The organism is Alkalihalobacillus sp. NPDC127517 (assembly GCF_050276055.1).
Classification (GTDB): Bacteria; Bacillota; Bacilli; order Bacillales; family Bacillaceae_D; genus Alkalicoccobacillus.
The window spans coordinates 1-57671 of record NZ_JBNNQX010000007.1 but is presented as its reverse complement, the minus strand read 5'-3'; the positions used below and the strand labels follow the sequence as shown (position 1 = coordinate 57671).

57 protein-coding genes, 7 tRNA genes and 1 pseudogene (1 of these 65 running past the window's edge) are annotated in these 57671 nt (G+C 35.5%); 12 read left to right on the top strand and 53 right to left on the bottom strand.

Annotation, left to right across the window (positions count from 1 at the left end):
* Window positions 1-1211: the 3' portion of a hypothetical protein gene (locus ACQKKO_RS10885; protein WP_498647034.1), read on the top strand. It extends 82 nt beyond the left edge of the window; 1211 of the gene's 1293 nt are visible here — the last part of the coding sequence; its start codon lies beyond the left edge, outside the window; the stop codon is at window positions 1209-1211.
* Window positions 1212-1215: 4 nt separating this feature from the next.
* Window positions 1216-1866: an ABC transporter ATP-binding protein gene (locus tag ACQKKO_RS10880; RefSeq protein ID WP_498647032.1), complete on the top strand. Its 651-nt coding sequence runs from the start codon at window positions 1216-1218 to the stop codon at window positions 1864-1866.
* Between the two features lie 456 nt (window positions 1867-2322).
* Here the strand turns inward: ACQKKO_RS10880 and ACQKKO_RS10875 are convergent, their stop codons facing one another.
* The 12 genes from ACQKKO_RS10875 to ACQKKO_RS10820 form a co-directional block, all read right to left on the bottom strand.
* Window positions 2323-3750, bottom strand: a complete 1428-nt coding sequence (locus ACQKKO_RS10875) for a glycoside hydrolase family 1 protein (protein WP_498647030.1) — start codon at window positions 3748-3750, stop codon at window positions 2323-2325.
* Between the two features lie 24 nt (window positions 3751-3774).
* Window positions 3775-5637 carry a beta-glucoside-specific PTS transporter subunit IIABC gene (locus ACQKKO_RS10870; RefSeq protein WP_498647028.1) on the bottom strand — a complete coding sequence of 621 codons (1863 nt, stop codon included), beginning with the start codon at window positions 5635-5637 and terminating at the stop codon, window positions 3775-3777.
* Window positions 5638-5861: 224 nt separating this feature from the next.
* Window positions 5862-8252 carry a GH39 family glycosyl hydrolase gene (locus tag ACQKKO_RS10865; RefSeq protein ID WP_498647026.1) on the bottom strand — a complete coding sequence of 797 codons (2391 nt, stop codon included), beginning with the start codon at window positions 8250-8252 and terminating at the stop codon, window positions 5862-5864.
* 739 nt (window positions 8253-8991) lie between these two features.
* A complete protein-coding gene (locus ACQKKO_RS10860; protein ID WP_498647024.1) occupies window positions 8992-9615 on the bottom strand; it encodes an ABC transporter ATP-binding protein in 624 nt (207 codons plus the stop codon).
* Window positions 9616-9849: 234 nt separating this feature from the next.
* Window positions 9850-12015, bottom strand: a complete 2166-nt coding sequence (locus ACQKKO_RS10855) for a DUF1430 domain-containing protein (RefSeq protein WP_498647022.1) — start codon at window positions 12013-12015, stop codon at window positions 9850-9852.
* A 73-nt stretch (window positions 12016-12088) separates the two neighbouring features.
* Window positions 12089-12535: a hypothetical protein gene (locus ACQKKO_RS10850; protein ID WP_498647020.1), complete on the bottom strand. Its 447-nt coding sequence runs from the start codon at window positions 12533-12535 to the stop codon at window positions 12089-12091.
* Between the two features lie 973 nt (window positions 12536-13508).
* Window positions 13509-14735 (bottom strand): hypothetical protein, encoded by a 1227-nt coding sequence (locus tag ACQKKO_RS10845; RefSeq protein WP_498647018.1) that lies wholly within the window; start codon window positions 14733-14735, stop codon window positions 13509-13511.
* A 1-nt stretch (window position 14736) separates the two neighbouring features.
* Window positions 14737-15888, bottom strand: a complete 1152-nt coding sequence (locus tag ACQKKO_RS10840; protein ID WP_498647016.1) for a hypothetical protein — start codon at window positions 15886-15888, stop codon at window positions 14737-14739.
* A complete protein-coding gene (locus ACQKKO_RS10835; RefSeq protein WP_498647014.1) occupies window positions 15866-16741 on the bottom strand; it encodes an ABC transporter ATP-binding protein in 876 nt (291 codons plus the stop codon). Before ACQKKO_RS10835 ends, ACQKKO_RS10840 begins: the two co-directional genes overlap by 23 nt.
* Complete coding sequence (locus ACQKKO_RS10830; protein WP_498647012.1) at window positions 16728-17504, bottom strand: hypothetical protein; 777 nt, start codon at window positions 17502-17504, stop codon at window positions 16728-16730. The genes ACQKKO_RS10835 and ACQKKO_RS10830 overlap by 14 nt, the downstream gene beginning before the upstream one ends.
* On the bottom strand, window positions 17497-18033 hold the full coding sequence (locus tag ACQKKO_RS10825) for an RNA polymerase sigma factor (protein ID WP_498647010.1): 537 nt from the start codon (window positions 18031-18033) through the stop codon (window positions 17497-17499). Before ACQKKO_RS10825 ends, ACQKKO_RS10830 begins: the two co-directional genes overlap by 8 nt.
* Before the next feature lie 434 nt (window positions 18034-18467).
* Window positions 18468-20498 carry a KAP family P-loop NTPase fold protein gene (locus tag ACQKKO_RS10820; RefSeq protein ID WP_498647008.1) on the bottom strand — a complete coding sequence of 677 codons (2031 nt, stop codon included), beginning with the start codon at window positions 20496-20498 and terminating at the stop codon, window positions 18468-18470.
* A gap of 182 nt (window positions 20499-20680) precedes the next feature.
* Here ACQKKO_RS10820 and ACQKKO_RS10815 point away from each other — a divergent pair, with 182 nt between their 5' ends.
* The gene (locus tag ACQKKO_RS10815; RefSeq protein ID WP_498647006.1) at window positions 20681-22489 is read left to right on the top strand and encodes a hypothetical protein; all 1809 of its coding nucleotides are present in this window, start codon (window positions 20681-20683) and stop codon (window positions 22487-22489) included.
* 194 nt (window positions 22490-22683) lie between these two features.
* On the opposite strand, the gene ACQKKO_RS10810 is transcribed toward ACQKKO_RS10815, so the two are convergent.
* Window positions 22684-22812: a hypothetical protein gene (locus ACQKKO_RS10810; protein ID WP_498647005.1), complete on the bottom strand. Its 129-nt coding sequence runs from the start codon at window positions 22810-22812 to the stop codon at window positions 22684-22686.
* Between the two features lie 3 nt (window positions 22813-22815).
* The gene (locus tag ACQKKO_RS10805; RefSeq protein ID WP_498647003.1) at window positions 22816-23895 is read right to left on the bottom strand and encodes a response regulator aspartate phosphatase; all 1080 of its coding nucleotides are present in this window, start codon (window positions 23893-23895) and stop codon (window positions 22816-22818) included.
* Between the two features lie 262 nt (window positions 23896-24157).
* Between ACQKKO_RS10805 and ACQKKO_RS10800 the strand changes: the two genes are divergently transcribed.
* A complete protein-coding gene (locus tag ACQKKO_RS10800) occupies window positions 24158-24487 on the top strand; it encodes a hypothetical protein (RefSeq protein WP_498647001.1) in 330 nt (109 codons plus the stop codon).
* A gap of 11 nt (window positions 24488-24498) precedes the next feature.
* Here ACQKKO_RS10800 and ACQKKO_RS10795 read toward each other — a convergent pair whose 3' ends face one another.
* From ACQKKO_RS10795 to ACQKKO_RS10755, 9 genes are all read right to left on the bottom strand, one after another.
* Window positions 24499-24855, bottom strand: a complete 357-nt coding sequence (locus ACQKKO_RS10795; protein WP_498646999.1) for a cystatin-like fold lipoprotein — start codon at window positions 24853-24855, stop codon at window positions 24499-24501.
* Window positions 24856-24927: 72 nt separating this feature from the next.
* Window positions 24928-25431: a YddI family membrane protein gene (locus ACQKKO_RS10790; protein ID WP_498646997.1), complete on the bottom strand. Its 504-nt coding sequence runs from the start codon at window positions 25429-25431 to the stop codon at window positions 24928-24930.
* Window positions 25432-25441: 10 nt separating this feature from the next.
* Window positions 25442-26470, bottom strand: a complete 1029-nt coding sequence (locus tag ACQKKO_RS10785) for a lysozyme family protein (protein ID WP_498646996.1) — start codon at window positions 26468-26470, stop codon at window positions 25442-25444.
* A gap of 43 nt (window positions 26471-26513) precedes the next feature.
* Window positions 26514-28934 carry a CD3337/EF1877 family mobilome membrane protein gene (locus ACQKKO_RS10780; RefSeq protein WP_498646995.1) on the bottom strand — a complete coding sequence of 807 codons (2421 nt, stop codon included), beginning with the start codon at window positions 28932-28934 and terminating at the stop codon, window positions 26514-26516.
* A gap of 14 nt (window positions 28935-28948) precedes the next feature.
* Entirely contained in the window at window positions 28949-29275 is a 327-nt protein-coding gene (locus tag ACQKKO_RS10775) for an STIV orfB116 family protein (protein WP_186370644.1), read from the bottom strand.
* A 14-nt stretch (window positions 29276-29289) separates the two neighbouring features.
* A complete protein-coding gene (locus tag ACQKKO_RS10770) occupies window positions 29290-31683 on the bottom strand; it encodes an ATP-binding protein (protein ID WP_498646992.1) in 2394 nt (797 codons plus the stop codon).
* Entirely contained in the window at window positions 31673-32194 is a 522-nt protein-coding gene (locus ACQKKO_RS10765) for a conjugal transfer protein (RefSeq protein ID WP_498646990.1), read from the bottom strand. Before ACQKKO_RS10765 ends, ACQKKO_RS10770 begins: the two co-directional genes overlap by 11 nt.
* Window positions 32195-32208: 14 nt before the next feature.
* The gene (locus ACQKKO_RS10760) at window positions 32209-32472 is read right to left on the bottom strand and encodes a hypothetical protein (RefSeq protein ID WP_498646988.1); all 264 of its coding nucleotides are present in this window, start codon (window positions 32470-32472) and stop codon (window positions 32209-32211) included.
* Between the two features lie 18 nt (window positions 32473-32490).
* Window positions 32491-33531 carry a conjugal transfer protein gene (locus tag ACQKKO_RS10755; protein WP_498646986.1) on the bottom strand — a complete coding sequence of 347 codons (1041 nt, stop codon included), beginning with the start codon at window positions 33529-33531 and terminating at the stop codon, window positions 32491-32493.
* 90 nt (window positions 33532-33621) lie between these two features.
* Here ACQKKO_RS10755 and ACQKKO_RS10750 point away from each other — a divergent pair, with 90 nt between their 5' ends.
* Window positions 33622-33786, top strand: a complete 165-nt coding sequence (locus tag ACQKKO_RS10750) for a hypothetical protein (RefSeq protein WP_498646984.1) — start codon at window positions 33622-33624, stop codon at window positions 33784-33786.
* A 289-nt stretch (window positions 33787-34075) separates the two neighbouring features.
* On the opposite strand, the gene ACQKKO_RS10745 is transcribed toward ACQKKO_RS10750, so the two are convergent.
* Genes ACQKKO_RS10745 through ACQKKO_RS10735 form a run of 3 tightly spaced genes read right to left on the bottom strand, consistent with a single transcriptional unit; the run spans window position 34076 to window position 34855 of the window.
* Window positions 34076-34369 carry a hypothetical protein gene (locus ACQKKO_RS10745; RefSeq protein WP_498646982.1) on the bottom strand — a complete coding sequence of 98 codons (294 nt, stop codon included), beginning with the start codon at window positions 34367-34369 and terminating at the stop codon, window positions 34076-34078.
* Window positions 34370-34391: 22 nt separating this feature from the next.
* Window positions 34392-34664, bottom strand: coding sequence for a hypothetical protein (locus ACQKKO_RS10740; RefSeq protein WP_498646981.1), 273 nt, complete (start codon window positions 34662-34664; stop codon window positions 34392-34394).
* Window positions 34661-34855, bottom strand: a complete 195-nt coding sequence (locus ACQKKO_RS10735) for a hypothetical protein (RefSeq protein ID WP_498646979.1) — start codon at window positions 34853-34855, stop codon at window positions 34661-34663. Before ACQKKO_RS10735 ends, ACQKKO_RS10740 begins: the two co-directional genes overlap by 4 nt.
* A gap of 268 nt (window positions 34856-35123) precedes the next feature.
* On the opposite strand from ACQKKO_RS10735, the gene ACQKKO_RS10730 reads away from it, so the two are divergent.
* Window positions 35124-35936 carry an STAS domain-containing protein gene (locus ACQKKO_RS10730; protein WP_498646978.1) on the top strand — a complete coding sequence of 271 codons (813 nt, stop codon included), beginning with the start codon at window positions 35124-35126 and terminating at the stop codon, window positions 35934-35936.
* A 207-nt stretch (window positions 35937-36143) separates the two neighbouring features.
* A complete protein-coding gene (locus ACQKKO_RS10725) occupies window positions 36144-36317 on the top strand; it encodes a hypothetical protein (RefSeq protein WP_498646976.1) in 174 nt (57 codons plus the stop codon).
* Window positions 36318-36616: 299 nt separating this feature from the next.
* Here the strand turns inward: ACQKKO_RS10725 and ACQKKO_RS10720 are convergent.
* The 5 genes and pseudogenes from ACQKKO_RS10720 to xis form a co-directional block, all read right to left on the bottom strand.
* A pseudogene (locus ACQKKO_RS10720) lies at window positions 36617-37695 on the bottom strand (replication initiation factor domain-containing protein).
* Window positions 37679-39082: an FtsK/SpoIIIE domain-containing protein gene (locus tag ACQKKO_RS10715; protein WP_498647419.1), complete on the bottom strand. Its 1404-nt coding sequence runs from the start codon at window positions 39080-39082 to the stop codon at window positions 37679-37681. The pseudogene ACQKKO_RS10720 and the gene ACQKKO_RS10715 overlap by 17 nt, the downstream one beginning before the upstream one ends.
* 130 nt (window positions 39083-39212) lie before the next feature.
* The gene (locus ACQKKO_RS10710; RefSeq protein ID WP_498646974.1) at window positions 39213-39608 is read right to left on the bottom strand and encodes a DUF961 family protein; all 396 of its coding nucleotides are present in this window, start codon (window positions 39606-39608) and stop codon (window positions 39213-39215) included.
* A gap of 389 nt (window positions 39609-39997) precedes the next feature.
* Window positions 39998-40243: a hypothetical protein gene (locus ACQKKO_RS10705; protein ID WP_498646972.1), complete on the bottom strand. Its 246-nt coding sequence runs from the start codon at window positions 40241-40243 to the stop codon at window positions 39998-40000.
* Window positions 40244-40248: 5 nt separating this feature from the next.
* Window positions 40249-40440, bottom strand: coding sequence for an ICEBs1 excisionase (gene xis / locus ACQKKO_RS10700; protein ID WP_498646970.1), 192 nt, complete (start codon window positions 40438-40440; stop codon window positions 40249-40251).
* Window positions 40441-40692: 252 nt separating this feature from the next.
* Here xis and ACQKKO_RS10695 point away from each other — a divergent pair, with 252 nt between their 5' ends.
* From ACQKKO_RS10695 to ACQKKO_RS10685, 3 genes are all read left to right on the top strand, one after another.
* Window positions 40693-41088, top strand: coding sequence for a helix-turn-helix domain-containing protein (locus tag ACQKKO_RS10695; protein ID WP_498646968.1), 396 nt, complete (start codon window positions 40693-40695; stop codon window positions 41086-41088).
* Window positions 41089-41154: 66 nt separating this feature from the next.
* A complete protein-coding gene (locus tag ACQKKO_RS10690; protein WP_498646966.1) occupies window positions 41155-42261 on the top strand; it encodes a tyrosine-type recombinase/integrase in 1107 nt (368 codons plus the stop codon).
* 81 nt (window positions 42262-42342) lie between these two features.
* Window positions 42343-43710, top strand: coding sequence for a metal-binding protein (locus tag ACQKKO_RS10685; protein ID WP_498646964.1), 1368 nt, complete (start codon window positions 42343-42345; stop codon window positions 43708-43710).
* Between the two features lie 205 nt (window positions 43711-43915).
* On the opposite strand, the gene ACQKKO_RS10680 is transcribed toward ACQKKO_RS10685, so the two are convergent.
* The 8 genes from ACQKKO_RS10680 to ACQKKO_RS10645 all read right to left on the bottom strand — a co-directional run bounded on the left by ACQKKO_RS10680 (window position 43916) and on the right by ACQKKO_RS10645 (window position 45304).
* Window positions 43916-43998, bottom strand: a tRNA-Leu gene (locus ACQKKO_RS10680).
* Window positions 43999-44033: 35 nt separating this feature from the next.
* Window positions 44034-44115: transfer RNA gene (locus tag ACQKKO_RS10675), tRNA-Leu, on the bottom strand.
* Window positions 44116-44135: 20 nt separating this feature from the next.
* A tRNA-Asp gene (locus tag ACQKKO_RS10670) sits at window positions 44136-44212 on the bottom strand.
* A 21-nt stretch (window positions 44213-44233) separates the two neighbouring features.
* Window positions 44234-44309, bottom strand: a tRNA-Val gene (locus tag ACQKKO_RS10665).
* A gap of 214 nt (window positions 44310-44523) precedes the next feature.
* Window positions 44524-44598, bottom strand: a tRNA-Glu gene (locus tag ACQKKO_RS10660).
* A 17-nt stretch (window positions 44599-44615) separates the two neighbouring features.
* Window positions 44616-44706, bottom strand: a tRNA-Ser gene (locus ACQKKO_RS10655).
* Between the two features lies 1 nt (window position 44707).
* A tRNA-Asn gene (locus tag ACQKKO_RS10650) sits at window positions 44708-44782 on the bottom strand.
* A gap of 72 nt (window positions 44783-44854) precedes the next feature.
* Entirely contained in the window at window positions 44855-45304 is a 450-nt protein-coding gene (locus ACQKKO_RS10645) for a SprT family protein (protein WP_498646962.1), read from the bottom strand.
* Window positions 45305-45409: 105 nt separating this feature from the next.
* Between ACQKKO_RS10645 and cmpA the strand changes: the two genes are divergently transcribed.
* Entirely contained in the window at window positions 45410-45532 is a 123-nt protein-coding gene (cmpA, locus tag ACQKKO_RS10640; protein WP_440161637.1) for a cortex morphogenetic protein CmpA, read from the top strand.
* A 47-nt stretch (window positions 45533-45579) separates the two neighbouring features.
* Here cmpA and ACQKKO_RS10635 read toward each other — a convergent pair whose 3' ends face one another.
* The 14 genes from ACQKKO_RS10635 to acpS form a co-directional block, all read right to left on the bottom strand.
* Window positions 45580-47760 (bottom strand): Tex family protein, encoded by a 2181-nt coding sequence (locus ACQKKO_RS10635; protein WP_498646960.1) that lies wholly within the window; start codon window positions 47758-47760, stop codon window positions 45580-45582.
* Between the two features lie 93 nt (window positions 47761-47853).
* Window positions 47854-48456, bottom strand: a complete 603-nt coding sequence (locus tag ACQKKO_RS10630) for a SpoIIE family protein phosphatase (protein ID WP_498646958.1) — start codon at window positions 48454-48456, stop codon at window positions 47854-47856.
* Window positions 48456-49241, bottom strand: coding sequence for an RNA polymerase sigma factor SigB (gene sigB / locus ACQKKO_RS10625; protein WP_498646957.1), 786 nt, complete (start codon window positions 49239-49241; stop codon window positions 48456-48458). Before sigB ends, ACQKKO_RS10630 begins: the two co-directional genes overlap by 1 nt.
* Entirely contained in the window at window positions 49201-49689 is a 489-nt protein-coding gene (gene rsbW / locus ACQKKO_RS10620; RefSeq protein ID WP_498646955.1) for an anti-sigma B factor RsbW, read from the bottom strand. The genes sigB and rsbW overlap by 41 nt, the downstream gene beginning before the upstream one ends.
* The gene (locus ACQKKO_RS10615; protein WP_498646953.1) at window positions 49686-50015 is read right to left on the bottom strand and encodes an STAS domain-containing protein; all 330 of its coding nucleotides are present in this window, start codon (window positions 50013-50015) and stop codon (window positions 49686-49688) included. Before ACQKKO_RS10615 ends, rsbW begins: the two co-directional genes overlap by 4 nt.
* An 82-nt stretch (window positions 50016-50097) precedes the next feature.
* Window positions 50098-51111, bottom strand: coding sequence for a PP2C family protein-serine/threonine phosphatase (locus tag ACQKKO_RS10610; protein ID WP_498646951.1), 1014 nt, complete (start codon window positions 51109-51111; stop codon window positions 50098-50100).
* A gap of 18 nt (window positions 51112-51129) precedes the next feature.
* Complete coding sequence (locus tag ACQKKO_RS10605) at window positions 51130-51543, bottom strand: anti-sigma regulatory factor (RefSeq protein ID WP_498646949.1); 414 nt, start codon at window positions 51541-51543, stop codon at window positions 51130-51132.
* A 3-nt stretch (window positions 51544-51546) separates the two neighbouring features.
* Window positions 51547-51903: an STAS domain-containing protein gene (locus ACQKKO_RS10600; protein ID WP_203088996.1), complete on the bottom strand. Its 357-nt coding sequence runs from the start codon at window positions 51901-51903 to the stop codon at window positions 51547-51549.
* Between the two features lie 18 nt (window positions 51904-51921).
* Window positions 51922-52740 carry an RsbT co-antagonist protein RsbRA gene (gene rsbRA / locus ACQKKO_RS10595; protein ID WP_498646947.1) on the bottom strand — a complete coding sequence of 273 codons (819 nt, stop codon included), beginning with the start codon at window positions 52738-52740 and terminating at the stop codon, window positions 51922-51924.
* Between the two features lie 145 nt (window positions 52741-52885).
* Window positions 52886-53236 (bottom strand): type II toxin-antitoxin system PemK/MazF family toxin, encoded by a 351-nt coding sequence (locus ACQKKO_RS10590; RefSeq protein WP_343129380.1) that lies wholly within the window; start codon window positions 53234-53236, stop codon window positions 52886-52888.
* A gap of 3 nt (window positions 53237-53239) precedes the next feature.
* Window positions 53240-53518 (bottom strand): CopG family ribbon-helix-helix protein, encoded by a 279-nt coding sequence (locus tag ACQKKO_RS10585; protein ID WP_343129379.1) that lies wholly within the window; start codon window positions 53516-53518, stop codon window positions 53240-53242.
* A 203-nt stretch (window positions 53519-53721) separates the two neighbouring features.
* On the bottom strand, window positions 53722-54885 hold the full coding sequence (gene alr, locus ACQKKO_RS10580; RefSeq protein ID WP_498647417.1) for an alanine racemase: 1164 nt from the start codon (window positions 54883-54885) through the stop codon (window positions 53722-53724).
* 280 nt (window positions 54886-55165) lie between these two features.
* Window positions 55166-56179 (bottom strand): LolA family protein, encoded by a 1014-nt coding sequence (locus tag ACQKKO_RS10575; protein ID WP_498646944.1) that lies wholly within the window; start codon window positions 56177-56179, stop codon window positions 55166-55168.
* A 129-nt stretch (window positions 56180-56308) separates the two neighbouring features.
* Window positions 56309-56659: a holo-ACP synthase gene (gene acpS / locus ACQKKO_RS10570; protein WP_498646942.1), complete on the bottom strand. Its 351-nt coding sequence runs from the start codon at window positions 56657-56659 to the stop codon at window positions 56309-56311.
* Window positions 56660-56713: 54 nt separating this feature from the next.
* Between acpS and ACQKKO_RS10565 the strand changes: the two genes are divergently transcribed.
* Window positions 56714-57466 carry a rhomboid family intramembrane serine protease gene (locus ACQKKO_RS10565; RefSeq protein ID WP_498646940.1) on the top strand — a complete coding sequence of 251 codons (753 nt, stop codon included), beginning with the start codon at window positions 56714-56716 and terminating at the stop codon, window positions 57464-57466.
* Window positions 57467-57671 lie beyond the last annotated feature (205 nt).

Sequence of the window (57671 nt, the reverse complement as noted above, 5' to 3'; positions counted from 1 at the left end):
TTGTATACGCATCAGTTTCTTATATCAATTTAACAAATTATGAAAATAATAATTTAGAGACTTTTTCTGATAAGAATAAGTTCGAAGTAGTTGATAACTTAACTGAAGAAAAAGAGCGAGTATTTTTATCAGATCCGAAAAACTTAGATATATTATACAATTTCGCGCAAGAATTATATAAATCTGAAGATTTTAATTTTTATAATGTGTCTAACCAGAGTCATGGGCTAAGAGGTTACACTGGGAAAAATACCGTTTATGATGGTTACGAAGAAGGTTTAGAACCAATAAAATACTATAAAGAAAATGATACAGAAGAGTATGTTGGAGTTAAAACCCTTAGAGTAACAAGTGAAGTACTTGAATTAGCAAATATTCAACTACAAAGTGGTAGGGTTTTTAATGAAGAAGAATATATCTATAATAAAGATGTGAAGAAAATACCTATATTATTAGGGGATGATTATTCTAATGAATATAATATAGGAGATACTCTTGAGATAGAATACTTTACTACCGATTATGAAGCAGAAGTTGTTGGAATTATATCTGCAGATCAAGAAATCTTAGACTCCTATAGTAATCCAGATTTATCTCTAAATAGGTATATAATCTTACCCTTACCACTTTTTAACGAACCACCATCTCAACTATATAATGAGGGTGGAATCGATCAAACTTTTATATTATCAGCAATATTTGATAGTGTTAATGGTCTTGTACTAAGTGACAAAAATGATCTAAATACTCGATTGGATATAGAGCGTATAGGTAATGCAACTAAGTTTGAAGATTTTCAACTTATTGGCGCAAATAGTTTAAAACTCGATAGTTTAGTAAGTATAAGTACAGCTAATGTAGTTACAGTTTCTATGACTCTTAGTTTATTAGCCGTAATATCCATATCGTTATTCTTAGTTACTATCTATCTATTTATAAAATATAACATTCAAACTTTTACTAGTTTACTGATTTTTGGTTACAATATAAACAAAATCAAAAGACTTATATTGAAATATATAGTTATTATGGTAACAGTTTGTGCCTTAATAGTATATTTAATTTATAATAGTATATTTAAATTTCAAACCGGTAGTTACTTTTATTTGTTGCTGATATTCTTCTTGATTATAATAGTAACTCCATTAATAGAATTATTCATCAGAAGAAATTTAAATCAATCACGATTAATTTATAGAATGAAAAGGTGAGATTTTGAATAATATTATCGATATTAAAAACCTTACAAAGAAGTATTCTTCACAAGTTATTTTACAAGATGTCAATTTGCAATTAAAGCAAGGCGAATGTGCCGTAATTAAAGGTAAAAGTGGAGCAGGTAAGAGCACATTGCTAAATATCTTAGCAGGTCTAGAAAAACTTAATAGTGGAGAATATTGTCTCTTTGAAGAAAACATGCATGAGTTAACCGTGAATCAATTAGCTGATATAAGATTAAAACACATATCGTATATTTCTCAATACTCTCCAATGGTTCCTAATTTGACAGTTAGTGAGAATATTTTTATTCCATTAGAGTTTGGTGATAAAAGAGATAACATAAAGACCAATGATGTAACCTCTTGGATTTATGAGCTTATAGAAATGTTGGAGATTGATAAGATTTTAAACCATAAAGCTAAAAAAATATCGGGTGGTGAGCAACAGAGAGTTGGAATAATAAGAGCTCTTATGAAGAAATCTCCTATTATTATTGCAGATGAACCGGTAAGTTCATTGGACAAAGAGATGTCTAAAGTTGTAATGGAGCTCTTAACCAAACTAAAACAACAAGGCTCAATAGTTATATTAGTTAGTCATGACGATTCTATACATTCTATTGGAGATAAATTTATTGCCTTATAAATATCTTAAAATCTATATTCATGATAAATTCTATGCACTGAAAAAGGTCAAGCTAATTAGTTTGACCTTTTTTACAATCCTTTTACTTTAACAATCCTTTAGCTCTTATGTGCCGCTACTTACCTTTATCAAGCATTTAAGTGAACTTCTGTACGGGTATAGTACCCTCATTAAGCCCTCAATTTTGCGAAACGTTAGAAATGACTACATTAACCTCAAATACCTATATAAAAACCTTCATTCTTACATCTATTTCAGTTTAAATCGTATGGCTATGGAAAGAATTTGGAAAGATATCAACATTATAAAAGCGAACAATATGCAAAATATTTTTAAAAAAATCCGGATTTTGAACTCTTATATACGAAATAGACTACGACCTATAATGAAAAGTCAAAAGTATCAAAGCTCTAATAACTTTAACACTTTTGACTAATCTTAAAGTACAGTTTTTGCCTAGATTTCTTCTCCATTTGTATCAATCACATTTCTATACCAATAGAAGGATTTCTTCTTAATTCTTTTCAAAGTTCCTTCGCCATGATCGTCTTTATCTACATATATAAACCCGTATCTTTTCTTCATAGTGCCACCTGAAAGACTAACTAAGTCTAAAGCACTCCATGGTGTATAAGCAATCACTTCTACGCCATCTTCAAGTGATTCTGAAATCTGTTTAATATGTTTTTGAAGATAATCGATGCGGTAATCATCATTAATTTCGCCATTCTCAACTAAATCAGCAGTACCCATTCCATTTTCTACAATCATTATTGGAAGTTGATATCTATCATATACGTTATTCAGAACCCATCTTAAGCCTAATGGATCGATCTGCCATCCCCACTCTGTAGCTTCTAAGTAGGGATTTTTCATTCCATATACAAGATTACCAGCTGTTTTTTCTTGGGTTTCATCTGTCCCAATGCAGTTTGTCATATAATAGCTTAATGAGTAGAAATCAACGGTTCCTTTTTTGAGAATTTCATCATCCTCAGGTAACATCTCAATTTTAATGTTATTGTCTTTAAAATAACGTTTAGCAAATCGAGGATATGCCCCTCTAACTTGTACATCTCCACTTAGCATATTCTTAATTTGATCTTCTTTTTGAGCCATTAATATATCTTCTGGTCTGCACGTTAGTGGGTAATTACACATATAAGCAATCATACAACCAATTTTATTATCTTTATCAATCTTATGACCTAGTTGTACAGCTAATGCACTTGCCACGAATTGATTATGCAAGGCCTGAAATCTAAGTTGATCTGTATTATCTTCTGATTTCAAATCCATATTCACGGTTCCTGCTGTTAATATACTAAACGGTACCAATAAACAATTAATCTCATTAAAAGTAATCCAGTTCCTTACTTTTCCTTTGTAGCGAGTAAATAGTGTCTCACAATACTTTACGTAAAAATCAATCATTTTGCGATTTGGCCAACCTCCAAACTCATTGGCTAAATTGAGCGGTGCATCATAGTGAAGGATCGTGACAATCGGTTCTATATTGTATTTAGCTAACTCATCAAATACATCGTCATAGAATTTTAGACCTTCTTCATTCGCAGTATGCTCAGTTCCATTAGGGAAAATACGAGTCCATGCGATAGACATTCTATAGGCTTTTAGCCCAAGCTCTGAAAACATTCGAATATCTTCTTTAAAATTATGATAAAAGTCAACGCCTACGTGACTAGGGTAAAAAACATCAGGCATAACTTCTTTCGTTTGGTTTCTAAACACACTACCATTAATGCTCCCGCCTAGTATGTCCATTACGCTGGCACCTTTGCCACCTTCATTCCAACCGCCTTCTATTTGGGCGGAAGATGTTGCAGCTCCCCATAAAAAGTTCTCAGGAAAATTCTTCTCCATCTTTCTATCTCCTATCCGTACTCATTATTTTATAATCGCTTCTCCAAAATCAATTTCTCCATTTTCAATCGTTAAATCACTATATTTATCTGAGTTTAGAATAACGATAGAAGTTGTTGTATCGTAACCAAGCTGCTGAATCTCTTTTAGATTAAAATCTAATAAGACGTCTCCCTTTTTCACATGGTTGCCCACTTCAACTCGAGTTTGAAAATGCTCACCTTTAAGTTCAACAGTATCAATTCCAACGTGGATAAGTAGCTCCATACCACTTTCGCTAACTAATCCTACGGCATGTTTTGTGTTACTAACCACCTGAACAGTTCCTTCAAAAGGAGCCACAACTTTGCCTTCTGACGGCATAATGGCAACACCTTTACCCATAGCACCAGAAGCAAATGTCTCGTCATTTACCTTTTCTAAAGAAACTGCTTCTCCTTTTAAAGGGCTAAATACCTTAATGTCAGACTCATGTACATGATCATTGGTATCCTCTGACTTTTCAGAGTTATTATCATCGATAGGATCTTTGAACCCCATAATCCAAACTAAAATAAAAGTTAAAATAAATGCACATAGCATAGCTACGATAGCCCAAACAAGTGAGATGAAGCCTTCAGGACCAATGAAGATTGGTAAAGTTAGGACACTCGGGCTTACGAAAGAATAAGCTGTTACTCCTGCTAAACCTGCTACTACTCCAGCTAAAGCAGACCCAATTAGTACAGCAATAAAAGGACGTTTCAGTCTAAGATTGACTCCATACAAAGCTGGTTCTGTGATTCCAAATAATGCTGAAACCCCAGCAGATATTCCTGTACCACGCATAGCGAGACTTTTTGTTCTCATCGCTACAGAGAAAGCTGCTCCAGCTTGAGCGATGTTAACTAACAACCCACTAACAAGTAGAATAGGATCGTAACCGTTCGTTGCAAACATCGTTATTATTAATGGGATCATTGCATTATGCGTTCCTGTAATAACTAGAAAAGGAAATATAAGAGCATTGATACTTACTGCAATCCATCCCCATGTATTCATAACTTCTACAAATTGACCAAAGTAATCACCTAAAATAGCTCCCAAAGGACCAAATAGAATTAACATAACAGGTGCCACAATTAATATGGTTATCATAGGTCTTAAAAACACTTTAAAAACTGGAGGACTAATACGATTAGCAATCGGATCGACGTATGACATCAACCATATTGCCAAGATAACTGGTATCGCTTGTGCACTATAATTAAATAAATATAAAGGAATTTCTAAGAAACTAGTAAATGTAGCTCCTTCAGCTGATAATGCTACTAAATTTGGATGAAGTAGGATAGCTGCCATAACCATTGCTGTAAAATGATCTACATTGAATTTCTTTGCTGCTGTATAAGCTATGAAAAATGGCAGGAAATAAAATACACCATCTCCGAGAATAACTAGTATACTGATAGTTGGGCTATCTTCTTTAAATAAACCCGTAGTTAATAGAATTGTAATTAATACCTTAATCATCCCTGAACCAGCTATTACAGGAATAATTGGTGCAAAACAACTAATAAGAACGTCTACAATACGGCTAAATATATTTTTCTTTTTTTGATTACCCTCACCTGTTTTTTGACTAGATGAAGAACTAGAACTCCCCTTATATATTTTCTCGAATTCTTTATAAACATTTTCCACTGCTGGGCCAATAATAATTTGATATTGACCTCCACTATTCGTTGTACCGCTTACATTTTCCATATTTTTTATGGCTGCATCATTTACTTTTGTCTTATCTTTTATAGAGAGTCTCAGCCTTGTTACACAATGAGTAGCCGATTCAACATTATTACTTCCACCCAAATTCTTGAGGATGTCTTGTGCTAATTTTTTATGCTCCATATTTTCTCCCCCACTTAGTACATATAATGATTACAACCTCATGATAGCGCTTTTATTTACTAGTAAATACTCTTTTTTAATCATAATTTACATTGAATTATTACTCTATTTCATCACAAATTTAGCTTACAACAATAATTCATAATGAATTCTTGTTTAATAAACCAAGAAAAACCTTCAGAGGAAATCTATGTACTCTGAAGGCTGAATTAAAACAGACATAATTAGTACTGATAAGAAATTCTTACACTTTGAAATTCATTTCGACCAATCGTCGTTTTAAGGTCTAGTATTCCATTTTCAACTTTTATCTGTTTAATTTTAATTCTTGGGACTGTTATATTTTTCAAGTATTGAATTTCACTATTACTAATATCTGCTCCTAAATTCATATTAGTCCATTCTTTTTGCAGATTTCCTGACTCTTCATTTACCGATTGAATTTTAATCTTATATATACCGTTCTTTACATTACTAATTTTATAACTATAGGCTTTTTTCTCCTCTTCTTCAAAGATGTCATCATACATTTTAGGATTATCCATTATTTTTTGATCCATAAAGTACTTGTAGTTAAGATGACCACAGTTATGGCATACAATAAAATAATTATCAGAACCATCTGTTGTAACTAAACTGTTATTATTCCTACCAAGAAAGTATGTACCTCTTCCAATATTAAGAAAGGCATATGCATGGTAAGACGGCTTTTTTAAGTTTTGCTTACTTAGAAGCCCTGGACTTCCATATAAAAGTTGTGGTGTGTTTGAACTAGGTGATATAGAGTCCAATGCATACCAATAACCCATTGCATCAACAAGATCATAACAATCTATTATATTTTTTATTACATAGGCTCCTTTATAACAACTATCATTCAGAATGGTGTGATGAGATGGTGTAAAGTTCCAAATAGGGATCTGAATTTCTTCAATTAATAGCTCTTCTTCTTTTAATATACTTTTGACTATTAATACTTGATTTCTAATATACTGCCCATCGAGAAGTTTTCTAATATCCTTATCAATAGAAAATTCATGGGAAGCTTCTGGATTTGAATGAAAGCTTAGAAAATCAGGTTTTTGTTGTTGGCTAAACCAACTTTTCAAAAACATTCTGAGTTCATCATTTTTAAAATTAATAGGAAACCCAGATCCCCCTATTTTAAAATGATTTGAAAATTGACTTAGAATTTTTTTAATGCTACTAAAGAAATAAAAGTAGTCATCACTCTGACCAAATTCATTTTCAGACCCATTCGTAATTTCAAAACACCAATTTTCTACTTGTGAAAGTCCATATCGATTAGCAATGTGAGAGATAAACGCTTGGAAGACAGAAAGAAAATCATCTATCGTTTTTTGTTCATTATGATGATCAGTTAACCTCAAAAATTGCGTGTCCACCTCAGCGTTTATAACAATATAAGGCTTAATATTTACATTCATAAGGAAATCAAAAGATCTCTCTATATTAAAAAAGTTGATTTCATCCAATCTCCCTGACTTAACAAGCTTCATTTCTTTCGAAAACACACCCCATACTCTTCCGTACTCAAAATCAAGGTCTTTCTTGATCTGAGTGATTTGTTCTTCAGAGTTATAATTCATTAATCTAGATGCTTCACTTAAATTAACTGTCTTACGCCAGTATCGATTAAATGGTTTCTTATTTTGTAGATTCAGATCCATTTTATATTCTTCTTGATCTATATCAAAATTCATTTGTTTTAATCGATTATCCTCAAGCAACTTTTCAATCTCTTCTGTGAAGCTATCTAGTAATACAGATTCTTGTTCACTTTGAGTCACAGGTTCTCTCAATCTATATTCATGTGGAGTTGTCCCAAATTCGTCTTTAAACCCTTTTATAAAGGAGCTTACATTAGGGAATCCAGTATTCATAGCAATTGAAGTAACAGAATAATTTGTGCTAGAAAGCTCATTAATTGCATGATTTAATCGCACTTTATTTAGATATTTTAAGAAGGTCATTCCAAATACTTCTTTAAAGTATTTAGATACGTATGTTGGTGAGAGATAAAAGTAATCGGCCAGATCTTTTAAACTTAACCCATTATAATAATTCGATTTAATATATTCTTCAATCTCCTTTTTTCGATTCTTATTTTTATGATCTAGAGATAACGATTGATTGTAAGAGACTGAAAAATGTTGAACCAGATATTCTACCAACTGGTAAGATAATTTGTTAAGACTAACATCTTTATAATAACTATTTTCATAAGAGACCCTAAGATAAGAATCAATATAAGATTGAAGAGGGAGATAATTAGGTGTTTTCTCTATCGAAGAATTACATATAAATAAGATCTTTTTCTCATCCATTAACCCTGTAAGCATTTTATAATTTATATGAAAAACCATATATAGTGTTTGCTCTTCTTTTAGAATTAAAGAATGTAATCCATTTGAATTAATGCTAATAATATCATTTTTCTCGAGTACATATTCTTCTTGATCCATATAGACGCTCATTTGTCCTTTTAATATATATATAATTTCTACGTTCTCATGTGAATGATTGGGAATATGACGTTCATTACTAATTTGATGTGTGAGCAACTGATTATGACGTAAAAATAAACTCTTCAAAGTTATCTATACCTCCTTCTTATTTAATAAAAGTCTACAGCTTAAGTTATGTATAACATTTTAGTTGAAATAGAGCTACCTAATCATACATCATAACCATTTTTCATCAATAAAAACGTTGAATTATTATATCTTTATCTCATACAACAAAAAAAGCACCAAAGCTCTAAAAGCCTTGATACTACTAATATGCGGTTGAGAGGAGTCGAACCTCCACGAGTTTAACCTCACTAAGCCCTCAATTCTGTGGAAACGTGTTATCTCCTGCAAACATGCACACCATTTACACTCAATTGCACCCATTTCATATAAAATCGCCCACTTTTAAATATCGTGGTGAAGAATTGGTGAATCAAAATTATCCTTATTCTTCACCATTCGGAGACGCAATGTAATAACCTACCATAAACTATATACGAACTATAAGTTTTTTTATAAACTAATCGTTCGGAAAATTTAATTCTTAGTAATTTCATGAGGTGATTTTTCTCATGAGCTTCTACATACTTAACAACCTTAGCCATCTGTAAGTGCAATTCCATTGACATCTAAAAATAGATACCCAACATCGCCTAAAACCTTAATACCACTAGATCAATTAAAAGATTCGTCATCTCTTCAGACTTCAATTAGTTTGAACTCTCTCATGCTGTAGATGCAGAAGGCTTATTGTCTCTTCTAGCATCCATTGAAACAATTGCATCTTCATTTGTGAATATTATTTTGTTCAAGTAAAACATTAGATTTTTATAATTCGATCTGAATACTCCGCAAAATAAGAATCATGAGTTACACTAACGATGGTTTTTCCAGTACTCTGAATTTGTTTAAAAAGATCAAGTATTATCTGTTTATTTTTATCATCTAAATTCCCTGTAGGTTCATCTGCAAATATAATTGAAAATGGTTTCAATATCACTCGCGCAATTGCAAGACGCTGTTGCTCACCTCCACTTAATTCATAGACTGGTTGGTGCAGGCGTGAGGAATCTAGCTGAACCGACTCTAATGCTCTAGCAAATTCATACTCTAATTTGGCTTTAGAAGTAATATTAGATTTAGAGATAAGTAAATTTTGGAATATAGTTTTTTCATTTAGAAGAACATAATTTTGAAAAATAAAGCCAAAATGATTTCTCCGTAAATCTCTTAGCATCTTATTTTTAGGATTTATATGTTTAAGTATTTCTACATCACCCGAATCCGGTTTATCTATTAAGCTCATTAAGTTTAATAGAGTTGTTTTACCTGATCCACTTTGACCCATTATACTTACAAATTCACCCTCTTCAATAGATATTGTGTAATCATTAAATATCTGTTTATTTTTATAGGATTTACTAACATTCTTCAAATAAATCATCTGATTATTCCTCATATACTAAATCTCTTTTCTAGTGAATATCAAATGAGATATAAAAGTTACAATAAAGAAAAATCCTACTAAACTTCCCCAAAACCATAGTTCACTAGCCGGGATATAATTTAACTTCATAAAAATTCTGTGTATTGCAAAAGACAAACAGAAAACGATAACTGATAACACTGAGTTAATAAAAGCTTTAATCATTTAATTATCTCCTTAAAAAGTATAACTTTAATCGCTCTTAATTGTTTGTAGAACCTTATCACGGGTAAGTTTTAATAATAAAAACATAAGAATGATCATTTCTAAGATAATCATAACACTTCCGCAGATAAGAATAATTTGATTTTGTATAGGTAAAATTAATAACGTTCCTATTGCTAGAAGATTAGTGCTGCAGATACCTATTATAATATAAAAGTAACTCCGCCATATTGATACACCAAATAAAAATTGTAGAGTAATTTTATACGAGTTTTCTTGAAAATAACTCCATATAAAAATAAATAAAAAAACTAAAAGTAAAATAGTTGTCATTATCAAACCAATCGTTAAATTTATAAGCTCTTTTTTCAATTGATTTATTTCATTGCTTCTTTCTTGATAAACTGATTGAACTTCGTTAACAAAGGCTTTTGTATTAGTTTCATCTAGAATTGGTTCTATTATTTGAAAAGCTTCACTTTGTTTATCATGTTGATAAAAAACACTGGTAGTCATAAATGAAGCAATTGCAGAAGTATCGTATTCACCATCTAAAACTATTGAAACGGGGTCCTTTAAAAAATGGTCATCACTATAATCATGAATCGAACTATTGTAAGAAAAATAACTTTGGTTATTCTCTACATAAATTATATTTATACTTAAATCATCAATACTTGTTATATTAAGATTACGGCCTATGGCTCGGTTATAAATATTATCTACTTCTATACTACTAAAATAAAATTCTTCTTTATAGGTCTGCTCTATTATATCCTCAATACCTTTGAATTTTTCTGGTACGAGAATATTGAGTGTATGTTTCTCCCTAATAAGTTGATCTTGTATAGACTTTTTGTTTACTGAATTAATGGGATTAACAATTAAATAGTTTTCATCTATTATAATAGATCGCCCATTCGGTAATATAGAAGGACTTCCACTAACATAATTCAACTCATACAAGTAGTTTGCCTCATCCATATATGAAACGTCTGCAAAATTCTCTGCATACATAAGAAATGCATCTACGTCTTCAACTAATTGATTATATAAATTGTTAAGCTGATCATTTATTATTCTCTCACTACTTAGATTACCGCTCTCTGGAAGTTTTAAAGTAATACGATTAAAGTTCTCTGTTCTTTCCCAATAATCATCATCATTAATTGCTTTATTAATCTCAGTAGTTTTCGTTATGGTAATTGAAAATAGCGCTAAAAAAATAACTGTAAAAATAGTTTTCAAGATAATTGAAGCTGCGTTATAGTTTTTAAACGGAACAGTATTTTTAAAATTTATTGAATCATTTTTAAGGCCATAAATTAGTGACATCCCGAAAAATGAAAGGGGTATGGGTATTGTAATTAAGAAAATCCACATTAAAGATAGATATTTTAAGTAATAAACAAAGTAAATCAAATGTTGATTCAAAAGTAAAATAAAGACAATAAAAAAAAACGAAATTAAAAGTAGGACTATTTTTAATTTATAGAAACTTTTAAATAATATTAAATGCGCTCTTAATGGTGCATACCCCCACGCTTTTAGAAGAAATACACTCTTTCTCGTAGTTATATAATAAGAAAATTGCATAATTGAGAACACTAAGAAAGAAAAAGCAATTAAAAATAATAAAGTAACATTTAATAAAATTAACTTATTTATAGCTATATCTTCAATTTCTACTTGTCCATATAAACTTAATTCTTCTTTTAATTTTAAGTATATCTCTGCATTACCATTTGAGAGATAAAATTGTGAACCTAAACCTACATTACGAACTTCTTCAAAATTATATACCCTTAAAAGATCGGAACTCAATGGATAGAAAACTACTCCAACTTGCTTATTATTATTGCTACTTTGATTTGATAGAAACTCTTCTTTTTTTGGAAACTCACCTTTTGCTAAATTTAACGAAGAGTTTGACTTTATGTTTGTAGAGTAAATATATAACGTATTATCGTCAAGGTATGTATACTGTGAAATATCAATGTCATATTCCTTTGAGAAATCCTCAAATTTCTGAATTATATCTATGCTTTCTTCCAACTCTGAGTCTAAATAAAGATTGAGTTCTTGCTTATTATCATAAATGGTATCAGCAGCTAATGATTTACTAGCATAATCAAATCCAAATAGTAATGTAGAAATAAAAAGCAATATATAAATAACATTAACTCTTTTCAAACTAAATTCTCCTTTAAAATAAGTAAACGCCTAATATATAAGCGTTTACTTGTGTATAACTTTAATTTGTAAATTAGTTTTCAGGTAGGCTTGAGTCAACTGAGATTTGCCAATTTGCTTTGTTTCCTGTAAGAGACTGATAGGCTCTAGCTGTGGAATACCCGGATTTTTTATTTTTCCATGGACCATTAACTGTGTTTCGTGAATTACTTGCCTTCCCTCTATGTAACCATGTTTTGTGATCATAACTTGATACATGATCTTTTAGTCCGTTCATATAGTGAGTCCAATAACCGCCACCAGCTCTAGGGTCATGGCTCATAACGCTAAATTCACCTTCATCTGCCGGGTCATAACCATCAACATACTCAAAAGAATATAAACCAGTGTCGTAATTGTATTCAGCTGCGATTATTTTTTGTGGTTCATTCTCATCGTGAGCTTTTGCTTCACCACTCGTTAAAAACATACTCCCACATAGAACAGCTGAACAAAAACTAAAAACTAAAAACTTTTTCATAGATTTCTCCTCCTTTTTTATCTTACTTGATAATATTATCACGAAACCCAAATATATCAAAATTTTTTCATTTTTTTCAAATTTATTCTTTTATAGGTTGAATTTCTTAGTCGAATTTTTTGTGAAAACAATTACCAGATAGCAAGTAAGTAATTTTTAGAATCCTTATAATATATTAACCTATAATTATAAATTTTTTATAAATATTTTAAAAATTCATATACCCCCTCTTGTGGTTTATTTTATTGGAAAGTATTGTGGTGAATTTTTAGCAATGAATTAGAAATATATTGAAACCTTTATTGATGAGATTAAAGTGTACTAGTTTCTTGCTTATTTCAAAAAATAAATCAAATTAAGAAGCCTAAAGTGAAGAACTCAATAAGAAGGATTAATATCAATTCAAAATTAATAGAACTATTGCTTTTGTGGAAATAAACACAGAAAGTTATATATAATGGCTTGAAGTTAGAGCATCATGACAAAGTACATCAATTTGAATAAAGATAACACGAACCGACAAAAGATATATTTAGCCGTCGTATCAGAACTAAATGTCAACGGATTAGTTTTTCCCCCATTAGACAACACGACTAATTTTGGCAAAATAAAAAGCATCAAAGCCACGTAAGCCTTGATACCAATTGGTTTTGTTAAATATGCGGTTGAGAGGAGTCGAACCTCCACGAGTTTTACCTCACTAAGCCCTCAATGCCGTGGAAACGTGTTATCTCCTGCAAACACGCATATCAATTGCATTTATTTACACCCATTTCATATAAGATCGTCCAATTTTAAATATCGTGGTGAAGAATTGGTGAATCTAAAATACCCTTATTCTTCACCACTCGGAACTCGTTTGTAATTATATCCCATCATCTAAAAACGAACATTTATTAGACCAACTATCATAATATTCGTTATTAAACTTCACTCTCAGCAAGGACAGCTGCTTCTGCTTACAACATATTTATTAGCTTACTAGATCTTTATTCCGTTGATGAATACAATATATAATTGGTAAACCAGTACAAAGAACGAATAAAAGGATTCCCACATATAATTCAACTAAAGGAATGTTTGTCCATTGGTACAAATCATTCTTTAAATAAAACGCATCTTTAAACACACGATTAGCAATGGCAATAAAAATAAAGCCCACGGGAATGATTTTCATTAGTAAGGACAGATAGTGTTTACTAGTCTGAGAGAGGAATATAAGAATCCCGCTATAAGCCATTCCAATCAAATATACTAACAAGACCAATTTTATTATCCACTCACCAAAAGTCCATCGAAATAATGATACCATTAAAGGTTCATCATCTCTTATAAAAAATGAATTCAAACCATTAGAAAAATATTGTGTGAAATCAGTGAGATACAATAAACCCCAAAATAATCCCACGATACACGTAATCAACAGGAAGCTGGCAATCATACCACTTACAAATTGTGTCCAAAGTATGTTCCGCCCGTGGCGACTACTCCATTGAAGCTTCTGTAATCCTAACAAACGATCTCTAACAAATACGGAAGGGATTAATAGAGACAAGAGAAAAATAAGGAGGGTAAGAATACTTTTAAAATGAGCATCAAATATTGTAGACAATTCAGTTGGTAAAATATTTCGCCACCCTTCTTCAATAAAAACAATCTCTGAAAGTCTCTTTCTTTCTTTTTCTGTATAGTGTTCATTAATAAGGAAGGTATCTGCTGAATTAAACTGCTTCATAGAATGAATTAGATTTTGTAAGACATTAATTTTATCGACTATTGAATTACCTGTATCATCTATTAAGTCTTGCTGAATCTCATCAATTTGTTCGACGATTTCTTTCTCTTTTTCATTCCTCTCATTGATTGCCCCAAGGGGAAGATTTTTATCGTACCAGGATTCAAACTCAGCATAATTTCCAAGCTTAAGATGTTGAGCAATGGAATTTTCTGAGATAATCCTATCTGCTTGATTGATTAGAGTGTAATACTCTAATTCAATTTCTGCGATATCTTCCTCTTCAAGCGTTTTGCCAAATCGATCTTGCCAATCATCAGCATGATCATAAATAGATACCAAACCAGTGTTTGGCCAATATGTATGAATGAAGCTCAACTGTTGATTATAGTAAACAATCGTTATCATTAGTGCTACAAGGATTAAAAACGGTTGGAAAAATTTCTTGAGCTCAACAGTAAACACTTTATTTTACCTCCTTTGTTGAATAGTATCTAGCTGTTAAAATACCTGCTATAACTAAGAGAATGATATTGACAGCCATTGCAATAGATTCATGCCATGGAATTGTTGAAAAAGGACCCATCTCTGTAAACCAATAAGCTTGTAAATTCCAAAGTGAAATGGGATGCCACATTAATAGGGAACGCATATCCCACCAGTTTAAATGATTGATAATTTGTTCTAGTCCTAGCAAAGAAACATAAAAGACCACAAAAAGTACGAACCCGCGAAATAAATGATTAGCCCATAAGCCTATAAGAAAATTAAATCCATGACAGATGAAAACGAGTATGCCACCTAATGCAATGGATAGTAGGATATAATTTAACAATGTCATTGGTTGCCAAGGAATAAAAGGGATTTCTAACGATTGAGGAACATACACATTTAGGTGAAATTGTGTTGATATACTTGTACTCCATAATGTTCCTATAGTATGCATTTGATTAAAAATAGCAAACGACAAAGTAACCGTTGTTACATAAAAAAGAAGTGCAATTATTAAGCTCGCTACATATTTAGTCACTTGTGTTTTACGACCTGTTTTTGAGGTTATTATGAGTACATCTGTTTTGGTTAATCTTTCAGATGTACTTCCATATAAACCAAGCAATAATGCAAAAATTAAACTTTCCCCTAAAATTGCATGAAATAATCGATTCTTTAAAAAGGTAAAGAAACTCATTGTTTCTCCTGCTGCTCCTACTTCTAGTGCAGCTTGCTCTTCTGCTAATTCGTGGACAATGGGCGTTAATTTTTCATATTTTATCTTCATTTTTTCAGCTATTGAACCTTGTATTTGAAAATAATCAATCATCTCTTGGCCCAATGCTTCTGTTGAATACTGGTTAAAAATATTCTCTCGTTCATCCGTTTCGGTCAGTAATCGATTGTGTTGATTACTAGATGACATATTAGAGAGTTTTTCTTGGAATTCAGATGTAATGAAGGATCCTGTTTTTGTTTTTGTGTCCTGAACATAATTTAAATACGACTGATCCAAGCCTGCTGTGACAATATAAATTGTATTTAACATTAAACATGCGATAAAAAACAATAGAATAATTGGCTGTTCTAATAGCTTACGAATTTCAAAAAGCAGGATTCGCAGCATCTTTAGTCACCTCGTCTCGATAAATATACAAAAACGCGTCTTCTAAACTCGGGCGTACTTCCACCCCTTCCTTTGGTTTAACAGGGCTTGCAATTCTTAGCAAATGACCTTCTTCACTCTCTCTTTCACTTAATAGCAATTGCTCCGCAGTTAGTGAATAGCTTGAAGAAACTTCAAAAATTTTACCTTGTACCGATCGAGTAATGTGCGAAGGCGTTTCGCAACAAAATAAACGTTGATTTTTAATCATGATGATTTGTTTTGCTATCGTCTCCACGTCGGAAACAATATGTGTCGATAGAATGATAATTCTTTCCTGAGCAAGGCGATGTATCAAATTACGGAATCGAACGCGTTCTTTTGGATCTAAACCCGCGGTTGGTTCATCCAAAATGAGTAACTTTGGATTGTTTAACAGCGCTTGGGCAATTCCTACCCTTTGGATCATTCCACCTGAGAAGCGTTTCATTTTTTTGTTTTTTACATCAGAAAGCGCAACAAGTTCTAAAAGCTCGTAAATCTTTTTATCTGCTTCTTTCTTATTCATTTTTTGTAATGCTGCAATATATTTTAGAAATTTAACAGGTGTGTAATGGCCATAATAACCAAAATCTTGTGGCAAATAACCTACTACTCCACGATATTCTGCCCCCAGCTCTTTAATTGCTTGTCCATTCCATAGTATTTCACCGGAAGTTGGAAATAAGAGTGTTGTAATCATTTTTAATAATGTTGTTTTTCCTGCGCCGTTTGGAGACAGTAGTCCATATACACCATTTTCAAAGGTCAAAGAAATATCTTCCAAAATATGATTTGACTGAAATTTTTTACTGACATGATTAAGCATTAGCATAAGTAATTGCTCCTTCCTTTTGCATAAAATAGTTGTGACGCAATAAGTAAATAAATAAAAGAAGTAATCCAAAAACAATCATTGTTACAATTGAAAACGGTAGATAAACTAGAAGCTGAGTAATCCATTCTTGTTGCCAAACTAAGAACACTCCTATACCCCCCCATACAATAGGCGTTACCCAAAAACTACATCGCAAAGGAACTTTATATTCTAAGAGAAGTTGAATATTAGCAAATAAAAACAGGGAGGTAAACGACAGACTAAACAATCTCAACAACGAAAGTTCTTGTCCAAGCAATGTCCACATAAGGATGTTACTGCTCACAGAAACAATCAAAGCAATCCCACTAAATGCCAACATGCGTATGATAAGTAGTTCCTTTAAAGAAACACGTAATGTCATTTTTAGCTCAAAGGTACCTAACATCCTTTCTTTCCAAATGCCAAGAAAATATAAGAGGGCATAACTAAGAGGCGATGCCATAAACACAGTAAAATAAATCTTATCAATATGCCCATTTTCAATTGAATGATTTAAACCAGGAAGATAGAGAATAGCTCCACCTATCAACAAAAGTCCGACAATAAATAAGATATCTCCCAAACCCCAGAAAAGATAACGGAAACCCACTTCTTGAAAATAAGAACGAATAAATGCTCTAAACGTTACTGGTTGAAGATCGACTTCTTTTAAAATAAAATTAATACTATTTTCTTTTTCTATCTTCGTGAAAGGAATATTCTTTCTTTCTTTATTCATGATTACTAAACTCCTCTCTTATTTTTTTTATTAAACGATAGTACTGAGCTTTAATTCTCTCTTTTTTTTCTCCAAGTAATGAAGCGATCTCAGGAAATGATAAATCTGCATAGACTCTTAAACGAAAAATTTCCTGGATTTGCGGTTTAAAACTTGCAACAAACTGATTAATCTCGTCTATTAGCTCTTTTTGATACAGACTGTTATCAAAATCCTCATCTTCTATCCAATCTACTTCTTTCAGTTCTAACCAAGTCTTTTTCACCTTACGACGCGCATCTATGACTTTATATGTTCCGATACGAAAGAGCCACGTTCGAAAGGAAGATTTACGATCATCATAAGAGTTCAAACCTTTTAGAGCGGCGATAAAAACATCCTGTGTTAAATCAAGAGCATCATCTCCATGACCAACTTGACGATAAAGATAAAAATACAGGTCATTGTAATAACGTCGAATCAATTCATCCGCAGCTTGATCCGAACCTTTTTTTAAAATGTAACGGATTAAACGCTTATCTGTTAACACATTTCTACTCCTCTCGACTTCATCATACTTATATTCGAAATTCAACTTACAATCGTTGCATTTTGAGCTTAATTAAATCAAATAATCATCATTGGACTTAAAATTCTTTCACTTGCAATACTTACGTAATTTAATTAATATCTCAAAAAAAAGAACCAAAGCTCTAAAAGCCTTGGTACTACTGAGTTTCACTATATGCGGTTGAGAGGAGTCGAACCTCCACGAGTTTAACCTCACTAAGCCCTCAATTTTGCGAAACCTTAAATATGACTACATATATTCTGTTCTGTTATACAAAACCCTCATACATACAGCTATTTCAAATTATATCAACTAGTTATGGAAAGATTAAGGAAAGAAACAAACAGAAAAAAAGCGAACAAAGCGTTATATTTTTTAATTAAAGTTCGCATTTGTGGTTGTCTTTTATCTTATCATTCATTCACAATTTTTCGGTGCATTTTCATGAAATTGTTGATGTTAGAGCTATGAGTAATATCATTGAAATTAGATATTAGTATTTTATAAACATGTTTAGTGTCTACATATTCACTTAACGCATTATATTTATCTTTATCTGTTGATGAATCACTTCCAGGAAACATTGCTAATAATTTTTCAATTAATGCATAAGAATTTTCTAACTTAACATTCATCATAATACTAAAGTACTCTTGATCAATATTTTTAATACAATACAAAAAATATGTAAGATCATATTTCTTTTCGTCTATTTTCACTATATCTATCACTCTCAAGTTCTCAAATAACTCAATTTTACACTGATCAATAAAATCTTTATCTATAGTTCGGTTAGTATATACACTTTCAAACATAGTATCTCTTTTAAACATATAGCTAAAGACGAGTACTCTAATATAAATATCATTTACTTGAAGTATCTTTTTAAAAGTATTTTCAAATAAACCTTTATTACCACTTAGAGATATATTAGAAATAGTATTGGAGTATAAATGAACCAAACCATCATTCATTGTAAAATGATCTTGCATATCTATAATGTAATCAAGCAATTTGCGTTTTAATGTATCATCGTATTCGTTATACTTCTCATCAATTTTTTCGAACAACCTTTTCTTTCTGTTACCAGATTCTAAATTCAGAAAATATGTCTCTAACTTATTTCCTTTTTCTATTGAATTTCCGTCTAAACTTTTAATTAATATATCAATCTCTATATCACTTAAATCTTCTTTATCTACGGAATATGAGAAATACCTATCAAAGTATTTAAATGAAGATAATCGTTTTTGTGTGCTAGAAATTTTAAGTTCTATTCTGTTTTCATCATTAACATTGAAAAGATATTTACTATAAGGAAAAAGATAAGTAATTAAATCTTCTATATTATTCTGTTCATACTGATTAAACTGATAAAAAAACTCTTGAAAGAATTCTCTATCTAAATCATTTTGTCTATCTGAATTATATCTAGACAATATAGTTCTACTGTCAAAAAAAAGATTTTTATTGTTTTTAATATATGTATAGAGTTTTTTATGAAATACCTTTATCGATTCCAAAACTATTAAATCTTTCAGATTCACTTCACCCTCTAATTGTCTTGAAGAGAAGTTTAAAATGTTTATTAATCTAGGTATTTGTCTTGGATTTTTCAAATAATTTTCGAAAAATTTTCTGTACTTATTTTTAAAATCCTTCACCTGTTCTGCATCCATTCTATTAAATAAGAAGCTCATCTCGCTAAATAAAACATTAAATAAATCATTACTTCTAGCCTTTGGTATATCTACTTGAACTTGTATTATTTTCTCAATGTATTTTTCTCCTTTTTCAATATCGTCATTTATTGAATGTGCGACTATATTTCTATCAAAAGAAACTATATAAGACAGTCCTTCAATATCTGCATTTAATTTAACCAATTTTAGTATTCTTAGTATTTCTTTATTCTCTAATCTGTCTATATCATCTATTACTATAATTATTTTCTTATCAAATTTTTTTATAGCTTCCTCAACATGCTTTCTGAAATCAATTAGCTCATAATTTGGAATTAGATTATATAATCCATTTACCGCTTTTCCTAAAGTACCTAAGCCAAAAATTTCTGATGCATCAGTTACAAGTTTTAAGTATTTATCAAAAATGTTTTTAAATTTATCAGGAAGGTTATTACCGATTTTATCAGCTAATTCTTTATAAAATAATGCTAACAAAGCATCTTCTTCTTCATATCTCCACGGATTAAAATCTATAATTAATGTATTATTAACCCTTGATAACTCGTCTTTAATCATATTAATTACAGATGTTTTTCCCTCTCCCCATTCGCCATGAATTCCGAAAACTAAGCACGATTTATTTGTTCTTTCAATTAAGATTCTAGCAATGTTATAGGAAAAATTTTGTCTATCATAACAATCTTCTTTTTGGCTTTTAATTGGTACATCCGTACTTACATCTAAATTAGAATATATCATTGGAACCCCCGTTCTTTTTTCTCTATTATATAATCTAACAACGCCTTTTGGAAGAAATAAGGAGAATTAAAGGTTAATGTAATCTCTTAAGAATACCTCTTTACAAAGATTATCAAATAACTATTTATTATCATTTTAAAAATGTATAATCGTCTTATAATAATAGATTAAGTGGGGATTATATGAATGCTTTAATAAAATCATCTTTTATTTTTAATAAGATACATAATGCGACTAACCCTAAGATTAAGGGGATAGCTTTTGAACTTCCATTAGTTGGGTTACAAGAACTAACAAGACAATATCTAATGTTGCCTAAAGAAGTCCGAAACATTTCAGGTATACAAATTATGAATAACATCTCTTATTATGCTCAAAAAAGTAAAATGATTGGACGAAATAATAAAATTCAATTCAAAAATAAATTCGTCAAGCAATTCGTTAAACTAATCAATCTTGTCCATCACATAAATAACGAAAATTCACTAAAAAAACTTGATGAATTACTTAATAATCAAGACTTTTTTAAAGGAATTATTTGGACAATTAAAGCTGAGATAGATAATAATGATAATACTGATGAGAAATCTCTATGTGAGCAATTATATATTCTTGAAGAACTAATAGTTTTACTTATGGAACATTTATATTCGAGAAATTACTCAAAAAATTTTTTGTTTCAAAGAATTACTAATATCCAAAGCCAACATACTGATCAAAGCTTAGCTATCGTAAAAATCTTAGATTCTTTTTCTAAACTAGTTAGCAACTCTTCTGATCAAACGTATGACTGCGTTGACATGATTATAAATAAAATAAATAAATCTGATATAGCCTACTCTTTTATTAAGAGTCATTTATTAGATTTAAAAGCAAGTGGAGTTATAAAAAATATACTTGAAGTAGATAAAGAATCTCATTATAGTATTAAATTTTATATTTACAGTGTTGACAATATAACTGTAACTAACTTTTTAGATCAAATCGTTAATAAAATCCAATTATTTTGTAAGTACCTGAATATAAGTATTGATGATAATTTCACCTTAAAAAGAGAAGGAGAGATTTTCCTAAATGGAATGAAATCTACCCACACCACTTTAAAACTAAAATATTTCGACCAATTCTTAAGCACTAATCAATTTTCTAATTTAAACTTAATTCAAAAAATTGAAATTAATAAAATTCTAGAGTCATTAGATTACCCTAAAAACCAAAATGATATGAGACATGGTTTTATGTCATTATGGAGTATAATTGAGTTTTTATTGATCGATAGTGCAGAGCAACAAAATAAATTAGAAGCTATTATTAATAATTTCGAACCATATATGGCCTTGTTTTATTTCAGAAAAACGTTAAAGCTTTTTTTTAGAAAATTATTATATGACATAAAAATCATTTATAAAGAAGAAAATGAGAATATGTTAAGAGGTTACTTGTCAGAAAAATTGTCTTCATACGATATAGATGATACTGATGATCTGTTTGAGATGTTTATTATCTATATTTTCACTAATACTAGTCCTAATGGATCTAACCTAAACAAGTGGGTTGATTTCAGCTGTGATTCCGTTGATAATAATTTCTTAATATCACAAACAATCATGCTATCCAACAACATAAAAAACCAACTTGATCAATTTAAAAGTAATCTTAAGAGCGATATAACTCAAATCTATAGATTAAGAAATATGCTTGTTCATAGTGGTCAAAATGATAAATTGATATTAGATAATACTATTAATAGGTTAACTTATTATGTTCAAACTTTAATTAACTCTATTTCTTATAGCTGGATATATAGTCCCGATATTGTAACTTTAAGAGAATTACATGAGTTAAAAAGATTTGACCTTAAAGAGTATCAGAAATTTTTAGAACTGTTTCAAACTATGAGGAATAGAGAAGCCAAAGCTATAAATAAAATAGTACATTTTAGTGATGCTATGGTTAAAATGCCTAAGAATTCTCCATTAAATAAAACTTGATTATTACAGTTTTACGGTGTATAGTTTAACAGAAGAACACATACACTGTTAAAAACAGCCGATTTTATTTGACTACACAATGCAACCTCTGGTGAATTTGTGATAAAAAGGTCAAATAAATCGGCGTTTATTTTTTATAAGTGATTACCTTAAGCCTTCTTAATTTAAATGCACTTACGTTGATATCTTACTTATTAAGTAGCAAAATCACCTTTACTTGAAGTTGTTTGAACATTTGTGGATTCAGCGTAATGAATATTGCCTACGGTGCTTACTGTAAAAAGAGCTGTAAATATAACGGCAGACACTAAAATTTTCTTCATAACTTATTCCCCCAGTTCTATTTGTTTTATATGCATTTGAAGTGCCAATTTTAAATAATTCGAAGTTTTATTCAAATCATCTTTCTCTTCAAAGTATTTAGATATTTCAGTTGCCACTTCGAATACCTCAAAATAAAAACCTTTGTTAATTAAACTTTGTATGCTTTCTTCTAAAATTGATTCATTATAGAAAACATACAGACATCTTGTTATACGATTTCTTTCAATATACTCATAGTTTTGAACACTCAAAGCCTCTTTTTCTGCTTCCTCTAATAACCTTATACCCTCGTCAGTTTTGTTCAATCTCAATTTAATGTTAGCTAATTCCGACATTGATTTCAATCCTACATATGAAGATTTATGTTCAGTTACACTAATAGCGTCCTCCATATATTTTTCAGCTTCATTCAAACGGTCTTGTCTTAACAAATTATTAGCATGAGCTCTTAACAGTAAGGCATACGTATTTGGAAATTCCAAAGCCTTTTCAATGGCAGAAGTAAACAACTTATCAGCTTTCTTGAAATCTTCCGTTTCAGAATATATGCAAGCTGTCACAGAATCACAATTCAAAGTTTTTTCTAAAGTATCTTTGCTTATTGAAAATATATCTTTTGCCTGTTCAATGTAAGACATTGCTACAGCGTATTGATTTAATCTGTAATACGCTATACCTACTTTATAATAAAATTCAGCCTGTTCAATATTACTTTCAACCTTTTCAATATGTTTAGAAGCTGAATTATACAATTTAATTGCTGATTTATATTTACCTTTATGAAATTTCTCTTGTCCTTTCAAAAAATAAAACATGTAGTTTAAGAAGATATCACTCTGACTTTGTTCAATATCCTGTTCTGATACCTCTAACCTCTTTTGAACATCCTCCATTAACAAACTATGCCTATAATTTACTAACCCATAGTACGTTAATAGACTCTCATCATGAGCAATGTCATCAAGGAGATTATCAATCTCAATTTTCATTTTTACTGATTGCTGAATATCCCTTGTTATGATACAACTATACCATTCAACACATTTCGTACCAAAAGTATGAACAACCAAAGTATTCTCCACTTGAATCCTCTCCTGACTGTCTACCATCTTTTTTTTAGTTTAATATAAGCGCGCGTAATGATTCTACATAATCTCCTTTTTCCCAACAAAAATGGTATTCAATACCTACTGGTGACACAGTTAAATCTTCCCGTTATACATAACTTTACTGATTATCCGTAGTTTACTTACGAATCAACTTGAAAAAAGTTTCCTTTTTTATGGATTTTTTATGAATATTTAGTGTATATTAAGAACGTACGTTCGAAAAGAGGGGACTTATGTGAGGAAAACAACATTTTCTGATGATGAATTGATAAAGAGGTATATCATTTACAGCACTATTAAAAACATGATAAATCGAAAAAATAGAGGTTTAGGTTTAAAGCAATTAATTAAGATGGGAAACGAGGTAGGAAACGAAATTCACAATATGCAAAATATCATTTTTATGAGGAAAATAAAAATTATTAAAACACCATCTAATAATAATGAAGTTTATGCCTATACACTTTTTAAAAATGGATGGCGTCCTGAACATACAATGGACAAATCAATTATTAAGGATGAAGTGAAAAAACTGTGGAATGATCTACACAAAAAAAAGGACTAGTTTACCTAGCCCTATAATTCTTCACCTAATTGTTCTTGATAGACTGGTGTCTTATTTAATAGAGGTTCACTTTCATACTGCTTTAATTGCTTCCAGCTATTACCGACTTTTTCATACGATTCTTTCCGACCTTCTGTTTCATCTTCTGGATCAATAAATGATAAAGTAATATATTTACCATCATCATAAACTACGATATTTGCATTCTCTCGAACTTCCATTGCCTTTCTTTCTTCATTTATATAGATTGGATATTCTCTATGAAAGTCAATTGCACTTTCAATGTCTTCATCGTACTCACTTCCACCACATGCGACCAAAATAATGGCTAGTGGAATCATCCATAAAGTAAGTCTTAACTTCTTCACGTATATTCCTCCTTTTTACCATATATTTTCCTATTATCTTTTATCTTACCGATCATTGACTGTTTTTTCAAGTTAGTATTGAGTAAACGAAAATTCATGCACTTTCCAATCCCCTTCTTGTTCGATCATGTTTAGTTTCATAATCGTTTGCGCTCGGCTATCTACATCATTAAACGAAATTCGATTTGTGAAAAAGACAAGTAATTCCTGACGATCATCTAACGATTGACCGAAATAAATCGATAAATCTTCGACGCTAGATTTTACATGTAAATCTTCTCTCCCCTCTAGTTCTTCATGCTTCGCAAACTGTAGTTGGTTCAACACCTCATTTGTCGCAAAGTCTTCCACGTTTTCTTTGATAGGCTGATCTTGGTAATCAAAGTATCCTTCAATAAATGCCTGGGCAGACGTTTTCGCTTCTTCATGATACGATGGCACGACGATTTCTTGATCTTCGGTATGACTTTCTTCTATTAAAATCTGATTTTCATTTTTTAAATGGCTGTTCTGAATTAGTAAATAGACGACTAACGCTCCTACTACTAAACACCCTGCAATCAGTTTCTTCTTCATCCTATACCTCCTATAATCCTAGTGTTTCTTTTGGATCTTTTTTCGCATGATGCGGTTGTCCTAATTCGGTCATATGTTCTAAATGAAGATGATTCCCTGTACTTGATCCTGTTGTCCCACACTTCCCAACGGAATCGCCTTGATTCACAGATTGACCATTTCGTACGCCAATTGAGGTTAAATGAGCGTACCGACTAAACTCATGGTCTCCATGCTTCACCGTGACATAATTACCGTATCCGATATTACTATGAATCGCTTCAACGACTTTGCCATCTTTCACACTCAGGATATCGTCAGATGGGGTACACCCAAAATCTAAACCGCCATGGAATGAATTGACTTCCCCTGTAATGGGATGTGTACGTGGACCGAATTCACTTGTTATGCGAATCTCTTTTAATGGCAGCTTCCATTCAGAATGTCCTCCCCCTGCATAATCAGGTTCATTCGTATCTAAATATCTGTACACATTGTCAATATAATTGGGATCGCCATAGACATTCCACCCTAGCCGTTGTTTCATATGATCGGAAAATTGCTGTGCCAAAGGTTGACTATACTCCCCGTTGTTATGTTCCTTCGCATAATCAATAAAGCCATGCCCCATGTTGTAACTTTGTAACGCTAGTTTTGTATCACCACCCGCTGATTCTAAAACGGTTGAAAAATAGTAAACTCCTTGCTGAATCGATTCTTCGGGATCAGTGATCGTATTAACAGGCAACCCAAGGCTTTCTGAACTTTGCATAACGTCCGCTAGTCGTCCTCCACTTTCCTGCATGGTCATTGCCATTAAGATTTCAGTATGATCTTCAATTCCATTTTCCTTGGCGTATTTTTCAAAGATAGGTCGATACCGCTCAATCTCAGGACTAACGCCATTAAATCGATACTCACCGTCATACGTGAATTCTTCATCTCTCATACCTTCGTTTACACTTGAATCATTCTCACCAGTAACGGTCATCATAATTCCTAAAAATAAAAGACCCATACCGACAACAGGTATCAGAAACAGGCAACCTAGTTTTTTCATGTCACTTCTCCTTTCCTATAAAAAAAGGACATCCTAAGATGTCCTATCCTCTCCGACTATGGCGGTCTTCGTCTTTTTCAATAGCGTTTAAATGTTGTTGAGTACGATCTTGGCTTTTTCTTGCTTCACTCTTTGATGGTGCATTCGTTCGTTTTTCATGTGTTGAAGTTGTTTTTGATGATGTATCTTTTTTGACTGTCTGTGATGGTTGCTTAGTTTGATCCTGCTTCGGTTGAAGTCCTTTATTTTGCTTGGTCATTTGTGGTTGATTGTTCATATGTGGTTGCTTGGTAGAATGATGTTTATTGGTTGTTCTAGCTTGAAAAGGATTGGAGAACGATTGAACCGAAGGTTTAGATTCTCTTTCTCTTTCTTTCGGCTGTAACGATTCCTCAATATGCTTTGTCCGTCCTCCCTTAGATTCCACTTCTCTTTGAGTAGGCGCTTTTGTCTCTCGTTCCTTTGGTTTCAATGCGTCTTGATGAATCGTGGTTTGGCTCGTTCTGTCTTGCTTCCTTTCTGTTGATGGTTGTTTATGAGACGAATCTCCTTTTTGTACAGTACGCAACGCCTTATGATCTTCCAAGTTCGTAACGGTGTTTGCTTTTCGTCCTTGTTGCCCCTGTGCTTGTAACCCTTTTTGATCTTCCTTCGACTGTTGTTTACTTCTTGTTGTATAAGGTGTTTGTAGGTTCTGCTTTGTGGCTCGGCGGTCAGTCTTCTCTTTCTCTGACATAGGAGCTAAAACGTGTTGTTGATCCTGACCCTGTTTCGCTTTTCGTTTTTCCTCCTTCTGTTCTTTCTTTCGCTCGGCTCTTGTTTGCTTCGCTTGTTGTGGTGTACGTTCGTTATTCGTTTTTACGAATGCTGTGCTTCCTGATGTTGGGGTTTCCTGATGATCTTTTGTCTGTGCCGTGCGATCCTCTTTCGCCACGCCTTTTTTCCCCGTGGCGGTTGGTTGTTCCCTTGTGGCAGTTGGCGCATTCACACTGGAAGAAGGAGACACTTCTTGTCCTGCCTGTTTAGAGGAAGCTAATCGTAGTCCTGCCATCTTTGTTTGCAACGGCTGTAATGCAGGATTGACCACATCACGTTGAACATTTTTTACCATGTTATTATCAACGGATTGAACTTTACCAGCCGTGATAAAATTAACAAGCGAATCACGTTTTCGAATCATTAAGAAAAAGAGAATAATCATAGAAAACAGATTCACTAAATACATCGCAAAGCCATTCGGTGGTAAAAGGGTATCGACAATAAAACAAAGGAGATAGACGAACAATACCAAAATGCCAAGTAATGCCTTAATTAAGAAGACGCTTAATAGTTTTCCAATCGCTTTAAATCCCGAATTGGCGAAAGTAGGAATGTACGCCATGATAAAGGCGAATGGTAAAGCGAAGGTTAATGCTAATGCAAGAACTTCTAGGATTAGATTCAAGAAAGGCAAAAGGAAAAATGGAATGCCTATACCTACCGCACCGACTAAAACGAGTAGCGATATGCCTAACTGTGCGAAAACATTTCCTGACCCTAAGTTATCATTGTTTAATTCATTAATTTCACCCTTTACATAATCATCTCGATCGTCCATCCCATCACTAGTTAATTCAAAAGACAATAATCGATCGACTCGATTATAGTTACTTCCACCCGGAAGCTTGGACGGATCATCATCATGATTATTAACCGCATTTTCGCTTGTCGTACCATAATTCGCAATGAGATAAGGTTTCTTCACCGCTAAATCAAAATAGATATTTCGCATGACGGATACTGTCCCATTCAAACGATCTTCTTCGTCAATGTTTTCTGTATCGGCATATACGCCATCACCGTTGGCAATGGTAATCATGCCGTTCCCTGCTTCCAATAGATAGCCTTGTGCTTCAACGGATACGGCATTCATGCTCTTAAGAAGATATCCTGCATTCATCATCCAGTACCCACCGACAACTAAGACGAGAAGCAACAAAATAAACCGTCTGATTGCTTCCTTTACGCTCCCTCTCACAATGCACAAGTAAATCATATAGCCAATGGCAATAATGAAAAACAGTTCTCCGAAGTAGGTCTGTAACGTGTCATAAACCGTAGAGGTTACGCCCGTTAATAGATCGGCAAATCGTTCAATCGGTTCAAGTGAATACATGATTTCCATTGATTTATCGACCGTTTCAACAACGAATGTACCAATGGTGAAACTTAGGTTCGCAAAGCCAACGAATGCGCCCCGTAAAGTATGGCTACGATCTTCGTTATTCGCAAAATATCGATTTAAAGGGAAACGCTTGATGTCTAACTCCACGCCCCCTTTTTCTTCGATATTCACATCCGACATATTTTCTGACCCTCTTGGTTCTTCTTCTTCATCTTCGGCATAGGTTATACCGATCGTTGCGAACACAAGAAAAAGGGGAAGCAGTATCGCCACCCCTAAAAGTAGTAGTTTTCGTTTCACGTTGCCCCTCCTTTCTAATCGATCCGTGTCAGGAGATAAAAGTCATATTTCACATTGTGCAATTCTTCTTTGCTTAATCGCTGATATTCTTGATAACGGTCATACAGTTTAAAACAAATGGCTCGTTGAAATCGATTCTGTTTAAATCGAATCCGATTCACCGGAACGGGGAAACCAAGTAATTCCTCTAATACTCGTGAAGACGCTTCGTGTCCCACATAACTTTCATAATCGGTTTCATGTTCAAACATGATTTTCCTCGCTTCAAGCAGCGTGATCTTTTCCGCTTTATAATACCCTTGATTCGTTACGACCATTGAATTTAAAATCGCCAGTTTCATGAAGTTCCTCCCCCCTACAAGTATTTTTCCTCGGCCACGGCGACTTTCGATTCTTCGACCGTTTCTAATGCGCCCTGCCATTCTTCAAACAGACATTCAATGCTGATTTTCGCTGTGCGTCCATAGTAATCTTTAAACAGGCATTGTCCTTGAAACATGTTATCCATCATCTCGATGTTTTCTTCGCTTGGCTCCATGTTCATCCATTTCAATACATCTTCTCGCTCATTCGGTTCATCAAAGGCGAATGCGACACCGAAATTCCCTGATTCTTCTTCACTTAATGCGTCCTTGGTTGTTTGAGTAATCAATACAAGCGCATTTTCATAACTTCGTCCTACTCGTCTCATTTGCTTCTCGACTTTCTTCCCTTGCTTACTGGATGTGAACACCCACGCTTCATCGATAAATTCAATCGTTCGTTCACTCTTGTCCATGCCGAATAACTCACAAAACTTACCAAGCGCAAACATCACCGCACTCGATTTTAATTGTGAGTTCGTATAACTTTCTATCGGATCGGTTGCGTCAGGTAAATCCAAGTGTTCAACTTCGATAATATTAATGCGATCTGTGAGAGATAACGCTTCATTTGATCCATCATGGACGCATAATTTTAGAATACTATCAGCCACGACCTCATGAAGAAAGTCACCTGCTTTCTGAACAATCGGTTCTTCATGTTCTCTCATGAGTTCGATGATCTGCATTGATCCAATCTGTTCTTCTTGTTGTCTTCGTTCTATGACTTTGGCTATCGCTTGTAGAAACGCTGTATGAATATCGTCTTTCCCTTTAAAATCATAGACTTGGGAGAAGATGACCTGTACCATTTCTTTCGCTTGCATAGGGGGAAGAAAGACAATCGGATCAAGCGACCCCCAATTCTCTTCATTCTCCGAATCTAACGTGGTGAAATGAAACCGTTCAAGATGTTCCGCAAATAAAGGATAGTCTTTTTGGACTTGCGGATTTTTCATCACCTTATTAATCCATTTCCTTAACTCTTTCTTTGGATCAATGTAGAGTGACCGAACATCTAGCATACTCACATATAAGAATAGGAGTTTCGCTAGAAACGATTTCCCTGTTCCTGTGTCACCTGTGATAAGTACGTGTGGCGACCGTGTTTTTGATCCCCTTAACTGTTGATTGGCTAGAAACATGTGATACAACACAGGGAAACGACTTGAATGAATCGCACTTGATAAATCCGTATGTTTGGCGAATGGATCGATCCATCCGATGAAGAAGCCAACTTTTGAACCGATGTCAGCTGTGACCCCGAATAAGCCTTCGGCTAATCCATCTTGTGTCGTCTTCTGTATCCAATTTCGGCTCGTTGCGTCCAGTCGCTCCCCTGGTAAGAATTTATAGAATAACGGTAGTTGATCGGCTACAGGTAATCGACATGTGATTCCTGCCGACTTCATATGACGAATGACTAATTTCGCTCGGTTCTTACATTCTTTTTTGGTTTCTCCTGTTACCACAATCACGGATAGCCAGTTCATCATGTTCACATCATCATTTTTAATTTCATCTCTCAAATGTTTCACAAGATACGAACTGGTACTCACCGATGAATCCGTTTCTTCTCCCACCTGATTCTGTTCGTTACTCGTTTCTTTTAGTTGTTGATTCTTCATGTTTAAATCCATCTTCGTTTTTGATTTACCTTCGGCTTGAATTTTCATTTGTACTTCCACGGGAAACGGTAGCGTTTGCGCTTCATAAAACAATTCACTCTCTGCCATGTTATGTCGAAATTCGTCGACAACTACAAAGGAAGCATAGGATTCATTAAATTCACCATTCAGTTTTAAAACACCCGTAGAGGTTGGATCAATCAATGCGTCCGTAATGGCATTCACACTTGTTTTGTTCATTTCTTCATCGACCTGATGGTCGATCCCTCGGATAAAATTGTATCGATTCACATAGATCAATTCTTCTTCGGACAGTCTGACACCACCAACCATCATCATCACATTTGCCATGGTTTCTTCGGCTTCTTTAAATTGTTTAAAAAAGGATTCGGATACATCTTGTTCCCAACCTAATAAATTGATGATCGTGTCTGTTGCTGTTGAAAACATGGACATCATATTCTCTTTTAAATCAGCGTCCACATTCACCAAATCAGACCGTAAGCGAACACCGATAATAAAGTCATTTTTTGTGACATTACCTAGTCGTTGATTCAACATGCGCTGGGTTTCTTCGGTGTAGTACATTGCCATTTCTTTGGAATCGTCTGCTAGATCATCATTCAGATCATCAAACTTTTCTTCTAGTTGATAATCTTGTGGGTACATCATCAAGTGAACATCTTTATACTCCGTTACTTCTTCAAAGTAGGCTTTCCAGTTCTTTTTATAGCGGTTGACGACTTTCTTATTTTGCATGGGAATGGATTGACTCTTGACTCGATAATACCCCCACACGTCGCCCGTTTTCGTCAATAGTAAGTTCTTCCGTAGCGTCTTCATCGGTGTTTTTAACATACTCATAGTTGGATTGCACCACCTTTACACAGGGTTTAAATGTTTGCGGTTCGTCCATCCATTGCACTTCATGATCTTGACAGAACCGTTTCTTTGGCAACTTAATTTGCAGATAATATCGTGCGACATCTAAAAAGTAGAGATAAAGGTTTTTCCCTTCGGGTTTGATTTTGGTTACCAAAACGGTTAACCCGAAAGGGATACCAATTAAGAAAACGAGAAAGCTTTTCCCAAACGCATGGGGGAATCCCATGCGAATGAGTAAGCCTACTCCTAGGACGATAAAGAAGAATAAAAAAAAGTTGATTACATGAATCAACTGAAAGGCAAAAGGTAAACTATATTCTTTCGTTAGCTGTTGAACCTGTTTCGGTTCTCTCATGGCTTTTCGGTAATTAAATACGTATCTCATGTCGCTCACACTCCTTAGAATGTATCAATAAACGCTGATACCCATTCACTTACTCGTGACCAGTTTTGAACCACAAAGGTAACTACTCCACCAAGAATCATGGTCATAACAATGCCCCCCATTTTAAAGCGAGCAAAGTGTTTAGCTACCATGAAAAAAACAAGTAAGCTAATCAGTTGAAGAATAACAGTCAATCCCCAATTCTCAACCACATTTAATGTTGGTAAATCATCTGGTACGTTCGAGTTAGCCAATACAACTAAATCCATAAATTTCATATCAATCACTCCTATTTTTTATTGGTATTGCATGGTTTCAATAAAGAAATTTCCTTCATGACGTTGGAGGTCTAATTCCATATTCACCATATATGGAATATTCGTTTCGACACCTCTAAACAAGACTGTCACGAATACCTGATAGCCTTCTTCTTGTTCAACAATATGGGTACTCGTTAGTTCATCTAGTTTAAACACTCCATTTAAACTCGTTGGTTCTTTCATCATGTATGCTAATTCCTCTTTCGGCTCCGACGCATACCGAGTAAAAAAGGTATTTAAGAACGTATGGATCGGCTCGACTTCCTCCCCTGTATAGACTTCGGCTCTTTCTTCTTCTTCCTTTTCAATCACTCCTTTCACTGTTGGTACTTCGGAGAAGTACGGCACACCTGATACCGCAAATTGATTCTCCAGCGATTGAACAGGAATACTTAATAGTAGGGTTTGATCGGTTTCTTCTGTTTCTGTCACCGTTTCGGTTTCAGGCTCTTTGTCTTCGTCATCATCATCATTTTCCTCTTGTTCAATTTCCACTTCTTTTTCATGGCGGATGCGGTTCGTGAATGTCACCTTGTACTCAAATAAAGCTTCTTCTTCATCTTCCTTCGTTACATTAAAAAGGGAATAGCTTTTTAATATTCGATCTCCTTGAATATCCGATAACTGATAGAACTCATTTCGTTCATTTTGAAAGGCTTCTGAATAAATCATGAATTCTTTTAGATTCTGTTTTCGTTTTTCAATCGCTTCATTCGTATTCTTTACATTGATATAGGTTGGGATGAACCCCGATAGAAATTGTTCGGCTAACGGCTGCGACATGGTTTCCTTAACTTCGGTTTCCTTTTGATTCAACATAGCGTTTGTTATATTTAATCCTGATCTTGTATTGACCGATAGTAGGATTGTAAGGATGGATAGAACAACGATTGATCCTAAAAGTGACCAAACAGCTAAAGCAGTCCTTTTTGAATGATCCTTCTTCATTGGACTTTTTCGCTTCTGTGGAATTTTAATTTTTTGTGTTCGACCTTTAATTCGTTTAAATATATTCATTGATAAACTCCTTCCTGTTCGCAGATTTGTTTGAAATGGTCTTAAAAGGGTACTTGAATTTGAGACAACTTAATTTAAGAGGTGTGGAAATTGGTTAATCAGAATGATGATCTCTTATTTACAGAAGAGATTAAAAGGCTAAAGAAAGACCTTTTATACGCCGTTGACAATAACTTAAAAGTGGAAATACAAAAAGATATTCAGTTTTTAGAAACTGTCTTAACAAACCATAGTAGATTGCTTACCATCTTTTAGCGTTCATTGATGTAACGTAAAAAAGATGTTACCTTTTGTAACACCTTCCGAGGTGAAGCATCTTTGAGATACACTTTTTCATGTTTTCGGTCGCCATTAGGCAAGTAAGATATTTTATAAAAGGTATACCGATAAGTGGTATACCCTTTTTTACGTTCTCCCTCCACTACTAACATAGTCAATCGACTTAACTCTTTAACATAAACAACAGATCCCCTTCCCACCGTAAAGCCTAACTCTAAGAAACGTTCATCCATCGTTTTATATTGTGTGAGCATAAAAAATACCACTATCCTTTATCTGTAGTGGTTACGTCTTGAAACAAGATATATTTCAGTCCTTCTGATTCTTCTTGATATGGTTCGTCTTCATCTTCATGAACGATAAAGTGTGCGGTGATGTTTTTCAACACATTATCCACAACTATTTTCACATCAATGACGAACTGTTCATACACACCTTTTGCAATATATTGTACGTGTTCTTTCATTCGTTCAATTAACTGTTCAGCCACATCTAGGATACCTTGATTATCCAATTGATCCTCTAGGTTCGAACGATTGAGTAAGATCACATTATTCATATATTCATCATCCTTTCATCATTTACTTTCTTGGAAAGTGTTCGACAAGATGGTTCTGAAAGTATAATTCAATCACTCCTTCATCTTTCAATTCCAATACAGTAAAAAAGAAATCATAACTCCCTTCTGTCTCTCGACTGTATTCATCCAAATGAACATGTATTTGTTCTCCTATTTCAGTGTGGCGTGTAAACTCAGCCAACTGATCAAAGATCGGTTCCCATTGGCGTTGAATATTTTTTCTAATCAATAGTTCATTCAACATTGATTCATTGACCACATCTATGAACATCATAAATTTGTCTTCTTGATTCGAATTAGATTCGATGTGCAGACACTTGATACAATAAAAATCATGACAAGACTAATGATTCCCCCGAGAATTACCTGTTCTTCAATCGAGATATACATCACAGTAAAAGCTATAAAAGTAGTCACTATAAAGAAGCTAACTAGTAAAAGAGATGAAAGGATCGTTCTTATCAAAGAAATAACCTCCTTATTTAAATTAAAGTCTGTTTTCTTATAAGAAGATGTTTCAAATATTTCTCAAAAGGGTATTAAGGTTTGTGTTCAAAATTAAAGACCTTCTAAAAGAGAGGGGGATAGCATCTCAGTATCAGAAGAAGCCATTACATATTATTTTGATCATCAATTTCACAGTCCCTAGATTTCGAATAGCATAATTTGCTATCACTCAAAGCTTTTTAACAAACAGTCAGTATATAAATTATTTGAAATAAGGGTGTTGTACATGAAATCAGTAGAAATATCGAATATGATGTTTGAAGATCTAACTTCGCTAACCTCCAGAATATACAATAAAACTCACCTTGCAGATAATGACCTTTTAGAGAACCTATCAGAAAAAGAAGAAACATTACATTGGACACTATTAAATGAAATCTTATTACAAATTAAATTAACCCTTACAGATGAATCACAACAAGGAGAATCTTTTACCTTAGATTTTGATATTTTAGACGAAGCAGCAGAACTCGGAATGGGTATTTTTGATCTTATAGAACTTTTAAGCAACTATCGATATGAGTTACTTCTTGCATATCAAGAAACCTGTGAAGAAAGTAACTTCCATTCTAAAGATTGTAATAGACTCTCAAACAAAACTATACGTATCTTTGATGAAGCCATCTTACAAACAAGCATTAAATATACGAAGCGTCATGAAAATCATTTATCGCTTGCTGAAAAAGAAATCCTATCACTTTCCGCTCCTATCGTTCCTATAAAAGAAGACGTTTCAGTCATTCCTTTAGTAGGTTCTTTAAACAATCAAAGATTAGATACAATCTTTAATGTCACCCTACCTAATGTTGCTGAAGCTGAAGTTCAAACACTTATTTTAGATTTCTCAGGCATTTACTCATTTGATACGTTCGTAGCAGGAAAGATCTTTGATATCAGTAAAACCTTGAAAATCTTAGGTGTAGATTCTGTAATCACAGGATTAAGACCTGAATTAGCGCAAACCATTGTTCAACTAGGGCTTAAACTTAACACCTTTACTATCTACAAGGATGTAAAAACTGCATTACGAAATGTTTGACTCCTAACCCATACAGAAATGTGTGGGTTTTTCATAATAATAAAACCTTGGACGCTATCCAAACCTACAAGCTAATAATGTTCGATTTAGCCCCCTCATTAAAGATCGTATACAGTTAACTATTTCGTGTGAATTAAAGTTCAGTGCATAACCCAGAAGTTCATGGTAAAATGTTCTTAATAATTGAAATAAGCAGGAGGTGTAAATTTGACTATTGGTCTTTTAGCTCTTTTCACTATGCCAGTATGGATGTTTCAAATCCATGAGTTTTTAAAACCTAAAGAGCAGCAAAACAATAAGAAAATTGTCTTATTAACATCATTAGGTAGCTTAATGACAACGATTATAACTATTTCTCTTATCCAAGACTTCTTAAGTTAAAACTTCTCTAAAAGGTTCCCATATGGAACCTTTATTTGTTTATACATAACTAAAGTGGTAACCATTGAAAACCTTGGACGCTGTCCAAACCTGCAAGCTAATTTAGCTTGACCAAGGGTTAAGTCATCCCCCATCCCCCAATCTTGGGGGCGACCCTAGCCGGTAGGCGAACAAAAAAAAGTGTTTTTTTGTTCGGCCAAGAGGGTGTACTTCCGATACTCTATCAACTCCTTAAATTCCTTTCACTCTGTTTCAGTCAGACATTTACCGTTGACAGATACGATATGCAGAGCCTTGATTTATGCGTGTACCATATCTTTGACTTCACCCAACCACACATCAAGCATTTTTTCTTGTTTCTTGGTCATTTCGGCATTGGTCACCATATCTGATAGCTGATTCGTACCTAACACTTGATCCGCTTCAAGTACCATTTTCATAGATGGCGCACATGAATTGCCTAGCCAACGTTTGGTCTTTTCATAAAATTCTTCCTCGGGACTCATTAACAGGCTTAAACGCCCAAAGTCACCAATAAAGTCCTGCCAAAATTGGCTCGTTTCCCATTTGGAACGTGGTTTCTCTTCATCTTTATCCGCAAAGCGAATATAATTATTCACCACTTGCATAGCGATATCCAAAAACTGATTGGTCTTCATCAAAGATAAAATCGCTTTTTGCGCTCGTTCATTTTTCATCCTCAATTCATAGCGATTCCAGTCGTCCATGTCCTCAATCGGTATGTCGTATTTTTCAGCCTGTTCATAATTCTTCTCGTAGAAACAAAGGTACGTTTCTGACTTTTTCGAGCCAAAATATAGGGTTGTTCCTCCATTCGAGCCATCCTTTATGCTGACAGAACCATTAAAATCTGACTTTCGAAACCTTGAAATAGCTTCGCCATTCTGAACCTTTTCAAGCAGATGAGGAACCGTGAAATAGGTCTTCCGATCATCGATCGCAATATCCACTCGACTAAACTTGCCATTCAAATTCAAGCAATCTTGGAAGAAATCGAACCATGTTTTGTTCCGAGCCTTTAAGAATGTTTCAAATTGCCTGCACCCTTTACCTGACATTTCGACTAATATTCCTCGGCTATCTCCTGGCTTCGAATAGAAGACTTTAATTTGATCGAGTTGAAACGTCCCAATGTAGCCATAAAAGCCTGATTCTAATTCCTGCATATACGCTTTCTTTAGATGAACCACCTTTTCAAGAATCAAATCCACATCATGTGTTTTGAAGGATACTCTTACGTAATCCATCATAGCGGTTAATTCATGTTCCACTCCGTTCACCTCGGTTTCTTGTTTTTAATTACTACCCCCCTGTTAGCTAGGGGGGGTTCGTTTAGTAGGTCACTTGCTGCGCTCATTCCCTACGCTTGTTTCCGAGGCTGTCGCTACGTTGCCACTGGCGACTGCCGTCGCCGACGCGCCAACCTCTCCAACGGACGCTTGCTCTATCTCCTTCATGAAATCGTATCCCTTCGGTACAAACGGACTGTAAAACTCCATGATGGTTGATGTACCACTATCCGCATACCCACGCCCCTTAACGCTCTTATTAATAAAGGTTTTATCCGAATCCCCAAACATCATGCCGTACCCTGTCTCCGACATTCTGCCTAACGTCACTCGGAAATTAAACTGGTCACGAATGCCATCCGCTAGATACTTAGCGTCAGGTCGTTGCGCTCCAAGCACTAAAAAATAACCCATCTGCCGACCAAGCATGACGAGTTGTTTCATGTATCCCATCGCTTCATTTCGTTCCTTCATGTCTAATAAGTCCATGAAAGCGACATATTCATCAAAGAAAATAAACACAGGTGGTAAACCTAGATACGCATAGTTTTCACCTGTTCGATAGTCGGGCATGTTTTTCATGTCCTCGGATCGTTTCATCATATCGTCAACGGATTTACGAAGTGTCATGAGAATCCCCGTAGACTTTGAAAAGACCGTTCCTTTAGGGAGAACCGCTTCTAAATCGGCTAAATCTGCATTCTTTGGATCAAGTATTTTGATCTTGGCATTCGATTTAAGTACTGATTGAATGATAGTGAGAATGAAGTACGTTTTTCCTCCACCTGTCCCCCCTGCAATTAGCATGTGCGGGAGTTTATCAAACGACCAATACACACCGTCCATTAGTTTCATTGAGCCATTCTGTACGGTGACTTCCCGTATTGGAATTCTTTTCTTACTAGCGTCATACAACAGCTTGAACACCACGAAGTTTTCTTCCACTTCTCGGTCTACGAGATCGCAAAAAAGACCACTCTCTAAATCCTTTCCTAGGTTTAGATAACGGTCTTGAAATCGGCTCATATCCATCGATATTCGGATATAGATATGACCCTTTTTCTTCTTATAATACGCTCTTGGAAAGTAGGTGATTTTATTTTTACTCACCTGTTTCTCTGACCATTGTGATTCTGATTGAATACGCTGTTCTTCAACAAAGCGATTTGAATAAAACATTCTCGCAATTTTTTGTCTATGCCAAATTGCTTTATAAAAATCATGTAATAAGAAATAGGCAACTACAATTGAAATTAGACCAACAACTATAGAAATACTGACACTCTTTAATATACTCGACCAATTCCACTCACTATAATTGATGAACAATTGATATTCTCTGATATCAATCCAATTAATCATGGTTTCTAAATTACCGATATTCATCCAATACATAGGCGTTAAAAACCCTATAAGGAAAATACTAACCACAGCATTCCGCACACCATTTTTCATGTGAGGTAATATTCTATGCCCTCGATACTTCCAAAGTCGATCTCGAAAACCCATTGTTACCTCCTTCGCACCCTACTAGATAAAAGAAAAAGCGCACTAGATGTCTTCTAGTACGCTCTTAATCAACTAATTATTTTTTATCTGCTCCTGCACCTACTGGTTCTTTGTTCTCCTGCGGTTTCTTATCAAAGCCTTTTTGTCCCAAAGGTTTAATATCCTCTGCAACAATCGTGTAGATGATGTTTGCAAAAGTACCATTCACTTGCGCTCTAGCTGTAATTCTAGGGTGTACCAATTCAACTTCACTCATGAAATCATACTCTTTTAGATCAATATAATCAGGTAGCGTGACTTCAATTTGTCCCTGTTGAATACTCGAACCTAAGTTATAGATTCTCGATTCCAATTTATCTGTACGTTCACCCTTCTCACGGTCATAATACATTCTTTCTCTCGCTAGACCCATAAACACCAAAGTACCAAAAGTTTCTACTGCGTCCGGTTTAATTCCTGCTTTTAAATTCATTTAGAATTCCTCTTTTCTTTTAATTAGTTTTTGTTTTCTCTCGGTTTATTTTCAACGTCATAACTAATATTGTATAAAAGAAAATCGCTCCGGCTCTGTATCCATCATGGCGCTTATCAGTTGCTTTCCTTGCAACTTAGTAGGTCAGAGATATGACCATCAGCACGGATATTCGTCCCTGCTACAGCGTTTCAATAAGTGTTAGCTGTGTCCACTTAATACTCACACACGTGACATTTCAAGAAGAATACGCTATAATAAACTTTCCACAGTTTTATTAGGGCGTATCTGACTTTGTCAGGTGCGCTTTTTTTCTATATGTAATTTTCAATGTACAGTCAATCCTTTCTAGTATTCTAGTTTATCCTCTAAGTGGTTTACCTTCACACTCATTGCATATCCTCAAACACTGATATTTCTTGTCTTCCTATTCGATAATTCTTTGAGATTCTCCTATAGGAAACTCCATGTTCTAAAAGTTTTTCAATGGTATCTTTTGAAATTGGCTGTTTCATGTAGTGGTTTATCTTCACACAACGTAAAGCTAATTTCATTCTAGCTTGCCAATCACCTTCCATTTGTTTCGCTAAAGGAACAGCGATTTGCATAAGACCTTGCATTTCCTTAAAGTTCATTTTCACTACCCCACTCGATCTGACTTTTTGTTATAGAAGAACCGTTCTTCGAATTTACCTCGATTTACTTTACCTCTAATAACCATAAAGCCTTCTTGCTTTAATTCCTTATTAAGTTGCCTAATCACTTCATAAGCCTTAGCTTGTTTTACTTGTAAAATTTCTGACACCTGCTGTGGCGTTAGAAAATCACTCATTTTTTTACCTCCTTAATAAGTTTTTCTAGCTTAATTCAATAATAAATCACCTTATAGTGTAAGTCAATTCATTTTATTCATTTCACGTAAAAAATATAAATAAATTTTATTTATATAAATTTACTCTAAATGATTATAAAAATTATCATTGGTTAAAATATGATTATTGCACGTTTTGTTGATTTTAAAGAAATTTGCTAATTATGTTGGTATCATGTTATTAATAGACTATTAATGGAATAGGTGAAAAAAATGACTTTAGGTCAACGTTTGAAAATTGCCAGAATACAATCTAACTTAAAACAGAATAAAGCCGCAGAGATGATTAATATATCTGGAAACGTATTATCTACTTATGAACGAGACATTCGAGATCCTGACACACAGACATTAAAAAAACTTTGCGAATTATATAGTATTTCTTCTGACTTTCTATTAGATATTAAATCAGAAGACGTTGAAAGTAGTTTTAAAATCGCTAACCCATTAACTGACCCTTTTAATGAAGTTTTAACCGAATTAACTTTTGAGGAATTAAAATATTTATCATCACATATTTCAGATGATGACAAAAATCTTCTAAAAACTATGGTCAAAAATGCTGTAATATCTGTTGATGAATACCTTTCCTCTATAAAAGAAAATTAATTAATCACTATACCCTTGTTTAATTGCTTGGGTATATTTTTAATAAAACTTGTGGAGGTTTTTTTTATGGCTATTAAACAATTAGACAATGGAAAATTTAAAGTTGATGTAAGTTTAGGGGAAGACCCCGTAACTGGTAACAGAAGAAGAAAAATAAGAGTGTTTGACAGCAGGAAAGAAGCAGAAGCTTATGAGGATGAACTTTATCACGTTTACAATACTAAACAAATATTCGGAGAAAGAAAGCTAAGTTTTGAATTTGTTAAAAATATATATCTTGAAGATCGTAAAGTACACACTAAACAAAATACGTCTTCTATGACTCAATATGTTGTAGAAAAGCATATCACACCTTATTTTATTGATAGCAACTTACGAAGTTTAACTGTAGGTGATATACGTAAATTTCAACTTAAGTTGATTGAATCAGGCATGGCAAATAAAACAATCAATAATATTATGGTTATCCTAAAGGGGATATTCAAACAGGCTCTTGAAGAAAATGCAATGTCTTTTAATCCTGCTGATAATGTCTCCAGCTTAAAAAAGCAAACAAAACAAATGAAATTTTGGACACCCGAACAGTTTAAATTATTTCTTTCATTGATTAAAGAAGAAGACTTTCTTTTTAAAGCTTTCTATTCTACAGCATTTTTAACAGGAATGCGTTGTGGGGAAATGCTCGCATTAAACTGGAATGACATTGACACTTATAGAAGAGAAATAAATGTCTATAAAGCACTCTCTTACAATAGAAGTCAGTTAGTAATTTCTGAACCTAAAACAAGAAGTTCTATAAGAAGAATAAGCATTAATAATAAGCTTTTATTATTATTAGACGAATGGAAACAAAAACAAATAGAATTGTTTAGGTTACTCGGAATGTCTCATTCAAATGAAACTCACGTATTTCAATATAAAGACGTCCCTCCCACAAAAGATATATTCAGCCGAAGAATACGCACAATTTGTAAAGGGAGCGATTTAGAACCCATTAGACTTCATGATTTGAGACACTCGCACGTTGCCCTACTAATCCATCAAAAAGAAGATTACGCAACCATAAAAGAAAGATTAGGTCATGCCTCTATAAAAACTACAATTGATGTTTATGGTCATCTTTATCCCAATAAGCAACAAGAGACGGCTGACAAACTAGACGACTTCTTATAATAAATCCTTAAATATATTTATTCAGACAGCTTCCTGCAAATCATAAGATTGACATCAATTTATAGTTAGAGGAGTTTAAAAATGGTTACAATACGTGGAAATTATCAATGTGAAGTTTGTAAGGCAAGAACTTTAGTTAGAGTACAAGTGGGGTGGCTAGATAGTCATCCTGTTAGATTTAACTGTCTAAAATGTGGCATTTTAATAACAGGTACTATGTATCAAGATCAAATAAACATTACGGCACATCTAGTTTTAGAGAATGTAATAAAAGTTACTAATACAAGCTCAGATTATTATATAGAAGCATCCGGAGAATTGCTAACAGAAAAATTACAAAAATTCACACACACAGAAACTATGCTACCTACTTTCTTTAAAACCGGTACAATTACTATGGAAGATTCTGTTATGGAATTTCGTGAGAAAGTATCTACGTATCTATGGATTATAGAAAATGAATGGCCAACTTATAGACGCATAAATGAGTTATGGTTCAATAAAAATTATCACTATCTAAAAAAGGAGTTGAGAAAAAAAATCACAAACAAGCAGTATCCTTTTAATAACGATATACAACTCCTTACCTCCATAAGGCAGCTTAATATACTCTCAATGAAAAATATATTAAAAGATGAGTTTTTTAATGTTCATACCGAAAATATTAGAAACGAAATAAGTTTACTTTACCAAAATCAAAATAGTGAATTAATAGATTTAATGAAACATTTCTCTGGATCAATGAATTTATATGAAAAAAAGATTTTTGAGTCGATTAATCAATTTAATCAGAAATTCAAATATATGATTCCTGTTTTCGGATTGGATTTTTATCAAGATACTAAATTTGATTATAATAAAAAAGGCATTACAACAGTTTCATTTGAAGATTTAAAACAATTTTATGTCGACATTTTTGAACTTGTAACTGAGTTGCTTGATATCGTAGTTGCATATAACAATTTGAAATATAGAAACAACTATCAAATCATGAAATCCAAAAGAAAAGATATTAAGACTTTAGAAAAATTCCAAAATACCAGTAAAGGTGGGAAATTAGAATTTATAGATCGATCTGAAATTTTTGATGAATTGATATATCCTACAATCAGTAATCAATTAAGAAATGCAATTGGACACAACTCATATGATATAGATGTTAAAGAACAAATAATTCAATTCTCCTCCACAAAATCAAAAAATAGTGAAACTTCTACTCTCTCTTTGATAGATTTTACAAAGGCTTGTTGGGAATTATTTCAGACTCTCATAAACATTTCAGAGCTAGTTTACCAAACAAGAAGATTTTATTACATTCACTTAGGACTAACCCCTACATATGAATTGATCTTTGAACCTAAAAAAGTAATAAAAAAAAATAAAACTATAAATAAGAAAAAAAGTATTAACAAGCAGAGAAAATCTTCAAAACGAAAAAATCGAAAATAAGATTCTATAGATTTTAGCTATCACACCGGTTAAAAATATTTAGTCGGTGTGTGTTAATATTATCAATTTCCGAACATTAAAGCAGTATGTAAATATTTAGTTAAAACCCCCTCGGAAAGAAAGTGGAAAGAATCCGCCTTTATTCTCCTATAATATCCCAAAATAAAAAAGTACCAAAGCTCCAAAAGCCTTGGTACTACTGGGATGCGGTTGAGAGGACTCGAACCTCCACGAGTTTAACCTCACTAGGCCCTCAACCTAGCGCGTCTGCCATTCCGCCACAACCGCTCGTTGTTGCATAAAAAAAAGCACTTTGTGAAAAGTGCGGGTGAAGGGACTTGAACCCCCACGTCATAAGACACTAGATCCTAAATCTAGCGCGTCTGCCAATTCCGCCACACCCGCGTATTTAGATAATAAGATAATGGCGGTCCGGACGGGACTCGAACCCGCGACCTCCTGCGTGACAGGCAGGCATTCTAACCAACTGAACTACCGGACCAATATTTACTTCAAGAAAAAATGGTGGAGGATGACGGGCTCGAACCGCCGACCCTCTGCTTGTAAGGCAGATGCTCTCCCAGCTGAGCTAATCCTCCATTATAACTTCAGATAAGCGGCGGATTTTTTCGTCCACTGCGTTATTCTCAATCAGTCACGTACTAAGGTACGCTCCTTCTTTCGAAAACTTGTGTCCTCAAACTCCTTGCTTCTCTTCGTTATTGACTGCAGATAAGCTTCAGATTTCTTTGCTTCTCTTTGTCAATGCTGATTGTGGCAACCTTCGAATCTCTTCGGTTGGTTTCACAGAAATGGTGACCCGTACGGGAATCGAACCCGTGATACCGCCGTGAAAGGGCGGTGTCTTAACCGCTTGACCAACGGGCCTACTTACTAAAATAAAATGGCGGAGAAGGAGGGATTTGAACCCTCGCGCCGCTTACACGACCTACACCCTTAGCAGGGGCGCCCCTTCAGCCACTTGGGTACTTCTCCGTGGCTCCACAGGTAGGACTCGAACCTACGACCGATCGGTTAACAGCCGATTGCTCTACCACTGAGCTACTGTGGAATATGTAACATGTTTGCCGTTTTGGCGACTTCTATAATATATCATAGACAAGTGGTCCAAGCAATATCTTTTTTAAACTTTTTTTAATTTCCCTCTACATTTTCCACATGCGTAGCGAGTGGTGTTGACTCTGCGTTTTCGTGTGTAGGTTTGTTTGCAGATTGTGCATTCGTATGTATGTAGCTGTTTTGGGGTGTTTTGGGCTCCTTCAATGACCTGGCAGTGTCTAAGTCCACCTACCTTGGCAAGAAGCTGTTTAAAGTCCTGATCCTTGTGCTGGTAGCCTCTTTTTAAGATGTGCAGGTGATAGTGGCACAGCTCGTGTTTGATGATGCCAACGAGTTCTTCTTCTCCAAAGGCTTCAAGCATTTTAGGATTGATTTCGATGTCATGTGAGCGTAAGAAGTACCGTCCTCCTGTGGTTCGGAGTCTTGGGTTAAAGCGGGCTTTGTGCAGGAAAGGTCGTTTGAAGTATGTGTTAGACAGATCTTCCACGAGCTGCTGCAGGTCTTGCTCGCGCATTGGATTTCATCCTTTCGTCTCTTCGTTTGTCTTTTAGGAAACACTGACAAACTGCTTTGCATATAGTAGATAATATTATCATATGAACGAAGGAGTTGGCGAATCATGCCTAACTGGTTAAAGAAGCAACTGAAACGTGCATTCGTCGAGAAAAACAAGTATCAGCTCCGCGTGTTGAACCAGTGCTGGTTTTATTATCAACAGAAGGACGGGGAGAAACAGAAATAAAATACTGAAAAACCGACCTTGAACGCTTCAGGTCGGTTTTCGTCTTTTTAAGAAGAAAGGGTTTGGTTTTCTGGTGGAAGCATCGTTAGAGCAATTCTTCCTTTTTGGACGTCCACAGATGATACCCAGACGGTAACGATGTCTCCAACTGCAACAACATCCATTGGATTTTTAACAAACCGTTTCGTCAGCTTTGAGATGTGAACGAGTCCATCTTGTTTCACTCCGATGTCTACAAAGGCACCAAAGTCTACAACGTTACGGACCGTTCCTTCTAGCTCCATTCCTGGTTCTAAGTCTTCCATCTTCAAAACGTCTTGTTTTAAAAGTGGCTTGGCTACTTCATCACGTGGGTCACGTGTTGGACGGATAAAGGCGTCAATAATGTCTTGTAAGGTTGGGAGGCCAATGTTCAACTCTTCAGCCAAGGCCTGGGCATTCATTGCCTGCAATCGCTCCTTCGCTACATCTGAGCCAATATCCGTCGCCGGGATGGCTGCCTTCTCCAGAATAGACGCTGCGACCTTATAGCTTTCTGGATGAATGCCAGTAGCATCAAGTGGCTGCTTGCCATTTTGGATACGCAGGAAACCGATACATTGCTCGTATGTTTTTGCGCCTAAACGCGGGATTTTCTTTAACTCTGCCCGGCTATTGAACCGGCCTTCTTCATCACGCTTTTTGATGATGTTGTTGGCTACCGTTTTTGATAAGCCTGCTACGTATTGCAGGAGCGCAGCGGACGCGGTGTTCACGTTCACTCCTACTCGGTTTACAACGGTTTCTACAACAAAGGATAGGGATTCTGTTAGTTTCTTTTGAGACACATCATGCTGGTATTGACCGACCCCTACTGATTTCGGATCAATTTTAACAAGCTCGGCAAGTGGGTCCTGAAGTCTCCGGGCAATGGAGATGGCACTGCGCTCTTCTACCTGTAAATCAGGGAATTCTTCACGCCCATTGTCAGAAGCTGAATAGACACTCGCTCCAGCTTCGTTGACGATCACGTAAAAGACTTCATCTTCTACCTCACGAATCGTATCTGCAATGAATTGCTCTGTCTCTCTTGATGCTGTTCCATTTCCAATGGCAATCACATTGACACCAAACTGCTTAATAAGCTGTTTCACCACTTTGGATGATTGTTCCACTTGTGACTTTGGCGGAGTTGGATAGATTACTCGGATATCCAGTACCTTCCCTGTATGATCGACAACGGCCAGCTTACAGCCTGTCCGGAATGCCGGATCCACACCAAGAACAATTTGCTGCTTCATTGGTGGCTGAAGCAATAGATTACGCAGGTTCTCAGCAAAGATATGAATGGCCTGTTCTTCTCCCACTTCGTTCAGCTCATTCCGCACTTCTCGTTCAATTGAAGGCTGGATTAAACGCTTATAGCTGTCTTGGACCGCAACTTCTACATATGGTATTGCCTTAGAGTCAAATGAACGAATCGTCTTGCGAACGAGTTCACTTGTTAAGCGGTCATCTGGAGCACTCACACGTACTTTAAGAATGCCTTCCTTCTCTCCGCGGTTTACAGCTAATACGCGGTGAGGCGCAATGGACTTAAGAGGTTCGGAATAATCGTAGTACATCTCGAACACACCTTTTTCATCTGCTTCCTGGTTCTTGACTTCAGCTACTAAGCTACCTTCTTTAATCGTTCTGGTACGAATCAGACTTCTGAGGTCGACATCATCTGCCACCCACTCAGCGATAATGTCCTGCGCCCCTTCGATAGCGGCTTCGACTGTTTCGATTTCATGTTCTTCAGATATGTATGTCTTTGCCGCATCTGTTGGCTCTCCGGTTTTTGGTAACACAAATAACCATTCCGCTAATGGCTCTAGACCCTTTTCCTTCGCAACGGTTGCCCTGGTGCGGCGCTTCTGCTTATATGGACGGTATAGGTCCTCAATGGTTTGTAGCTTATCTGCTGCTTCAATGGATTGGCGTAATTCATCTGTTAACTTCTCTTGTGCATCTATGAGACGGATGACCTCTGCTTTTCGGTCGTTTAATTGGTTTACATAGGCCCACCGCTCAGCCAGCTCCTTCAGCTGAACTTCATCCATACCACCTGTCATTTCTTTACGGTATCTCGCAATAAATGGGACAGTGTTCCCTTCGTCCATCATGGCAATCACTTGTTTGACGTGTGATGCTTTGACTGTTAATTCCGCGGCAATCTGCTGAATCATCGAATCCTTCTCTTCCATGTTCTTGCCCTCCTTTGTTTCCATAAAACTATTCTACCATAGACTTCGACAGCAAATAAAATAAGCCTTCCACCTCATCACGCGGTGAAAAGCTTATTTTAATTTCCCTATTAACAAAGTGACATCATCATTGTCTACATATTTGGCTGTATCAAAAATTCGGTTGTTGTTTTCACTCAAGCTATTGATCTCAAGTAGGGTTAACTTAGGAGGTGGACTTGCCACACCATCCGAATAGAGGATAAAAATCGTTCCATCATCGTAGTAGTAATGACTTTCCTGTATCTTTTCATTTCGACCGCACAAATAGCCTCTTCTTGAAATCGGTTGAACCACAGTTCCATTTGGATTATACATTACAAATCCAATGTTACCCATGTTACTGTAACTGATTTTGCGTTCCTCAAAATTCAACTTAACGATCGTTAAGACCGCACCACGCTTATTTAGTAAGGCTTGGTTACATCTCTCAACAATTTCTTTTACAGGTAAGTGATGCTCTTTCTTCACGACTTCAGCTGCAGCTTGTGCTGATTCGCTTGCACCTTCTCCACTTCCTAAACCGTCAATGACGGTGCATACCACATAATCATCTGTGTTAATAATCGTATGAGCATCTCCGCAATACTCTCCGTTATTCTTTGATCGTTCTAAGACAGCGACTTCAATGTGATGGTCTTGCGTATACATAACCATTACAAAATCTCAGACGGTTCCACGCGAATCGATTCTCTTAGTTTTTCTAATGCACGTCGTTGAAGTCTTGATACATGCATCTGTGAGATTCCTAAGCGCTCTCCCGCTTCCTTTTGACTATAGTTATCGTAATATGTGTATTGAAGTATTAATTTTTCTCGTTCATTTAATACTTGAAATGCTTTTTCTAAAAGCATTTGCTGATCAGTCTGCTCATACCCGCTATCTTCTTTCCCAACTAGATCCAGAAGAGTAACCTCGCCACCTTCTTGATCCGCTTCGAGTGCCCGGTTAACCGATAGCGCCTGATAGCTCTTGCTCATCTCCATGGTTTCAAGAATTTCCTCTTCCGAAACCTCAAGAAAATCCGAGATCTCATGTAGCTGAGGTGAACGTTGCAACTCAGCTGTGAGCGTATCTACAGCCTTTTTGATCTTAGGTCCAAGCTCTTTGATTCGACGAGGTACGTGAACACTCCACGTCTTGTCTCGAATAAATCGCTTAATTTCTCCAACGATTGTCGGCACTGCAAATGACTCAAAGCTACGACCGAATTCTCCATCAAAACGTTGCAATGCAGCAAGTAAGCCGACCATGCCGACTTGGAATAAATCCTCATCATGCTCTCTGCCCTTAGAGAATTTCCTTGATAGAGAACGAACCAAAGCTTCATAGTGCTTAACCAGCTTTAGCTGGACATCATCGTTACGGGTTTCTTGAAACTCTTTAATCCACCCGTAGACCTTATCCTTGTTCTGACTGTAATGATGAGATTCCGTCGACATGTTCTTCCACCTCATTTTTCCGTAGAAACTTTGTCATCATCAATACAACTCCGGCCTCATCGTGAATCTGAACTTTATCCATGAGTGTACTGATGAGGAATAAACCAAGTCCACCTTCTTTCATATCACCAATTGGCTGTTTGGAATCAACAGGTCCAAGCTTCCCTTGTAGCTCTTTGCTATCAAAGCTTTGGCCTTCGTCGGCAATGATGATTTCAATTCGATCTTCAAATAAATCACAGGCGATTTTGATATTGCCACCATCTTCATACGCGTGACTTACAGCGTTTGTACACGCCTCAGCTACTGCAATCTTCATATCCTCAATATCGTCATAAGAAAAACCTAACCGATTGGCAATTCCCGAAATGGTCAGGCGTACAACACCGACGTACTCCGCTTTCGCTGGAATACTCATTTCTATATGGTCTACTTGATGTTCATTCATTTCGCTTCTTCCCCCCGATCAACGATGTTCATCACTTCATCTAGACCAGTAATGACAAAAAGACGCTTGATACGCTCTGACATACCAACTAATGTTAACGTGCTGTCATTTGAGTCAGTTGCCTTAAGAACTCCAACAAAGACTCCTAAACCCGTACTATCTATATATTGAACCTCAGATAAGTCCACCACAACTTCTGCTCCTGACCCTTCAGTAAGCGGAATAAGGGTTTCTTTTAACTTAGGTGCTGTATACGTATCTATTTCTCCAGCGAGAAAAACATTCTTTTGACTTTCTAATTCCTCGACTCGTATATCCAAATTCAATGTAGCAACCTCCTTGAGTTAGAACCGTCTCGACTTTGTGTCTACTATTCAATGTACCTTGTTTACCACAAATCGTTGGTCTTTAAACCTGTCTTCTTAAAATGATTAACGTTAAATCATCTCTTAATGTAAAATCCTGCAATTTACTTAGTTCACGATACACATTTTCAGCTAATTCCTGCGCCTCAAGATGCATTGATTTTCGAATGAGATCCACAATTTCCTCACGTTCAAGAAACTCTTCTCCCATGCGGCATTCTGTTACACCGTCCGTTAAGAGAATAACCATATCTCCTATGTCCAGCTGTTTCACATATTCTTGGTACGTGGCCTTTTTTGAGACACCAAGAACTAAACCCCTTGCGCTTAGATCCTCAAATGAGTCACTTTTGGCATGATAAAAGAAACCAGGCTCGTGCCCAGCACCTGAATAGGTAAACTCGTGAGCTTGAACATTGTAATAACCATACATCATAGTCACAAACATACTGTCGTCTACATTTTGCTCAACTACTCGATTTAAATTCTCTAAAAGTGCACTTGGATTCAGCTGCTGCTCAGGCAAGCTGTCCATGGCATACTTAATCATAGACATACATAGAGCTGCTGGCACACCTTTCCCGATGATATCGGCAATGGCTAGCCCAATGCTTCCATGTTGATCCATTACATAGTGGTAATAATCTCCACTCATTTTCTTAGCGGGTACACTTACAATCCCTATATCTAAGCCTGTTACAGAGACTTCCTCACGAGGCAGGAGAGTTTGTTGCATTTTAGCTGCAACATCAATCTCCGCCTCAAGCTCCTGTTGACGATCTCTTAAGATCTGATGTTCACGATAGGCCATTCCATATCCCATCATGGCCTCCAAAAGAAAATCAAAGGATGCTTGAATGTCATCAGGTAGCTCTGGATATAGCTGATCCATAATGGAGCGATGCAGACTAACAAGCTCTTCAGGAGACGTATTATGCTCCAGCAACGTTCTTGTGAACTGTTGAGCTTCGTATAGTACATGCTCACTCCCTGTATCTAAATAGGACTCTAAAATCTTTTTATAGGACGTTTCAATATTGTTGTCTGTGTAATTCATAGTTCATTTTAGCCCTCCCTAGCGGAGCCATTTCGTTGCAGTAATGGTTGTCCCTTTATCTACTTCTGATTCAATATTAAAATCATCCATTAAACGCTTTACACCAGGGAGACCTGCTCCAAGTCCGCTTGAAGTCGTGAAGCCATCTACCATGACCTGTCTTAAATCAGGTATACCTGGGCCTAAGTCTGCTGCGATAATTTTAATTCCTTTTTTCGTTCCGAACTTTCCTTTGTCTTCAACGATCTCAATCTTAATTTCTCCACGTTGCGCGTAAAGGTAGATATTACGAGCCAGCTCTGAGATGGCTGTCGTAATCCTGGCCTGATCTACATTTCCAAAGCCAAGCTCCTTTGAAAGGGTTCTTCCTGCCTGTCTTGCAGCAACGATTCCCCATTCATTTTTTACTTCAACACAGGATTGGGTTTCCATCATCTAACCCTCCAGTTCCTGTTGCAATTTCTCTAAGCCCTGTTCCAAATCTAGTGCTGTTGATACATCCTCGAGCTTTATGCCCATATCAATCAACGTAATGGCCACAGCTGGTCTAATACCTGTAAGGACAACTTTTGCTCCCATCAAGCTTGACATATCGACGACATCGCCTAGAACTTTTGCGATAAAGGAGTCGATCATATCTACCGACGTAAGGTCGATAACTACGCCTGAGGATCCTTCTTGATGAATCTTATTGAGGAGGTCCTCTTGAAATTGAAGAGCCGTTTGGTCATCTAATTCAGTTTGTATACTAATTAGTAAATATTCTCCAAGTTTTAAAATTGGAATTCTCATAACCCCTATACCTCCAGCTTACATCTCAATCTTATTTTGATTACACATTTCAAGCGCTTTTTGCATTCCCTTTTGCAGCGTACTCTTAGTTGGGAATTTCGTTAGGTCAATTCCTAGATTAACAATGGTTTGTGCGATCTCTGGGCGAATACCCACAAGAATCGACGTTGCTCCGACAAGTCTTACCGCTTCTGAAGCTTCAATAATGTGGTGAGCTACCATTGTATCTACAATAGGTACACCCGTAATATCAATCAAGACAACCTTAGAACGATTTTTAATGACTCCATTTAATAAGTTTTCCATGATTAACTTCGCTCGAGTCGTGTCAATACTGCCGATTAGAGGCATAACCGTTATTCCTTCAAATACAGGGATAAGAGGTGCCGATAATTCTAGTAAGGAAAGCTTTTGCATTTCTAATGTATCTTCCCACGACTCAATGTACTTAGATACAAGAAAATTATTCATGTTGTCGATCCATTCATTTAGTTCACTATAAATATCTAAGACGTCCGCCCCATCTGGTGGAACATCTTTAAGCTGTTGGTGAAACGCTTTTCTAAGGCCCTGAAGTGCTTTTGTAAAGTAAGTCAGCGACCGTCCAGATTGAATATACTGCTCAGTGAATTGCCTTAACCCTTCTAAAGAGTCTTCTTCGTTCAGCCTAGCTGTTTGAAGAATTAAGGTCATATATTCTTGATTTGTATGCTCTACGGCTTTTTCAAGAGAGGCTTTGATCTCCACCTCACTGCGCAATGCTGATAATTGCTGATCCCATTGGCTGATGATTCGCTCTTGATGCTTTTGTAGATAGGAAATTGCGGTCGATTGCATAGAATATCCTCCAAATATAGTCTCTGTCCTCATTATTCCATGAGTTTGCTTTTGTTGCAAAGAGAAACTATCCTAAATTCTATCAATTTGCCCCAAACAATAAAAAATCCCCACTATCTTAAAAGGGGGATTTCAAATGGTCGAATCAAAAATCAACTAAACCTAAACTTATAAATAATGCCTCATTGACTGAATTCATCATGTTTTCATCAAGATGCGTAATCTTATCAGTTAGACGTTGTTTATCTATTGTACGTAATTGTTCTAATAATATAACCGAATCGCGGTCAAATCCATACCTTTTCGCATTAATTTCAACATGAGTCGGTAATTTAGCTTTTTGAATTTGCGCTGTAATTGCCGCAACAATTACAGTAGGACTGAAACGGTTTCCAATATCATTTTGAATGATTAAAACAGGCCTGACACCGCCCTGTTCGGAACCTACCACCGGTGAGAGGTCCGCAAAATATACGTCTCCTCTTTTCACAATCAAATGCTACACCCCACTTACTAAACGAACAAGGGTTAGATCCGCTTCCTCCTCCGCAAGAAAAGCCTCTGATGCAATTGTCAGATTAATTTTTGCCATCTCCATGTAACCTTGCTGCATCGATTCGCGAATTTGGGATTGTTGTTTTTCCATGATATACGTTTTAGTTGCTCTAGAGATAAATTCACTTCTATTAAGGTTTTCCTGTTCTAACAATGCATCCACCTCGTTTAACAATTGTTGGGGTAATGTAACGGTAATATCCTTAAATTGTTGATCCTTCATAAAACGTATCAACCTCCACCATAAAACGCCTTGTACAAAAATCACTCTGCCGTTCGACGGTAACAAGCTTACTGCTTTTACCTTTTATACTCAAGATTTATCATAGCATTGGAGTGTATGGATTGCAAAGAGGTTTTTGGAAAGGTTTTTAAGATATTCTTGTTAGAAATCATTCCCTACCGAGTTTTGGATATACATATTCTTTAGATTTGGTTCTTAACAGAGATTAATTTGCCCTCTTTATAATAATGTCTTGGCACCCGCTTACTTATGATACAAGGAATTTCATAGTTAATGGTATCAAGCCTTCGTGCGACAGTATCCATGGACATTTCCTTACCATGATCATGCCCAATTAAGGTTACAATTGTTCCTTCTTCCTTTAATGAATTCAATCGAATCATACATTGATCCATGCAAATTCTTCCAACAAAAGGAAGCTCTTCACCATCCACTAAAACAGTGCCTCCGTTTGTTGAGTGCGCTCTGATCCAACCATCCGCATAGCCAATAGGCAGGGTACCGATCCATTCATCTCGTTCAGTCACATATGTGGCGCCATAGCTTATTGCTTTTCCCTCCTCAAGCTTCTTTACTTGAGCGAGCCTTGTTTTGAGCTGGAAAGCAGGCTCCAGGGGAAACGGTAGCTGGTGCTTGATCTCAGGAGACGGGCTTAGCCCATACATAGAGATTCCAAATCGCACCATGTTAAAGGCACGCTCCGGGAAACGTAATGCTGCTGCACTGTTTGCACAATGGATTAGTGGAATGGAAAGGTTCTCTTTCTCGACCTGATGGACAAATTGCTGAAACAGTTTAAATTGTTCCTGATAATACGTAGTATCCAGCTCATCCGCCGTAGCAAAATGAGTGAACATTCCTTCAAGATAAAAGGTATTTGAAGCGTAGATCATTCTCGCCATTTCTCTTACTTCGATGGGGTCCGTCATTCCAAGGCGCCCCATTCCGGTATCACACTTTACATGGATTGTTAAAGGGATTGAAGAATCTAATTTTTCTTGAGCATTAACTAGCCATTCCTTTGAGAACACAGTCACAGCAATGTGATGCTTCGCGGCAACATACGCATCGACTGGCCGGACGCGCCCAAGTACTAGGATTGGTGCTGTGATTCCAGCCTCACGCAATTCAAGAGCCTCATCTAATATGGCTACACCTAAAAAGGTTGCACCCCCGGCGATCGCGGCTTTTGCCACAGGGACTGCTCCATGACCATATCCGTCTGCTTTTACTACAGCCATAATGGTTGTTTCCTGCTTCTGATAAACATACGATAACGAGCGCACATTTTGTTCAATGGCGGATAGATTCACTTCCACCCAGGTATCACGATAATAGGGATCCATTTGTTCAGCTTGCATCTTGGTCACTCTCCATTAATCATTCATCCTCTTGGATAATTAGATTATGAATGGCTTCGACACAACCTGTCAATTTCAATTCATGAATCATGATTCCTGTTAAGCAGTCACCCATCTCTTAACTGTTCTCATCGTGTCACACCTCTCAAAACAAAAAATAACCATTCATGCTCTCCAGTCCACTTGGGATCACATACAAAAATAAAAAAAGGACGCACATGCCATGAGGTTGGAATGTACGTCACTGTTACCTTATTTCATTGATTTATTTTTCAGTTGTGCCGTATACGGAGCGGGCCACACTTGCCATTTCTTCTGAATCAAGATCAGAGGAAGCAAGGTAGAACTCAGACCCACCATGAGACCAAATTAATGCATCTCCCGTTTGTACGCCAATTGTAAATCCTAGGTCAACCGGCTGCCCTTCAGCCATATTCGCAGCAGTTGTTGAAGCTGGCACAGCATCTGCTTGAGACTGAATGAGTGTAAACGATTTGTCACCAGTGTATTCCTGAACGTAACTTGTTCCATCTTCTGTTTCTACTTCTTTTGAAGCAGAAGCACTTGTTCCATCAGGTACATACATTGGGTACAGAATTTCCATCTCATCTTCTTGACCGCTAGCAAGCGTTGGCTCTGATAATTGTGCCCCTGTCATGTTACGTTCCATTTCAAAATCATCATCATTAAATGTCGCGTTTTTATCAAACTCTGTGAAATCAAGTGTGACTAGTGGAGATTGCTCGGAATCCAGAATCTCAACTTTTACTGGGCTTAGATCTTTTTTGTTTAATTGAATTTGTTGCTTGTTTAAGTTCTTATTTTGATAATTCGTTGCCGTTTCAAATGTGTAATGATCCTCATCTTGAGAGAAGATGCGCTCCTGATCTGTTAAGATGTCAGCCACCAAAGACTCATATAGATAACTTTGGCTTGTTGTTTTTGGCCAATCACTTTGGAAACGGAAGCTTTTGTTTAATGCAGGTGTTAATACAAAGACTCCATCATCATTACGCAGGATGATTTGACTCTGATCTTTATCCTTGTTGTTCAACATCACTCTGTAGAACCCTTCCTTCTGATACCATACTTCTACATCATAGGTTTGAGGTTCATTACCTGTTTCAAGCTGCATTGTTGCCTTTGCTTTATACCCTGTCAACTCTTCAAGGGTTGTTCCCAGATCCTCCAACACATCCTCTTGTGTTTTCTCACCACAACCAGCAAGCATGATCATCATTAACACGCTCACCAGGAAGAACCAGCTAACTCGTTTCATCCTTCACCCCTCCATCTCATTTTGCCGCTAATTAGAGAAATTACCGTCTAATTGACGAGCTGTTTCCCTTCGCACTACAACTATATGAGACAACCTAAGTGAATATGCAGACGAGTCCTAAAGCTTGATTCAGAAAGATTTCGCTTCTATAATTACCTGTGCAACCGCATATGCTTGACTATGTGAGATAGATACGTGAATGGTCTCAACAATTGGTCCGGTCATTGTTGGCTTACCATTGCAATCATTTAAGATTTCAACATCCATCCATGAAACCTCTTTTATTCCAGAGGCTTTAACAAAGGCCTCTTTTGCAGCAAATCTGCCAGCCACATGTTCTCTTTTTCTTGAGTCAGACATGTTCTGAAGAGCAGCTCGTTCTTGTATGGTTAAGATACGCTCAACAAATCGTGCATTTCGTTTCATTGCCCGTTCAATACGTGAAAGCTCAATAATATCGACACCTATTCCGTGAATCATGTAACAAACCTCAATTCTACTTATCATCTATTCGTTTTAAAAAGGAGGGCACCGATGTTTATACGCAACGAAAGCTTTTATTCATTTAGAAAAAATTATCCTGTTGTCACGATTTTAGTTGCCATTCATTTGGTTCTGTTTTTGTGGGTCAACTTCTTCCCGTTTGGAAATCAGGTTCTATACTTGTTGATCGGAAGTAATCTCCAAGTCATGTTCGGAGAAGGTTGGCGCCTTATTACACCGATCTTTTTGCATGAGGGTTTAATGCACGTGGTGTTTAATTCATTTTCCCTCGTGATCTTTGGTCCTGCCATTGAGCGGATACTCGGAACCGTGAAATTCACAGCCATTTATTTACTATCAGGAATCCTTGCGAATATCGCCACGTATTTCTTAGGCGACATTACGTATCTTCATTTAGGGGCATCTGGTGCCATCTTTGGTTTGTTTGGCGTACTTGTTTATATGATATGGGCCCGCAAAGATCTCATTGACCGTGCAAATTCTCAACTTGTTATAACCATCACCATTATTGCGTTAGTGATGACGTTTGTAAACCCAGGTATCAACATCCTTGCCCATCTCTTTGGATTTCTTGCCGGTATGGCTCTTGCACCTCTCTTCACAATCGGGGCCAAGCCTTATCAAGCGAGACATTACAATCAACACGTGCATGATAGCGAGGAGCCTAGCTTTAACCCAAACCGCTGGGCCAATCAAGAAAAGAAAAAGCAAAGGAAGAAAATTACCTGGATTGTGGTAGCAGTCATTGTTGTGGGGTTAATGATTCTACGTTTTATGGAGTAGTGATTAATGGAGATCTTGGAATATATCTGAAAATGAACGAGTTATGAGGATGGCGAATGATTCAATTGCAGAATCATTCGCCATTTGTGATTTTATCTGAACAAGCGGAGGGAGAACCCGAGACTCCCTCCGAAAAAGTTAATGTATCAATGGTTTTAAGGTTTTTAAAGAGATAAAAATATTTTTTATGAATCAATCAATATCA

Coding starts and splice junctions, on each gene's coding strand:
- ACQKKO_RS10875 (WP_498647030.1), bottom strand. CDS start 3,750: ATGGAGAAGAATTTTCCTGAGAACTTTTTATGGGGAGCTGCAACATCT.
- ACQKKO_RS10870 (WP_498647028.1), bottom strand. CDS start 5,637: ATGGAGCATAAAAAATTAGCACAAGACATCCTCAAGAATTTGGGTGGA.
- ACQKKO_RS10860 (WP_498647024.1), bottom strand. CDS start 9,615: ATGATTTATTTGAAGAATGTTAGTAAATCCTATAAAAATAAACAGATA.
- ACQKKO_RS10850 (WP_498647020.1), bottom strand. CDS start 12,535: ATGAAAAAGTTTTTAGTTTTTAGTTTTTGTTCAGCTGTTCTATGTGGG.
- ACQKKO_RS10840 (WP_498647016.1), bottom strand. CDS start 15,888: ATGCTGCGAATCCTGCTTTTTGAAATTCGTAAGCTATTAGAACAGCCA.
- ACQKKO_RS10835 (WP_498647014.1), bottom strand. CDS start 16,741: ATGCTAATGCTTAATCATGTCAGTAAAAAATTTCAGTCAAATCATATT.
- ACQKKO_RS10830 (WP_498647012.1), bottom strand. CDS start 17,504: ATGAATAAAGAAAGAAAGAATATTCCTTTCACGAAGATAGAAAAAGAA.
- ACQKKO_RS10820 (WP_498647008.1), bottom strand. CDS start 20,498: ATGATATATTCTAATTTAGATGTAAGTACGGATGTACCAATTAAAAGC.
- ACQKKO_RS10815 (WP_498647006.1), top strand. CDS start 20,681: ATGAATGCTTTAATAAAATCATCTTTTATTTTTAATAAGATACATAAT.
- ACQKKO_RS10810 (WP_498647005.1), bottom strand. CDS start 22,812: ATGAAGAAAATTTTAGTGTCTGCCGTTATATTTACAGCTCTTTTTACA.
- ACQKKO_RS10790 (WP_498646997.1), bottom strand. CDS start 25,431: ATGAAGAAGAAACTGATTGCAGGGTGTTTAGTAGTAGGAGCGTTAGTC.
- ACQKKO_RS10785 (WP_498646996.1), bottom strand. CDS start 26,470: ATGAAAAAACTAGGTTGCCTGTTTCTGATACCTGTTGTCGGTATGGGT.
- ACQKKO_RS10775 (WP_186370644.1), bottom strand. CDS start 29,275: ATGAAACTGGCGATTTTAAATTCAATGGTCGTAACGAATCAAGGGTAT.
- ACQKKO_RS10770 (WP_498646992.1), bottom strand. CDS start 31,683: ATGCAAAATAAGAAAGTCGTCAACCGCTATAAAAAGAACTGGAAAGCC.
- ACQKKO_RS10765 (WP_498646990.1), bottom strand. CDS start 32,194: ATGAGATACGTATTTAATTACCGAAAAGCCATGAGAGAACCGAAACAG.
- ACQKKO_RS10760 (WP_498646988.1), bottom strand. CDS start 32,472: ATGAAATTTATGGATTTAGTTGTATTGGCTAACTCGAACGTACCAGAT.
- ACQKKO_RS10755 (WP_498646986.1), bottom strand. CDS start 33,531: ATGAATATATTTAAACGAATTAAAGGTCGAACACAAAAAATTAAAATT.
- ACQKKO_RS10745 (WP_498646982.1), bottom strand. CDS start 34,369: ATGAATAATGTGATCTTACTCAATCGTTCGAACCTAGAGGATCAATTG.
- ACQKKO_RS10740 (WP_498646981.1), bottom strand. CDS start 34,664: ATGATGTTCATAGATGTGGTCAATGAATCAATGTTGAATGAACTATTG.
- ACQKKO_RS10730 (WP_498646978.1), top strand. CDS start 35,124: ATGAAATCAGTAGAAATATCGAATATGATGTTTGAAGATCTAACTTCG.
- ACQKKO_RS10715 (WP_498647419.1), bottom strand. CDS start 39,082: ATGAAAAATGGTGTGCGGAATGCTGTGGTTAGTATTTTCCTTATAGGG.
- ACQKKO_RS10710 (WP_498646974.1), bottom strand. CDS start 39,608: ATGAATTTAAAAGCAGGAATTAAACCGGACGCAGTAGAAACTTTTGGT.
- ACQKKO_RS10705 (WP_498646972.1), bottom strand. CDS start 40,243: ATGAACTTTAAGGAAATGCAAGGTCTTATGCAAATCGCTGTTCCTTTA.
- xis (WP_498646970.1), bottom strand. CDS start 40,440: ATGAGTGATTTTCTAACGCCACAGCAGGTGTCAGAAATTTTACAAGTA.
- ACQKKO_RS10695 (WP_498646968.1), top strand. CDS start 40,693: ATGACTTTAGGTCAACGTTTGAAAATTGCCAGAATACAATCTAACTTA.
- ACQKKO_RS10690 (WP_498646966.1), top strand. CDS start 41,155: ATGGCTATTAAACAATTAGACAATGGAAAATTTAAAGTTGATGTAAGT.
- ACQKKO_RS10685 (WP_498646964.1), top strand. CDS start 42,343: ATGGTTACAATACGTGGAAATTATCAATGTGAAGTTTGTAAGGCAAGA.
- ACQKKO_RS10645 (WP_498646962.1), bottom strand. CDS start 45,304: ATGCGCGAGCAAGACCTGCAGCAGCTCGTGGAAGATCTGTCTAACACA.
- cmpA (WP_440161637.1), top strand. CDS start 45,410: ATGCCTAACTGGTTAAAGAAGCAACTGAAACGTGCATTCGTCGAGAAA.
- ACQKKO_RS10635 (WP_498646960.1), bottom strand. CDS start 47,760: ATGGAAGAGAAGGATTCGATGATTCAGCAGATTGCCGCGGAATTAACA.
- ACQKKO_RS10630 (WP_498646958.1), bottom strand. CDS start 48,456: ATGGTTATGTATACGCAAGACCATCACATTGAAGTCGCTGTCTTAGAA.
- sigB (WP_498646957.1), bottom strand. CDS start 49,241: ATGTCGACGGAATCTCATCATTACAGTCAGAACAAGGATAAGGTCTAC.
- rsbW (WP_498646955.1), bottom strand. CDS start 49,689: ATGAATGAACATCAAGTAGACCATATAGAAATGAGTATTCCAGCGAAA.
- ACQKKO_RS10610 (WP_498646951.1), bottom strand. CDS start 51,111: ATGAATTACACAGACAACAATATTGAAACGTCCTATAAAAAGATTTTA.
- ACQKKO_RS10605 (WP_498646949.1), bottom strand. CDS start 51,543: ATGGAAACCCAATCCTGTGTTGAAGTAAAAAATGAATGGGGAATCGTT.
- ACQKKO_RS10600 (WP_203088996.1), bottom strand. CDS start 51,903: ATGAGAATTCCAATTTTAAAACTTGGAGAATATTTACTAATTAGTATA.
- rsbRA (WP_498646947.1), bottom strand. CDS start 52,740: ATGCAATCGACCGCAATTTCCTATCTACAAAAGCATCAAGAGCGAATC.
- ACQKKO_RS10585 (WP_343129379.1), bottom strand. CDS start 53,518: ATGAAGGATCAACAATTTAAGGATATTACCGTTACATTACCCCAACAA.
- alr (WP_498647417.1), bottom strand. CDS start 54,885: ATGGATCCCTATTATCGTGATACCTGGGTGGAAGTGAATCTATCCGCC.
- ACQKKO_RS10575 (WP_498646944.1), bottom strand. CDS start 56,179: ATGAAACGAGTTAGCTGGTTCTTCCTGGTGAGCGTGTTAATGATGATC.
- acpS (WP_498646942.1), bottom strand. CDS start 56,659: ATGATTCACGGAATAGGTGTCGATATTATTGAGCTTTCACGTATTGAA.
- ACQKKO_RS10565 (WP_498646940.1), top strand. CDS start 56,714: ATGTTTATACGCAACGAAAGCTTTTATTCATTTAGAAAAAATTATCCT.